The organism is Pseudomonas sp. Z8(2022) (genome assembly GCF_025837155.1).
Lineage (GTDB): Bacteria > Pseudomonadota > Gammaproteobacteria > Pseudomonadales > Pseudomonadaceae > Aquipseudomonas.
Genome location: NZ_CP107549.1, coordinates 4,237,850 through 4,293,855 on the forward strand (window position 1 = coordinate 4,237,850; position 56,006 = coordinate 4,293,855).

The following is a 56,006-nucleotide window of genomic DNA, read 5'->3' on the forward strand; positions in this document are numbered from 1 at the left end:
AAGCTGATTCCGCTGCAGGCCAGGTACCACCTGCAGCAGCATATCGGCGTGGTCTTTCTCAAGGCCAAGGAGCGCGACCCCAACCTGCTGGCGCTGCTCGCCGAATGCCGCATGTACAGCCGTCAGGCATAGGGTCAGATGCCGCCGCTGAAGCGCATCCCGCAGGTCAGCGCTTTCACGGAATGAAAAAGCCCGCCATGACGGCGGGCGAAGGTTCAGCCTAGAAGGCCTCGCATCAGAAAGTACAGCAGCGACGGGCCGAGCAAGCAGCCCAGCGCGGTGTAGAAGGCGGCTGTCAGGCAGCCGTAGGGCACCAGTTTGGGATCGGTCGCCGCCAGGCCACCGGCCACGCCGCTGGAGGTACCCATCAGACCACCGAAGATCACCGCGCTGCGCGGGTTGTCCAGGCCGATATAGGGCGCGACGAAGGGCGTGGCCACCATCACCAGGATCGCCTTGATCAGGCCTGCAGCGATGGACAGTGCCATCACATCCGAGCTGGCCCCCAGCGCCGCGCCGGTCACCGGGCCGACGATGTAGGTCACCGCGCCCGCGCCGATGGTGGTCAGACTGACCACATCGGTGTAGCCAAAGGCCATGGCCACCGCCACGCCTGCGATGAAGGACGTGCCGACACCGACAAACAGCGCCAGCACCCCGGCGAAGCCGGCGTGCTTGAGTTCCTCGACACTCACCCCGAAACCGGTGGCGACAATGGCGAAATCGCGCAGCATGGCGCCGCCGAGCAGGCCGATGCCGGCGAACAGCGGGATGTCCACCAGCCCCTTCTGCCCGCCGGTGTAGACGCCACCGATATACGACAGCAGCAGCCCGAGCAGGATGGCGATGGCCGAGCCGTGCAGGCGGCCCCTGGTGAACCTGTCGGAGATCCAGTACGACACCCACATGGTGATGCCGATGATGGCGAAGCCACTGAGCATCCCGTAGCTGGAGAGGACTTTCATCAAGGATTCGTACATGGCAGTCACCGCGGCGCTTTGGTCATGGAGGGAACAGCTTCGTTATCGGGCTTCTTTTGTCCGATACGACTCAGGGCAGGTACCAGCGCGAATCCGATGACGACTGCGGCAGTACCGGCGAGTATCGCCATCGGGCCGCCGCTGAGGGCACCGTAGACGTTCTGCTGGGCGGCCATGGCAACCACGATGGGAATGTAGATGGCGCTCCAGAACTCCACGCCCTGTTCCGACTTGCCGGTGAACAGGCCACGCTTGCTCAGGTAGCTGCCCAGGAGGATCAGCAGCAGCATGGCGATACCGACACCGCCGACGTTGGCGGGTACACCGATGAGTTTGCCCAGCAGCTCTCCGATGAAGATGCCTACCAGGGTGCAGAACGCCAGAAAGGCGACACCGTAGATGATCATTGTTGTTGTCCTCGTCTTACGTATCGAAGTTGTTGTTCTTGTGCTTCGGTAAACGCTACGGCTCAGCGGTCGCGGCTTACCTCCTGACGCAACATGGCGTCGAGTGTATCCAGCCGCGCGCCGTTGAAGGCGACGGCCTGACCAGGTTCGAACACGCGGCGGGCGAGGCCGGTCAGCACGCTGCCTGGAGGCAGTTCCAGGTGCAGGCGCACGCCGCGCTCATAGGCGGTAACCAGGGTGGCCTGCCAGTCGACGACGCGGCTCATATTGAAGGCCAGGTCGTCGCGCAGGGCATCGGGGTCACGGATCGGCCGCGCCGAGCTGCTGCTCAGGTAGCGAACCTGCGGAGTGCGTAGTTCGATGCCTGCGAAGGCCGACGCCAGCTCGCGGGCAGGCGCATCGAGCAGTTCGCAGTGCGACGGCACGCTCATGGCCAGGCGCCTGGCGCAGCCGGCACCCAGCGCGCGGGCGCGCTCGGCCACCTGCGCCATGGCCGCATCGCTACCGGCGATCACCAGCTGGGTTTCGGCATTGATATTGGCCAGGTAAACCGGCCCTTCGGCTTCGGCCAGCAGACGCTCGACGCTGGTCTGGTCGAGACCGAGGATGGCGGTCATGCCGTAACCGCCCGGATAGGCGCGCTGCATCAGCTCGCCGCGCAGAGCCACCAGGCGCACGGCGTCGGCGAGATCCAGCGCCTCGGCCACCACCGCAGCGGCATAGGCGCCGATGGACAGCCCGGCGACATAGTCAGGACGATGACCGCGCTCCAGCAGCAGTCGGGCGGCCGCCACGCCGGCGATCAGCAGGCAGAGCTGCACGGCGCGGGTACTCTGCAGCGCTTCAGTCGAGTCCAGCAGGCGCACGTCCTCATCCAGGGCGATGCAAGCCTGCTCGATACAGGCCTGTACCACGGGCGCTTCCGGCAACCCGTGCAACATGCCGGGCTGCTGCGCGCCCTGGCCGGGGAAGGCCCAGAGCGTGCTCATGCCGCCACCTGCCGCACTTGCCAGGGGTCGCTGACCAGCAGCGGGCCATCCTGGGTTTTCAGCAGAACACGTGGCGCCTCGCCAGCCCATTCGCGCAGCGCCACGGCGCCTTGCGGGGTTTCCAGCTGCAGGTCGACACGGCCCGGCGCCTCATCCAGCACGGCACACAGCACGCGCGCCCAATCGCGGGGCAACTGCTGCGGGGCACGTAGCGACAGATCGAGATCGCTGTCCGGGTGCGCGGCGCTGATGCCGCTGGCCAACTCGAACCCGAGACTGCCGGTTATGCCCCAGCTCAGACCAAGATCGTCGAGACGCGGCGCCAGCTGGCTCAGGGCCCGCAGCGCCGGCCAGTGTGGCTGGGCGTGGTTGCGCCAGCGTCCTGCCCTGGCCACAGCCTGCGGACTGACCAGACGACTGATTTCGCTGATGCGCATCCAGGTGGCGTAGCGCTGTTCACGCGCGCCGCCGCGGACACCGACCGCGACCCAACCGGGCTCGGCCGGAGCACGTCGCACCACAACCGGCACATGCCCGCCCAGGGCGGCGCGAGCCCAGGCCGGCGCCTCCTGTGGCAGGTGCTCGGGGCGCAGGCCCCAGAGCAGGTCATGTGGTCGTGGTGAGTACATGGTCGGCTCCTACCACTGTGCGCGCAGCAATTCGCGCACCTGTGTGGAAGCCGCGCGATTGGTGGCGCCCAAACGTCCCCGCAGATCACGCGGGCCAGAGGCGATATCGGCCAGGGCTCGGCCCAGGGCGCCCTGCACGCGGGCCAGGTCGGCGGCCGTCGGCTGCGTCACCTGCTCCACGTCGAGCACCTCCGACAACAGGCCGAGCGAGGCGTAGCTGTCCAGGTCGTAGGCCATCGGCGGCACGCTGGCGGCCAGCGTCTCCAGCTCGTCGACGCTGCGCAGGGTGATGCGCGCAGCGGCGGCCTTGCCCATGGCATGCACCATCACCCCGGCGTCACGCAGGGCGATCAGGCGGTTGGCCTGGTAGCCGTGGGCGAGGAAGGCGCCGGACATGGCCTTGCCCACCAGCAAACCGATCACCGCATGGCCGGCCAGACGGGCACGGGCATAGGCGTCCACCGCGCCGGCCAGCGCCTGATGAATGCCGTAGGCTTCCTCGCGGCGGCCATAGGCCTGGCTCGGCACGTCGACGATGGCGATCAGCGCCCGCTTGTGCGGGTTGTCGCGATCCGCCTCGATGGCTTCATCTACCGCCTGGGCCAGGCCCCAACCTTCGAGCAGACCGACCTCGCCATTGCGGGCGCGTGGGAAGGGATTGTCGGCATCGGCGATCACCGCCAGATAGCGCACCGCCTGGCCGGCTAGTTCGCCGTCGGCCACCCGCAGCGAGGCAGGCAAACCCTGCAGCGGCCGGTCAGCGCCGGCCAGGGCCTGGAACCAGTGCAGGCCGCGTTGTTCCTGTGCGTTGGTCATGTTCATGCTCCCTGGTAGGCGCTGCGCACTGCAGCGGCATCGGCCTGGACCGAGGTATCGACGTCACGCAGACGCTGCAGGAACCAGGCGTGGCGACGGCTGCGTTCCAGCGCCGGCCTGCCCTTGGCGAACAGGCCATGCAGCTCGCTGCGAATGGCCTCGACGTCATCGGCCACGTAGCCGTCGACCAGGCCGCTGGCGTGGCGCTGCTCGCCGCCGGTCAGGCTCCAGATGAAGGGGCGGTCGCGCGAGTCATATTCATCGATCCCGGCTTCCTGCTCGATCACCTGCGGGCCGTTGAGCCCCAGGCGCGCCTCGCGGGTCACCAGCAGGTAGCTGCACAACCCGGCGGCGATGGACATGCCACCGAAGCAGCCGACCGGCCCGGCGACCAGGCCGATCACCGGCTGGTACTGGCGCAGCTCGACGATGGCCGCCTGGATCTCGGCAATGGCCGCCAGGCCCAGGTTGGCTTCCTGCAGGCGCACGCCGCCGGTTTCCAGCAGCAGCACGGCGCGGGTCGGCGTGCCGTTACGGTTGTCTTCGGCGGCCAGCTCCAGGCTGCCTGCGATCTTCGCCCCGCCCACTTCACCCAGGCTGCCGCCCTGGAAGGCGCCCTCGATGGCGATCACCACGGCTGGCTGGCCGTCGATCAGCCCCTTGGCCACCACCACGCCGTCATCGGCCTGGGGCACGATGCCCTGCCTGGGCAGCCAGGGCGAAATCAGCCGGGCGAAGGGGTCGAGCAGCTCGCGGAAGCTGCCGGCATCGAGCAGTGCGCGGGCCCGCTCGCGGGCACCGAGTTCGGTGAAGCTGCGCTGCGCCAGCAGGCGCTGGATGTTCTGCTCAGCCATGGTTCAGTTCCTCCAGGCCCTGTTCCAGGCGCAGGCGCACCACACCGGGTGTAGCGCCGAAATCATGAATGGCAATGTTCAGGGCGGGCAGCTGCTGCTGCTCGCGGAACATGCGCTCGAACAGCATCTGCCAGCGCGGCGCGCTGCCGTTGACCGAGGTGACCACCTCGATTGCCAGGGTGCCGGCCTGACCGGGTTCGAGCAGCACTTCCAGGTCGCCGGAGCCGACGCAGCCGACCAGCGCTCGGCCCTTGGCCGGTTGCCCGGCGGGGAATTGAAAAGACAGGGTTTCCATTTCACAGACTCCCAAGCTGCGCCGGCAGGCCACGCTGCAGGCGATCAAGGAACAGGGTGGCGGCGAGCAGATCGGCAGCGCCGCCAGGCGAGGCGCGTAGGCGCAGCATGTCGCGCTCCAGATCGCGCAGGCGGCGGCGACCGTCGAGGCTGGCGCAACCGCCAGCGGTGAGCACCGCACGGGCACCGCTCTGCATGCGGGTCAGCCCGGCGATGCCGGCGCGGTAAAGCACGCAGGTATCGGCCAGCCGGGTCATGATCGCCAGCAGCGCGTCCAGGCGGGCGTTCTGTTCCCCTGCCCAGGCAGCGCGGCTGCGCGCCAGTTGCGGCAGCGCCTGCTGGATTACCGCGGGGAAACCCAGTTGCGCTTCCTCGCGGGCACCATGCACGCCGTACAGACGGCAGACCTGAGCGCCATGGCTGTCGCCGGTGGCCGGTGCAGCGCGATCGTTGAGCAGGGCCAGGCGCGCGGCGCGCAGGGCGACCTGGGCTGGAGCCAGCTCGCCGATCTCCAGTGCGGCAGCCGCGCTGAGCAGCCCCAGTGCCCAGATGGCGCCACGATGGGTGTTGACGCCACCGGTGACGCGCAGCATTTCCTGCTCGCCTTCGCGGCCGATGCGGCCCACCTCTTCACGCAGCTGCAGATCAATCTCGCCACGCTGCTGGGCGGCTTCGGCCATGGCCTTGAAGCTCGGCCACAGGGCCAGCGCCGAGGCGTGCATCAAACCCAGGTGCAGATCGGTGTGCGCGCCGCTGCCGCGCCGGTCGACCAGGCCCGGCTTGGGCGACAGGTCGGCTTCGTCGATCAACGCCTCCACCGCCAGGTCGGCCAGCCAATCGCTCAGCGAGAGCTGGGGCTGAATTGCAGTCAGTGCATTCATCACCAGCTCCTGAACTTGGCAGGCGGGTTGTACAGGCCGCCCGACCACTCGACCAGTTCGGCGATGCTCTTGGCCGCGAGCAGTTCGCGGCTGGCATCGGTGCGACGGATGCCCAGGTCTTCGGGCAGGGCGATCAGCCCTTCGCGGCGCATGCGCGCGGTTTCCTTCGGATCGTGGCGCAGACCGATGGCGGTGACGCCGGCCACCGCGGCGATCATCGCCTGGCGTTCTTCCAGGGAGCGCGCCTTGTACAGGTAGGCGATGCCTTCCTCGGTGAGCAGGTGGGTGACGTCGTCGCCGTAGATCATGATCGGCGCCAGCGGCATGCCGGCCTTCTTCGCCACGTCGACGGCATCCAGACGCTCGACGAAAGTCGGTTTGCCGCCCTCCTGGAAGGTCTCGACCATCTGTACCACCAGCTTCTTGCCGCGCTCGAGCATCGTCACCGGGCCTTCGCCGCCGGGCGTCGCCATGTCCAGCCAGGCCGGCGTGCTGTGGCGACGACCGCGCGGGTCGTGACCCATGTTCGGCGCACCGCCGAAGCCGGCCAGGCGCCCACGGGTCACGGTGGAGGAATGGCCATCACCATCGACCTGCAGCGTGGCACCGATGAACAGATCGACCGCGTACTGCCCGGCCAGCTGGCACATCAGGCGGTTGGAGCGCATCGAGCCGTCGCGGCCGGTGAAGAACACGTCCGGACGCTGAGCGATATAGCCTTCCATGCCCAGCTCGGTGCCAAAGCAATGCACGCTTTCCACCCAGCCGGTTTCGATGGCCGGGATCAGCGTCGGGTGCGGGTTGAGCGTCCAGTTGCGGCAGATCTTGCCCTTCAGGCCCAGCGACTCGCCGTAGGTCGGCAGGATCAGCTCGATGGCGGCAGTGTTGAAGCCGATGCCGTGGTTAAGCGACTGCACATTATGTTTTTCGTAGATGCCGCGGATCGCCATCATCGCCATCAACACGTGCACCGGCTTGATATGACGCGGGTCGCGGGTGAACAGCGGCTCGATGTAGAAGGGCTTGTCGGCGACCACCACGAAGTCGACCCAGGAGGCGGGGATGTCCACGCGCGGCAGTTCGTCGACGATCTCGTTGACCTGGAAGATCACGATGCCGTCGGAAAACGCGGTGGGCTCGACCAGCGCCGGGGTGTCCTCGGTGCTCGGGCCGGTGTAGATGTTGCCGTGGCGGTCGGCCTGAAAGCCGGCGACCAGCGCGACGTTGGGGATCAGGTCCACCAGCAGGCGCGAGTAGAGTTCGATGTAGGTATGGATGGCGCCGACTTCCAGCAGGCCGTCTTCCAGCAGCTGGCCGATGCGCAGGCTCTGCGGCCCGGCGAAGGAGAAGTCGAGCTTGCGCGCAATGCCGCGTTCGAACAGATCGAGGTGCTCGGCGCGGCTGACGCTGGGCATGATCATGTGCAGATCGTGCAGGCGGCCGGGGTCGGCCTGGGCCAGCGAGCGGGAAAGGAAATCCGCCTGCTTCTGGTTGTTGCCTTCGAGCACCACACGGTCGCCGGGAGCGATCAGCGCTTCGAGGGCGGCCACGATCCTGTCGCTGGGCAGCACCACGCCATCGGCGAGGTGACGCACCTGATCGAGTCGCCGCGCTTTTTCCGCGCGACGGCGCGACCACTGCGGCGGTGGGGATATTGTTGTTGTCATTGAAGACTCCACGAGTTCCGCTGTCGTGGAGGCACCTTAGGAGCGTGACCGCCAGGTCATCAATCAAGCTGGCCGCGCAATCGTTACGCTCAGGTTAACGATTGCTCAAATGTGGGCGTCAGCAGCGCCATCCAGGGTCGAGTGCACAGGCATCTTGGCTACCTCCAGCCGGTCACGACCGCGTTGCTTGGCCTGGTAGAGCAGCTTGTCGACGCTGTTGAGGAAATCCAGCGCACGGTCTTGGGGGCCGGGTACGATGGTGCCGACACCGAGGCTGATGGTGAGCATGGACGACACCGACGAGCGCTCATGGGGAATGCGCTGCTGGCGCACCTGCTGGCGGCAGCGCTCGGCGATGTGGCGGGCGGCGGCCTCGTCGGTATCCGGCAGCACCAGCACGAATTCCTCGCCGCCGAAGCGGCCGATGAAATCCCGGGGCCGGCTGGCCGCGCGGCTCAGCGCCTGGCCGACACTCTTCAGGCAATCGTCGCCCTGGATATGGCCATAGTGGTCGTTGAACTGCTTGAAGTGATCGATATCCAGCAGGATCAGCGACAGCGGCTGCTGGGTGCGCTGGGCATTGGCCCATTCGCTGGCCAGCACCGTGTCGAACATGCGCCGGTTGGCGACGCCGGTGAGACCGTCCTTGTAGGAGTATTCCTCCAGCTGCTTCTGCAGGGTCAGCAGCTGTTCCTCAGTCTTCTTGCGCTCGCTGATGTCGAACATGAAGCCGATCAGCGAATCCACCTCGCCGTTGTCGTCGCGCACCACGTGCACCACGTCGCGAATCCACACGTAGTCGCCAGCGGCGGTCAGCGCACGGTAGTCAGCCTCATGATCGACGCCGTTCTGCGATTGCGCGACGCAGAATTGCACCACCTTCTCGCGGTCGTCCGGGTGCATGCGTGTCGCCCAGTCTTCGGCGCTGACCCAGCTGGCCTGCGACCAGCCCAGCAGCGTCTCGATCTGCGGGCCGATGTAGGCGAAGGTCATGGTCTTCCAGTCGATCTTCCAGGGGATCGCCCGGGTGGACTCCAGAAGAGTCTTGTAAACCGCCTGATCAGTTGCTTCGCTCATGCCTGCCACCTCTGCCCGCGTTGCGCTTCGTTATAGCGCAAAAAGCGGGCGGCCGAAGTGGCGATCCGGCGAACGACTGTCAGGCCTCTTTGGCCTGCAGACCTGCGTACAGGCGGGTCAGCTCGTTGAGCTGGCGGAACAGCGAGTCGGTGCTGACGGTGATCACGGTCGGCACGAAGTCCTGCGCAGCGTGCAGGTCGATACCCTTGAGGGTGAACCCCCAGTGGGCACGCGCGCGACGCTGCGCATTGGCGATTTCCTCGTTCGGCGTGCCGCGGGCTTCCAGTTCCTTGAGGATGATTTCGAAATCGCTCACCGCCTTGTCCAGCTTGGCGTCCAGATCCGGGGCCTGCACTTGCCAGGACTTGGCCATGTAGAGCATGGCGATGCGCTGGGTCTGCACGCGGGCCCAGCCGGTGCGGTGCACGGAGGCGCCCATGGCACCCAGGTGCTTGCCCATCAGGTCGCTGACGTTCTGCGTCTGTTGCAGCAGCTCCTCGCTGGTGGCCAGTACTGCCGCGGCCTTGGCGTGATCCGGCTTGGCTTCGATCTGCTGGCGATGGGCAGCCCAGGTGGCATCGACCTTGGCCAGCGCAGCCTTGATCTCGGCAGTCGGCGCGTAGCCGGTCAGCGCCTTCTGGCTGGCGTCGAAACGATCAACGGTTTCCTTGAGCTGACGCTGGGCCATGTCGACACGCACATCGGCGCCCAGCATCAGGTAGTTCTTGACCATGCGCTGGGTCAGCGAGCGTTGCAGGCCGGCCATGTTCATGGCTTCGGAATCGCTCAACTGCGCAAGGCTGGGCATGCTCACCAGGGCGGTGCAGGCAAGCAGAATGACGGACAGGTACTTCTTCAACACGTCGGTACTCCAATTCGAGGACAAGGCAATGCACCGCAGGCGAAGGCCGGCGGTGTAGGGGGAACCCTTTGGGGCGGGGTTTTTTATTGGAATGCGGGAGGCAGTTTCGGTGGGCGACTGGCCCAGATGCTGCGGAAAAAGGGCGCGATGATAGCCAGCAAAGGGCCATCATTCTGTGCAGTCAGTCATGAAGCGGACGACTGGTCGTCATCTTTTGCCGCGTTCGAATAAAAAAGCCGCCAGTCGCCATGAAGCAGGGGGAGGCGACTGACGGCTGAGGAGCCTGGTTAACGTGCTCAGGACAACAGACTGACCACCGTGGATCGGCTGATATTGGCCTGAGCGACGACGGTCTGGGTCACCGCGGCATAGCTGCTGGGGCTACGGCGCATGAGGTTGAAGACTTCGCTGGCGAATTCACGCGCCCACTCGCGCTCGTTCTGCTCGGCATGACGGGCGAGGAATTCGCGAATTTCCTCCTGACGATGGCTGAGCTGCTCGCGCAACGAGCCGATCTTTTCCAGCGCCGCCACCACCTCGTCCAGCGCCCGGCGCAACTCGCGGGCACCATCCAGGCGAGCGGCGTCGGGCAGGCTGAGCAACCGTTCTTCCTGGCTGACGACCGGCGCCGGGGCCTTGGCTGCCAGCTTGCCATCGCCCTGCACGCGCAGCTCGCCCTTGATCTGCTGCCACTCGCTTTCGCGAGCACTGAATTTCAGCGCGCCGCCATTATCGACTTCGGCGCGAATACCGGCCGGGCCGAGCCCGACGTTGAAGCGGCGCAGGATCTGCTGCTCGCTCAGCCCCTCGTCGAGCACCACCGCCAGCGGTTCGGCCAGCTTGCGCCCGGCGCTGAACAACAGGGTTTCCTTGCCGGCCTGCTGCACGCTGGTAATCGAATCCAGGCCCTGCAGGCTGAAGCGGCTACGCACCGGTTCATTGAGGCGCAGCTTGAAGCTGGCGTCCAGCGCCTCGCCAGACCGCTGACCACGCTCGGCGAGCAGCTTGTTCACCTGTTCCAGCTCGCGCTTGAGCCCTTCACGCTCGCCGATCTGAGCGTTGCTCAGCTCACGACTGAGGCTGAGCTTGAGCTGGCCGAGACGCGCGGCCAGTTCACCCAGGTAGCTTTCGGCCGCCTGCATCGAGGTCAACTGCTGATTGAGCTGCAGGTTGAAGGTGGCACTCTTGCCGCGCGGTTGCGGTGCCTGCTCGGCAGCGGGTGCCTGCTTGCGCTGGCGCTGTACCGCCTGCTCGCCCTGCACCGGGCGCCGCGCCTGTGGATCAAGCGCAGTGACGACGGGCAGCTGGGTATCGACCTTGATCACCAGTGTCTCTCCTTACAGCAGACTGAACAGCGACATCTGGTTGATCTTCAGGTAGGTCTTCTGCGTCGCACCCAGGGCCAGCTGGTAGTTGTTCAGATCGATGGTCGCCCCGGCGTAGTCGAGCTGCGACAGCTCGCCCTCGATCTTCTGGTTGACCAGCGACACGTCCTCGTTGCTTTCGTTGAGCAGAGTCAGGGCATTCTGCCGGCCGCCAAGCTCGGTGATGGTGCCCAGAACGCGACCGTGGGTTTCGTCCAGCGTGTCGATGGTTGCGATGATCTGCTGGCGCACGGCCGGATCGGTGGCATCCAGCGCCGGGTCCCGGAGGGTGTTGATCAGGCTGCGCAGCTCGTTGAGCATGCTCACGCCCGCGCCATAGACGCTCGCCGCGGTAACGTTCTCGTCGACCAGCACACCATTGGCCACGGCGGCCTGACGGTGCTTGTCGTTGCCGGTCAGGCTGTAGGTCTGGGTCGCGGCGTCGAAGCTCAGCGCCGGGGTGTCGCTGAGGGTACCGGAGAACAGGTAGCGGCCTTCTTCGTCGCGCACATTGGCGAAGCTGAAGATAGTGTCTTCGATGATCGACAGCTCGCCGGCCATGGCGGACAGGTCTTCGCTGGTGTTGGAGCCGTTGGCCGCCCACAGCAGCAGATCGCGCACGTTGAGCATGGCGTCGGAGGTGGACTTGAGGTTGGCCTCCTGGGTCGACAGGCTGCCCGAGACGTTGCCGATGTTCTTGCGGAACTGCTCCAGGCTCGCCTCTTCACGCTGCACGCGCAGCACCCGGACACTGGCGATGGGGTCGTCGGACGGCAGCAGGATGCGCTTGCCGGTGGCCATCTGCTGCATCAGCTTGCCCAGTTCGGCGGAACTGCCGTTCATCGAGTTGTGCATCATCGAGGTGATCTGCGAGTTGGTGATGCGCATCATGGCGAAATCTCTCTGGAAGGCGCGTCAGAACGCGGCAAGCATGTCGTCGAACAGCTGGTTGGCAGTGGTGATCACCTTCATGTTGGCCTGATAGGCCTGCTGATAGGTCATCAGGTTGACCGCTTCCTCGTCCAGACTCACGGCACTGACGCTGTCGCGTTGCGACTGGGCCTGCTGGGTCACGGTGGTGGCGGACTTGAGGTCGGCCTGATTCTGCCGGCTGTTGCTGGCGACCTGGCCGAGCAGGCCGGCGTAGGCGTCGTTGAGCGTGACCTGGCTGCCGTTCAGGGTGATGGTCTGGTTCTTCAGGGCGAGCAGGCCCAGCAGCGTTTCGTTGTTACCGGTTTCGCCTGCAGCAGAGGACAGTGCCAGTTGCTCGGCTGCCAGCGGCTCGACACTCAACAGCGCGCTGGTGCTGGCAGGGTCGTAGGCGAACAGCGGTTGACCCGGGTTGCCGTTGAGGTCGAAACCGGTGACGAGCACGTCATTGACCATCTGCGCCAGCTGGCTGGCCATGTCGTGCAGGGCCGCCAGGTTCGGCCGCAGGCTGCCGTACTCGACATCGTGGAGACCACCGAAGGCGCCACCGAAGCCATCCTGACGCAGCGGGAAGCTGGTACCGGCGAAGGCCAGGCCGACTTCCTGCTCGCCAGTCGCGGTCATCGCCACCTTGAGCTGACCGGCAGTCGGGCCGGCGACCAGCGGCTGGCCGTTGGCCAGGGCGACGCTGACCGCGCCATCCGCCGTTTCGTTGATGCGCAGCCTGGCGAACTGGCTGAGCTGACCGATCAGGCTCTCGCGATGATCGCGCAGCGCGGTGCTGTCACCCTTGACCGACTCGGTCTCGACGATCTTCTTGTTCAGCAGCGCGATGTTCTCGGTCAGGCCGTTGATTTCGGTGGCCATGGCCGTGCGCTGCTCCTGCAGTGCCTTGATCTGCGCATCGATGTTGCTGCTCAGACCGTTGAAGCGCTGTGCCAGGTTGCCGGCCTCACTGATGATCTGCTGGCGAAGGGCAATGGAGCCAGGCGTGGCGCTGGCTTCGCTGAGCGCAGCGAAGAACTGGTCGAGGCCGGCACTGATGCTCGAACCGTCGCCGGCCATCAGCGCCTCCAGCGCAGTCAGATACTGCTGCGAAGCGCTGTAGAAATTCTGCTCGGTGGTCGCACGCCACAGTTGCTGGTTGTGGAATTCGTTGGTCATGCGGCGGATGCTGATCACCTCGACACCGCCGCCGACACTCAGACCGCCCTGCCCGCCCAGTGACCCGGTAATGGTCTGCAGGCGGCTGAAACCCGGCGTATTGACGTTGGCGATGTTCTGCCCGGTGCTGGCCAGGGCGACCTGGCTGGCCCGCACGCCGCTGTAGGCGATCTGGTTGAGGATGCTCACGAATTAGGACTCCTGACGCTCGAAGCGCATCGGCTGAGCGAAAGCCGCCAGACGCGGCGCACGGGCATCGTCGGCAGCGAACTGGGCTGTTACTGAGGACAGGGCGACGGAATCGTCGGCAGACTTAAATTCGTCACGCACCAACGCCTGCTTGCCGGCAACGGCGCCGAGCAACAGACCGCTGTCGGCACTCAGGGCGCTGGCGAGCTGCTGACGGGTCTGCGCGCTGAGCGGGCTGCTGGCCTGGGCATCGTTCTTGACCGGCATCTCGGTCTTGGCCAGGTCGCCGAGAATCCTGCGCGTGTAGTCGCGGGTTTCCTGGAAGGGGATGCGCTCGATCCAGGCGCCGGTGGCGATCTCGCCACTGCGCGGATCGCCGTTGACCTTCAGCCACTCGTCGACGCGGCCGGGACCGGCGTTGTACGCCGCCAGTGCCAGGGCCTGGTGGCCGTCGTAACGCTGCAGCATCTTGTCCAGATAGGCGCTGCCCAGACGCTTGTTGTACGCCGCGTCCGTGGTCAGGCGGGTCTCGCTGAAAGGCAGGCCAAGCTCGGCGGCCATTTCCCGCGCGGTTTCCGGCATCAGCTGCATCAGGCCGCGGGCACCCTTGGGCGATACCGCGTCGACGCGGCCGGCCGACTCCTGCTGGATGACGCGATCGACCAGAGCGACAAAGCCCGCCGAGCCCTTGTCCCAGACCTTGCCGAGGCTGTCGACACCACGCTGCCAGGTGCTGCGCAGCGGCTCCAGCAGGCTGCTGGAGGAACGCTGCGGCAGTTCCGCCGAGCGCGCAGCGGCGGTGGCCGCGTCCATGTCCACCACGCTGTCGCCAGCACCGGACAGCTGCTTGACCAGCATGTCGGCGATACCGGTCTGCTTGCGCCCGGCCAGGGTCTCGGCCAGCACTTCGTCGTAGAAGTCGCGCATGGTGTCCATCTCGCGGCTGCGCATCGGGTTGCCTTCGGCGAGCACGTCGCTGGCCTTGCGCATCTGCTTGAGGATCTGCTGCAGGAACAAGGCCTCGAACTGCTCGGCCGCAGCCTGCAGCTGCTGCTCGCGGGCGGTGCCGATGCCGTCGGCGCTACCGCGGTGGCTGTTCATGTGTTGGGCGAGGGAAACGATGCTCATGGCTCAGATCACGATCAGTTCGGCATTGAGGGCACCGGCCTGCTCCAGCGCCTGGAGGATGCTCATGACATCGTCCGGGGTGGCGCCGAGGCTGTTCACGGTGTTGATGATGCTGTCCAGGCTGGCACCGTCGGGCCACTTGAACATGGCGTTCTTGTCCTGGCTTACGGCCACGTCGGAGCGCGGCACCACGGCGGTCTGGCCACCGGAGAAGGCGTTGGGCTGGCTGACCTGCGGGTTCTCGCTGATGGTCACGGTCAGGGTGCCGTGAGCCACGGCCGCGGCCTTGACGCGCACGCCCTGGCCAACCACCACGGTGCCGGTACGGCTGTTGAACACCACGCGCGGACGCTCGCGGCCTTCCTCGACCTCCAGACCTTCGAGCAGGGCCATGAAGCCGATGCGCTGGGTGCTGGTGATTGGCGCGCGAATGGCGATCTTGGTCGAGTTCAGCGCGCTGGCGGTGCCGCTGCCGAAACGGCCGTTGACCGCCTCGACTACCCGTGCAGCGGTCTGGAAGCTCGGCTGACGCAGGTTGAGCATGACTTCGTCGCGGGTGCTGAAATCGCTGGAAATCAGCCGCTCGACGGTGGCGCCGTTGGGCACGCGGCCGCTGTTGGCGGAGTTGATCGCCACGCTGGAACCGCTCTGCCCGGAAGCATTGAGGCCGCCGACGACGATGGCGCCCTGGGCCAGGGCATAGGTTTCGCCGTCGACGCCCTGCAGCGGGGTCATCAGCAGCTGGCCGCCGCGCAGGCTCTTGGCATCGCCCAGCGACGCGACCGTGACATCGACGGTCTGCCCAGGACTGTAGGATGGCGGAATCTCTGCAGTCACGGTGACCGCCGCGACGTTCTTCAGCTTGGGATCGACGTTCGGCGGCAGGTTGATGCCGAACTGCTTGATCATGTTGGCCACCGACTGGCTGGTGAACTTCACCTGGTTCTTGTCGCCGGTACCGTCGAGGCCGACCACCAGGCCGTAGCCGATCAGCTGGTTGCCGCGGATGCCCTCGATATCCACCAGGTCCATCAGCGGCACGGCCTTGGCCGATAGCGGCCAGGCCAGGAACAGGGCGACGATTGAACGTTTGAGCATGACCGGCCTCAGAGCGGGAACAGCGGGGAAGTGAAGAAACGCGTCAGCCAGCCTGCCGAGTTGCTGTCATTGAGCACGCCGCGGCCGGCGTAGGAGATGCGCGCGTTGGCCACGTTCTGCGAGGACACCTGATTGGCGCGGTTGATGTCGTCCATGCGCACCAGGCCGACCAGACGGATGTATTCGTCGCCCTGGTTCAGGCGCAAGGCTTTCTCGCCCTTGATCAGCAGGGTGCCGTTGGGCAGCACCCGATGCACGGTGACCGCGATGGAGCCGCGCAGGGTGTTCTGCTGCGAGCTGCGCGCCGAGCCATTGAAGTCGCGCTCGGCCTCGGCGGAGCTTTGCAGACGGTCGTAGCTCTTGTTCAGCACGGTGGGAATGCCGACGGAAACGCCCGAGCTCTTGCCGAAGCTGGTGCCCGCGCTCTTGCTCGACTGGGTGGACTCGTCGAGCACCACGGTGAGGATGTCACCGACCCGTACTGCACGCTTGTCGCCGGTCAGCGAGCCGCTGTAGCCGCTGCGGAACAGCCCGCCACCGGTGGTCGGCGGCACGCTGTAGTCCAGCTCCAGCGGCTCGTAGTGGCTGGAGTCCTCGTCGGGCAGCATCTCGTTGAAGCTGGCGCAGCCGCCGAGGGCCAGAAGCAGTACGAGCGGAAGCAGGCGGGTCATGGCGATCACACGGTCTGGTTGAGGAACTGCTGCATGCCCGACGCGGCGTCGAGCACCTTGGCGTTGGCCTCGTAGGCGCGCTGGATGGAGATCATCGCCACCATCGCCTCGACCACCTGCACGTTGGAGCCTTCCAGCACGCCCTGCTTGAGGCTGCCCAGACCTTCCTCGCCCGGCACGCCTTCGACCGGCTCGCCGCTGGCCACGGTTTCGCGGTAGAGGTTGCCGCCGAGCGCCTCGAGACCGCCCGGGTTGGTGAAGTTGACCAGGGTGATCTGGCCCAGCTCGGTCGGCATGCTGTCGCCGGCCAGCACCGCGGTGACGATGCCGTCGCTGCCCACGGTGAAACGGCTGCTGCCGGCCGGCACTTCGATCGCCGGAGTCAGCGGCAGCCCCTGGGAGTTGACGATCATGCCTTCGGCATTGAGCTGCAGCTGACCGTTCTCGGTGTAGTAGATATCGCCATTGGGCGCTTCCACCTGGAAGAAGCCGGCGCCGACGATGGCCAGATCCATCGGCTGGCCAGTGGCCTGGATGCTGCCCTCGGTGAACACCTTCTGCGTGCCGGCCACGCGCACGCCGCTACCGAGCTGGATGCCCGAGGGTACGGTGTTGACCTCGTCGGCCTGCGCGCCCGGCTGCAGTTCGATGGCGTAGAACAGGTCCTCGAACACCACGCGGTCGCTCTTGAAACCAGTGGTGTTGACGTTGGCCAGGTTGTTGGCCACGGTGCCCATGGCCTTGTCCTGGGCGGCCAGGCCGGTCTTGCTGACCCAAAGTGCGGAACTCATGTGCTTTACCTCTTCTGTCAGTAGCCCGGATGCAATCCGGGAGCGATTTCCCCGGAGCGCATCCGGGCTACGTATTCATCAACTGCCGCGAATCATCCGGTTGCCGGCTTCGGACAGGTCTTCGGCAGCCTTCATCATCTTCACCTGAGTCTCGAACAGGCGGTTCAGGCTCATGGTCGCCACCAGCTGATCGATGGCGCCGACGTTGCTCGCCTCCAGATAGCCCGACAGCAGTGCCGGCGCCTCCAGATCTTCGGCCGGCTGGCCGTCGATACGCACCAGCAGGCCGCTGGCATCCTTGGTCAGGTCGGCGGCGTCGACATCCACCACGCGGATGCGGTCCACCTCGGCGGTGACGAAATCACCACGCGGGACCACCGACACGGTGCCGTCACGGCCGATATGCAGGCTGTCGTATTCGGGCAGCACGATGGGGCCGCCCTCGCCCAGCACGGCGCGACCGTTGAGGGTCAGACGCAGGTCGGCATCGACCTGCAGCGCACCGTTGCGGGTGTAGCGCTCGGCGCCGTCATCACCTTCCACGGCGAACAGGCCGCGGCCCTGGATCGCCACGTCGAGGTCGCGACCGGTGGCCATCAGCTCACCAGGCGCCAGATTGACGCCGTTGTTCTGCACCCGCGCCAGGTGACGGCTGTCGTAGCCGTAGCCCTCGACCTTCACGGCCTGAGCCTGCTCCAGATCGGCGCGGAAGCCGGGGGTGTTGACGTTGGCCAGGTTGTTGGCACGCACCGTGAGCGAGCTCATGGTGCGGCTGGCGGCGGTCATTGCGGTGTAACCGAGACGATCCATGGGTCAACCTCAGATTGCGTTGAACAGGCTTTGGATCAGTTCTTTGTTGGTGGTCAGCACCCGGGTGTTGGCCTGGTAGTTGCGCTGGCCTTCCATCAGGCCCACCAGCTGTTCGGTCAGGTCGACGTTGGAGTTTTCCAGCGCGCCGGCGATCAGCTCGCCAAAGGCACCCTGACCCGGTACGCCGACCAGCACCTGACCGGACTCGGCAGTTTCCTGCCAGGCGGTACCGTCGACGCTGCGCAGGCCGCCCGGATTGACGAAGTTGGCCAGGGCCACCTGGCCCTGCAGCATGCGCTGGCCGTTGCTGTAGTTGGCGTAGACCATGCCGTCCTTCTCCACCGACAGGCCGGTCTGCTCACCGGCGGCATAGCCGGAGGCACGGTTGCCGGTCACCACGAAGTCCGAGCCGTACTGGCTGGAGTTGGAGTAGTTGATGGCCACGTTCATCGGATCGACGCCCACCAGGTTGAAGCTGACGGTTACCGGCGCTGCCGGCGTATCCAGGGCTCCACCGGTGGTGAAGGTGATGGGCTGCGGGCCACCGCCCGGGGTGACGTCCACGCCGTCGGCGTAGTAGTGGGCGACCCACTCGTTGGGCGCGGTCTTGACGAAATACTGGGTCAGGGTGTGTTCCTTGCCCTGCGAGTCGAAAACCTTGGTGGTGTAGGTGGAGTTGTAGGTGTTCACGTCGGCAGGATCGAACGCCACCGCCGGCACTTCCTCGTTGGAATCCAGGTTCACCACGAAGTCCAGGGTATCGGTCGCCCGCGCCGGCAGGTTGGAGTTCTGCAGTTGCAGATCGCCCATCACCCCGACCAGCAGGTTGCCGTTGTTGTCCACCGGGTAACCCTGCAGACGCTGGCCGGCAGCGTTGACGATGAGATTGTCCTTGTCGGCGCCGAATACCCCGGCGCGGGTGTAGCTGACCTCACCGGCCAGGCTGCGGGTGATGTAGAAGCCGGTACCGGCGATGGCCAGATCGAGGGTACGGCCGGTGGTCACCAGCGAGCCGTTCTGGCTGATGCTCTGGGTGGTACCCACCACCTCGACACCCATGGCCTGGGAGTCGGCGTAGATGCTGCCGAACTCGGTACGGGACGATTTGAAGCCCGTGGTACCGGCGTTGGCGATGTTGTTGCTGATGGTATTGAGCTGTTCGTTGACGGCATTCAGGCCGGTCAGGGCAACGTTGAAACTCATGGCGTCGAGACCTTAGATAAGCGGAAAAGGAGAGTCAGAGCAGGCCGGCGACGGGCGCCTGGCCGAACTCGGTAATGTTGTAGAAGGGCACGGAGCCGATTCCGGCGATCTCCAGTACCGGACCTTCGGTGCTGACGCGCACCTCGCTGACGCGGCCGGCCACCTCGACCTTGGGGTATTCGCCGCTGTCGCTCTTGACCTCGATCTTGTAGCTGCCCGGCGCCAGGCCAAGCGCCTTGGGATCGATGGAGAAGGGCACGCGCCCCGGCGCCTGCGAACCCAGCACGATCTCCTTCTTCACCCCGTTGCTGTCGGTGAGCACCAGAGCCAGCTCGCCGCTGGCATGCTCCAGCTGGATGTCGCCCTTGACCGTCTCACTGCCGAGCTGCAGCTGATCGGCGACCACCTTCACTTCCTGGCCAACCAGACCGGCAGCGGTGAGGGTCTGCAGGTTGTCCAGCAGCACCAGGTTGCTCTTGCTCAGCGACGTCATGTTTTCCAGGCTCTTGACCTGACTCATGGTGGCGAACTGGTTGACGAACTCGGTGCTGTCCACCGGCTTGGTCGGATCCTGGTTCTGGATCTGCGCGACCATCAGGGTGAGGAAGTTGTTCTCCAGCTGGGTCGCGTCACTGACGTTGATCCCCTGCTTCACTGCTTCGTCGATGCCGTAGTTCGCACCGCTCTGACCGTTGTTGAGTACTGCGGACATCAGACTTCTCCAAGCTTGAGCAGGCCCTGCTGCATGCTTTTCAGGCGGTTGAGCACCTCTACGCCGGTCTCGAAGCTGCGGGTGGCCGACATCATGTCGGTCATCTCCTCGATCTGGTCGATATTGGCGTAGAACACGTAACCCTTGTCGTCGGCCAGGGGGTTGTCCGGCTCGTAGCGACGCACAGGTTCACGACCGGCGCTGACCACGTCCAGCACCTGTACATGGGCGCCACCCATGCCCACGCTGCGGGTCAGCTGATCGTTGTTGTAGACGGCGGCGAACACCGGCTTGCGCGCCTGGTACACGTCCTCGGCGCTGGCCGCTGCCGAATCGGCGTTGGCCAGGTTGCTGGCCACGGTGTTGAGGCGCACGGTCTGCGCATTCATCGACGAGCCGGCGATACGGTAGATGGAATCGAAAGCCATGGTCAGCGTCCCTCGATGGCCTGTTTCAGGCCGCGGAATTTCATGCTGATAAAGGTCAGGCTGGTCTGGAAGTCCATGCTGTTCTTGGAGAACGCGGCCTGCTCCACACTCAGCTCGACGCTGTTGCCGTCCTGCGACGGCTGGGTCGGTACGCGGTACTTGAGATCGGGGCTGCTGGCACTGAACGCCTGCTGCGGATCGAGCCGCTGCATCTCCCCGGCAAAATCGATATCGCGTGCGAGAAAACCCGGCGTGTCTTCGTTCGCCAGGTTGGCGGCGAGGATTTCGCTGCGCTGCATACGCAGTTCGAGCGCCCGCGAATGCAGGCCCACCACGTCATCAATCCGTATACTCATTCACCGGTACCCTTAACCCAAGGTTGTGCCCAGGTGCCTTGAGCACAAAGCGTGCCCAACCTCTCAGAGAGCCGTACTACATTGATTTATCAGGGATTTATCAGAGCGTTCAGGACCTTTTGCGTCGCCCTTTTTCCGCATCGCCAGAGCGTCGGGGGGAAAAGCGGAAAGGTTTTTTCCGCCTGCGCGTCGGCGCTTTTCCTCATCGCCGCGTTGCCCTCGGTGGCAGTGCGGGCCGAGCCGGATGCCGCCAGCCAGATCGACCAGGCCATCGCCACGCACATGCAGCAGAAGCTGGCTGAGGAAGCCAGGATTCAGGCCTGGCAGGGGCAGCGCCACAGTCTCGATACCACCCTGCTGAACAGTACCGAGCAGCTTCAGCCCTGCACCGGAACATTGACCGTGACCACCAGCAGCGACGATCCCTCGCCCCTAGCGCGCCAGCGTCTGGAGGTGAACTGCGCGGGTACGCCCGGATGGAAGGTCACCGCGCTGGTGCAGGCCAGCGTGTTCCTGCCGGTGGTACATGCCGCGCGGGTGATCGAGCGCGGCCAGACCATCACCGGCGAACAGCTGCAATTGCAGGAAGTGAACATCGGCAAGGCCTCGCGCGGCTTCTATAACAGCCTCGACGAGGTCATAGGCCAGGGCGCCAAGCGCCGCGTGCGCGCCGGCCAGCTGATCGCGCCGAACCTGCTCACCGCACCGCTGATGATTCGCCGCGGCCAGCACGTAACCATCATCGCCAGCCAGGACGGCATTTCCGCCTCGGCCACCGGGGAAGCACTGACCAACGGTCGCGAAGGCGAGGTGATCCGCGTACGCAACCTCGGCAGCCAGAAGGTGATCGAGGCGCAGGTGGTGGAAGAAGGGGTGGTGACCAGCACCTTCAGGTAGAAAGTGCCGGCGCCACTGCGCGCTACGCCCAGCCCTCCAGACGCATGGTCGCGCGCACCAGGCGCTGCTCTTCCTGTTCGATTTCCTGCAGGTTGTCGCGGATGCTGTTGATATGGTCGCGCGCGGCGCGCTGAGCCTGCTCGGGCAGGCGCTCGATCACCGCGTGGTACAGCCGTGAATGCTGACGGTCGATCTGCCGTTTCTGTGCAGGCCGGTGGTAGAGGTTGTTCACCGAGGCGAACACGGTACTGAGCATCAGGTCGGTCAGCGACTGCAGGGTGTGCACCAGCACCGGGTTGTGCGAAGCCTCGCAAATGGCCAGGTGGAAGGCGTGATCGAGGCGCGCATGCTCGCGCGGGTCGACCGGCTGCTCCTGGGCATGGGCGGCCAGCATCTCTTCGTAGCGCCGGGTCAGCAGCACGAAATCCGCGTCGGTGCCACGCAGCGCCGCCAGACGCGCCGATTCACCCTCGAGCAGGCCGCGCACCTCCAGCAGGTCGTACAGCGTGCGCGGCTGCGAATTGAACAGATGCATCAGTGGGCTGGCGTCGCGCTCGCCACTGAACTTGGCCACGCGGGAATCGCGGCCCTGCGCGGTTTCGATGATGCCGCGCCCACGCAGCACCTTGAGCCCTTCACGCAGCGCCGAACGGGAGATACCCAGCTTTTCACACAGGCGTCGCTCCGAGGGCAGCGGCTGTCCGACCTTGAGTACGCCATCGACGATCAGCCGCTCGATACGCTCAGCCACCACGTCACTGACCTGCCGCTTTGCGGCGCTCTGCTTCACATCCACCTCAGCCTCTCCACAACTGGTCGTACCAGTTACCGCGAGCACGCTTTCCAAGTTCGAAAGCAACGGTTTGCCCTAGCAAGGATAAGCACTTTGCCAAGTCTCGTGTGAAAGGATGACGAAAGAAACTGGTCCTACCAGTGACAAAGAGGATGGACGTAACAATCCGGCCGACCTAAATATAGGGACCATGGTCGCGACATGACCACAAATAAAAACAACGTCCACGATTGAGCCTGCCATGAGCATTCTGTACGACGAGCGTGTCGACGGCGCGCTACCCAAGGTCGACAAGGCCGCGCTGCTGGCCGAGTTGCGCCAGCGCCTGCCCGACCTTGACATCCTGCACACGCAGGAAGACCTCAAGCCCTACGAGTGCGATGGCCTGTCCGCCTACCGCACCACACCCATGCTGGTGGTGCTGCCCGAGCGCATCGAGCAGGTTCAGCAGTTGCTCAAGCTCTGCCACACCCGCGGCGTGCCGGTGGTGGCGCGCGGCGCCGGTACCGGTCTGTCCGGCGGTGCACTGCCGCTGGAGCAGGGCATCCTGCTGGTGATGGCGCGCTTCAACCAGATTCTCGAAATCAATCGTGAAGGCCGCTTCGCCCGCGTTCAGCCCGGCGTGCGCAACCTGGCGATCTCCCAGGCCGCCGCGCCCTTCGACCTGTATTACGCCCCGGACCCGTCCTCGCAGATCGCCTGTTCCATCGGCGGCAACGTCGCCGAAAACGCCGGCGGCGTGCACTGTCTGAAATACGGTCTGACCGTGCACAACCTGCTCAAGGTCGACATCCTCACCGTCGAAGGCGAGTTCATGACCCTCGGCAGCGACGCCCTGGACGCCCCGGGCTTCGACCTGCTCGCCCTGTTCACCGGCTCCGAGGGCATGCTCGGCATCGTCACCGAAGTGACCGTCAAGCTGCTGCCCAAGCCGCAGGTGGCCAAGGTACTGCTGGCAGCCTTCGACTCGGTGGAAAAGGCCGGCCGCGCCGTGGGTGACATCATCGCCGCCGGCATCATCCCCGGCGGCCTGGAGATGATGGACAACCTGGCCATTCGCGCCGCCGAGGATTTCATCCACGCCGGCTATCCGGTGGAAGCCGAAGCCATCCTGCTCTGCGAGCTGGACGGTGTCGAGGCCGACGTTGCCGACGACTGCGAGCGCGTGCGCGAGGTGCTGGAAAAAGCCGGCGCCACCGAAGTACGCCTGGCCCGCGACGAAACCGAGCGGGTGAAGTTCTGGGCCGGACGCAAGAACGCCTTCCCCGCGGTCGGACGCATCTCGCCGGACTACTACTGCATGGACGGCACCATTCCACGTCGCGAACTGCCCGGCGTGCTGCGCGGCATCGCCGAGCTGTCCGAGGAGTACGGCCTGCGCGTGGCCAACGTGTTCCACGCCGGCGACGGCAACATGCACCCGCTGATCCTCTTCGATGCCAACGTGCCGGGCGAGCTGGAGCGCGCCGAGGCCATCGGCGGCAAGATCCTCGAACTCTGCGTCAAGGTCGGCGGCAGCATCACCGGCGAGCACGGTGTCGGCCGCGAGAAGATCAACCAGATGTGCGCGCAGTTCAACAGCGACGAAATCACCCTGTTCCATGCGGTGAAGGCGGCGTTCGACCCGGCCGGCCTGCTCAACCCGGGCAAGAACATCCCCACCCTGCACCGCTGCGCCGAGTTCGGCGCCATGCACGTGCACCACGGCCAACTGCCCTTCCCTGAACTGGAGCGCTTCTGATGCAGCATGATTTCGATGCCAGCGCCGCGTTGCTGGAACAGGTCAACCACGCGCTGAACAGCGCCACTCCGCTGCGCATTCAGGGCAGCGGCAGCAAGGCACATCTGGGCCGCGCCATCACAGGCGAAGTACTGGATACCCGCCAGCATCGCGGTATCGTCAGTTACGACCCCACCGAGCTGGTGCTCACCGCCCGCGCCGGTACGCCGCTCATCGAGATCGAGGCGGCGCTCGAGGCCAACAACCAGATGCTGCCGTGCGAACCGCCGCACCTGGGTGACGGTGCCACCCTCGGCGGCATGGTCGCGGCGGGACTGTCCGGCCCGCGTCGGCCCTGGGCCGGTTCGGTGCGCGATCAGGTACTTGGCACTCGTGTGATCACCGGTCAGGGCAAGCTGTTGCGCTTTGGCGGCGAGGTGATGAAGAACGTCGCCGGCTACGACCTGTCGCGTCTGATGGCCGGCAGCTTCGGCTGCCTCGGCCTGCTCGCCGAAGTTTCGCTCAAGGTCCTGCCCAAGCCGCGCCAGGTGCTCAGCCTGCGTCTGGAAGTGGAGGCCCTGCAGGCCCTCAACAAGCTCGCCGAATGGGGCCAGCAGCCGCTGCCGATCAGCGCCGCCAGCCACGACGGCGCGGCACTGCACCTGCGCCTGGAAGGCGGCGAGGGTTCGGTTCAGGCCGCGCGCCAGCGTCTCGGTGGTGAGGCAATCGATAACGCTTACTGGCATGAGCTGCGTGAACAGCGCCTGCCCTTCTTCGCAGCCAGCGGCACGCTGTGGCGCCTGTCGCTGCCGGCCAACAGCGGCCTGCTCGACCTGCCGGGCCGCCAGCTGATCGACTGGGGCGGCGCGCAGCGCTGGCTGAAGACGGACGCCGATGGCGAGCTGATCCAGCGCGTGACGGCCAAGCTCGGCGGCCACGCCACCTGCTTCGCCGCCGGTCAGGCGCAGCCCTTCCAGCCGCTGGCGGCACCACTGCTGCGCTACCAGCGCCAGCTCAAGAACCAGCTCGACCCCCAGGGTATCTTCAACCCTGGCCGCATGTACGCCGAGGTATAAGACGTGCAGACCAATTTGAGTGAACAGGCCAAAAGCCTGCCGCGTGCCGAAGAAGCCGAAAGCATCCTGCGCTCCTGCGTACACTGCGGCTTCTGCAACGCCACCTGCCCGACCTACCAGTTGCTCGGCGACGAGCTGGACGGCCCGCGCGGGCGCATCTACCTGATCAAGCAGATGCTCGAAGGCGGCGAAGTGACTGCCAAGACCCAGGAACATCTGGACCGCTGCCTGACCTGCCGCAATTGCGAGACCACCTGCCCGTCCGGCGTGCAGTACCACAATCTGCTGGATATCGGTCGTGAACTGGTCGAGCGCACCGTGCCGCGCCCGGCAAGCGAACAACTGCTGCGCCAGGGCCTGCGCGCCGTGGTGCCGCGCCCGGCCCTGTTCAAGGCGCTGACCCAGACCGGCATGGCCCTGCGCCCGTTGCTGCCAGCCACGCTCAAGGCCAAGCTGCCGCGCGAGGTTCGCCCGGCCAAGCCGCGCCCGACTCCGCAACATGCGCGCCGCGTGCTGATGCTCGAAGGCTGCGTGCAACCGGGACTGTCGCCCAACACCAATGCCGCCACCGCGCGCGTGCTCGATCGCCTCGGCATCAGCGTCACGCCGATTCGCGAGGCCGGCTGCTGCGGTGCCGTGGACTACCACCTCAACGCCCAGGAAGCCGGGCTGCAGCGCGCGCGGCAGAACATCGACGCCTGGTGGCCAGCCATCGAAGCCGGCGCCGAGGCCATCGTGCAGACCGCCAGCGGCTGCGGCGCCTTCGTCAAGGACTACGGTCATCTGCTCGCCGCAGACCCGGCCTACGCCGCCAAGGCGGCACGGGTCAGTGCCCTGGCCAAGGATCTGGTCGAGGTGCTGCAGAACGAGGCGCTGGAACAGCTGCAGGTACGCGCCGAACAACGCCTGGCCTTCCATTGCCCCTGCACCCTGCAGCACGCGCAGAAGCTCGGCGGCGCTGTCGAAGGCGTACTGACCCGCCTCGGTTTCGGCCTGACTGCCGTGCCGGACGGCCACCTGTGCTGCGGCTCGGCCGGTACCTACTCGCTGACCCAGCCAGAGCTGTCGCGGCAGCTGCGCGACAACAAGCTCAACGCACTGGAAAGCGGCAAACCCGACGCCATCGTCACCGCCAACATCGGCTGCCAGACCCATCTGGACGGCGCCGGGCGCACGCCGGTGCGCCACTGGATCGAGATAGTCGAAGAGGCGATGGCCTGAAGCCTGAATCCTCTCCCCGCCGCCCCATTCCGCAAGTGACAGGGCGGCGACAAACCAAGAACACGAGGTGTGTCATGCAACACAAAGCCGTACTCAGCCAGAAAGAAGTCACCCAGATCCTCGCCGCTGCACGCGCCGAAGCACAGCAGCAGGGCTGGGCGGTAGCCATCGCCGTCGTCGACGACGGCGGCCATCCGCTGGCCCTGGAGCGTCTCGACGGCTGCGCGCCGATCGGCGCCTACATCGCCACCGAGAAAGCCCGCAGCGCCGCCATCGGCCGCCGGGAAACCAAGGGCTACGAGGACATGGTCAACGGCGGTCGCACCGCCTTTGTCAGCGCCCCGCTGCTGACCTCGCTGGAAGGCGGCGTGCCGGTGCTGGTGGATGGCCAGGTGGTTGGCGCCGTCGGCGTCTCCGGAGTCAAGGCCGACCAGGACGCACAGGTGGCCAAGGCGGGTGTCGCCGCGCTGTAAACAGCGCGCAGCGTTTTCTCCCCTCACCCGGAAGGGCGAGGGGACTGATCGAGACCGGAAGAAATTCATAGGCATCCCAGAAAGCCCGGATGCAGACAGGAGAACAGAAAGATGACCGAACGCGTGCAATGTCAGCGCCTGCAGGTAGCCGCCGAGCTCAAGCAATTCATCGAAAGCGAAGTGCTGCCCGGTAGCGGTGTCGAGGCTGCGGCCTTCTGGAGCGGTTTCGACGCTCTGGTGCACGACCTGGCCCCGCGCAACCGCGCGCTGCTGGCCGAGCGTGACCGTCTGCAGACAGAGCTGGATAACTGGCATCGCGCCAACCCCGGCCCGATCACCGACATGGCCGCCTACCGCGCCTTCCTCGGCTCCATCGGTTACCTGCTGCCACAGCCGGAGCAGGTCAAGGCCAGCACCGCCAACGTCGACAGCGAAATCGCCACCCAGGCCGGCCCACAGCTGGTAGTGCCGGTAATGAACGCACGCTACGCACTGAACGCCGCCAACGCCCGCTGGGGCTCGCTGTACGACGCCCTGTACGGCACCGATGCGATCAGCGAAGAAGGCGGCGCCAGCAAGGGGCCGGGCTACAACGAAATCCGTGGTGCCAAGGTGATCGCCTTCGCCCGCGCCTTCCTCGACCAGGCCGCGCCGCTGGCGCAGGGCTCGCATGCCGATGCCCGCGCCTATGCCGTGGTCGCCGGTCAGCTGCAGGTGACCCTGAGCAGCGGCGCTCAGACCTCCCTGGCGCAGCCGGAGAAGTTCATCGGCTTCCAGGGTGAAGCAGCTGCGCCGAGCGCAGTGCTGCTGAAGAACAACGGCCTGCACTTCGAGATCCAGATCGACGCCAGCAGCCCCATCGGCAGCACCGACGCCGCGGGTGTGAAAGACGTGCTGATGGAAGCGGCGCTGTCGACCATCATGGACTGCGAGGACTCCGTGGCTGCCGTCGACGCCGCCGACAAGGTGGTGGTCTACCGCAACTGGCTGGGCCTGATGAAGGGCGATCTGGTCGAGGAGCTGGAAAAAGGCGGCAAGCGCATCACCCGCCGCCTCAACCCGGATCGCACCTACACCGCCGCCGATGGCAGCGAACTGACCCTGCATGGCCGCTCGCTGCTGTTCGTGCGCAATGTCGGCCACCTGATGAGCAACCCGGCGATCCTCGATGGTGAAGGCCATGAGATTCCCGAAGGCATCCTCGACGCCGTGGTCACCAGCCTGATCGCCCTGCATGACCTGCAGCGCCGCGGCAACTCGCGCACAGGTAGCGTCTATATCGTCAAGCCGAAGATGCATGGCCCGTTCGAAGTGGCCTTCGCCAACGAGCTGTTCGGTCGCGTCGAGCAGCTGCTGGGCATGCCGACCAATACCCTGAAGATGGGCATCATGGACGAGGAGCGGCGCACCAGCGTCAACCTCAAGGCGTGCATCGAGGCGGCCAGCGCGCGCGTGGCCTTCATCAACACCGGCTTCCTCGACCGCACCGGCGACGAGATGCACACCGCCATGGAAGCCGGCGCGATGCTGCGCAAGGGCGACATGAAATCCAGCGCCTGGATCCAGGCCTACGAACGCAACAACGTGCTGGTCGGCCTGGCCTGCGGCCTGCGTGGCAAGGCACAGATCGGCAAGGGCATGTGGGCCATGCCGGACCTGATGGCAGCCATGCTCGAGCAGAAGATCGGCCACCCGAAAGCCGGTGCCAACACCGCCTGGGTACCGTCGCCGACCGCGGCCGTGCTGCACGCCCTGCACTACCACCAGGTGGATGTGCAGGCAGTGCAGAGCGAGCTGGAGCAGATCGACCTGGCCAGCCAGCGCGACAACCTGCTGAACGATCTGCTCAGCGTGCCGGTCAGTGCCGACCGCCCATGGAGCGCCAGCGACATCCAGCAGGAACTGGACAACAACTGCCAGGGCATCCTCGGTTATGTGGTGCGCTGGGTCGAGCAGGGCGTCGGCTGCTCCAAGGTGCCGGACATCCACAACGTCGGCCTGATGGAAGACCGCGCCACCCTGCGCATCTCGGCCCAGCACATCGCCAACTGGCTGCACCACGGCGTGGTCAGCGAGGCTCAGGTGCGCGAGACCCTGCAGCGCATGGCTCAGGTGGTCGACGGGCAGAATGCCGGCGATCCGGCCTACCGCCCGATGGCACCGAACTTCGAGCAGTCCCATGCCTTCCGCGCCGCCAGTGATCTGGTATTCAAGGGCCGCGAGCAGCCGTCCGGCTATACCGAGCCGCTGCTGCATGCCTGGCGTCTGCGCTTCAAACAGGAGGCCTGAGCGTGACAGGGGCCTACGCCGCGACCAACGGTTCGCGGCTAAAGCCCCTGACAAAGTGAGTTCACAACCGTGAAGGCTGTAAAGCCTCCACGAAGCAGTGACAAGCCCTGACGGTTGCAGACCGTCGGGGCTTTCGAGCATGAGCACGGCGGTGGGTGATCCCGGCCGCCGCTGCTCGCGGAAAGGTCGGTGCCGTCGCGCCCGGCCCTTCCAGATGCGTGGCGCCGGGTATCCCCGGAAAACTGTGGTTCACAAGAAAAAGAAGGAACCAACCCATGAGTCAAACGCTGCTGTCCATCCTGGCCTTCGTGCCGCTGGTACTGGCGGGTGTGCTACTGATCGGCTTCCGCTGGCCAGCCAAGTACGCGATGCCGCTGGTGTTCGTCCTCACCGCACTGATCGGCCTGCTGGCCTGGGACATGTCCCTCAACCGGGTCATCGCCTCCAGCCTGCAGGGGCTGATTCTCACGGCGTCGATCCTGTGGATCATCTTCGGTGCGATCCTGCTGCTGAACACCCTCAAGCACTCCGGAGGCATCACGGCGATCCGCCGCGGCTTCTCCAATATCAGCCCCGACCGCCGTGTGCAGGCGCTGATCGTCGCGTGGCTGTTCGGCTGCTTCATCGAGGGGGCATCGGGCTTCGGCACGCCCGCCGCGGTGGCCGCGCCGTTGCTGGTGGCGCTGGGCTTCCCGGCGCTGGCCGCGGTGGTGCTGGGCATGCTGGTGCAATCGACACCGGTATCCTTCGGCGCGGTCGGCACGCCGATTCTGGTGGGTGTCGGCGCCGGCCTGGACAAGAGCGGCATCACCGCACAACTGGCCGCAACCGGCGATACCTGGGACACCTTCTTCCATCTGATCTATTCGCGGGTGGCCATCACCCACGGTCTGATCGGTCTGCTGATGCCGCTGATCATGGTCATGATCATGACCCGCTTCTTCGGCAAGAATCAGAGCTGGAAGGAAGGCCTGGCCGTCGCGCCGTTCGCCATCTTCACCGCCTTCGCCTTCTCCCTGCCGTACATGGCAGCCGGCGTATTCCTCGGTCCGGAATTCCCGTCGATGATCGGCGCCCTGGTCGGCCTGGCCATCGTGGTTCCGGCGGCCAAGGCAGGTTTCCTGCTGCCGAAGCAAACCTGGGACTTCGCCGATGCCAAGGACTGGCCATCCGACTGGATGGGCAAGATCGAAATGAAGCTGGACGAAGTGGCCGGCAAGGCACCGATTTCGGTGCCCATGGCCTGGGCTCCCTATCTGCTGCTGGCCGCGTTCCTGGTCATCTCGCGTACCGTCCCCGAAGTAAAAGCGGCACTGATGAGCCTCACCTTCGGCTGGAAGGACATCCTCGGCGAGACCGGCGTTTCCGGGACCATCGAGCCACTGTTCCTGCCCGGCGGCATCCTCTGCCTGGTGGTGCTGGTGACGTTCTTCCTGCATCGCATGCGCTTCTCCGAGCTCAAGGCGGCGGTTGGCGAGTCGAGCAAGACCCTGCTCGGCGCAGGGTTCGTGCTGATCTTCACCATTCCCATGGTGCGTATCCTGATCAACTCGGGGGTCAACGGTGCCGATCTGGTGTCGATGCCCGTGGCCATGGCGCAGCTGGTAGCGGACAGCGTGGGCAGTGTTTACCCGTTCTTCGCCCCGGCCGTGGGCGCACTGGGCGCCTTCATCGCCGGCTCCAACACCGTGTCCAACCTGATGCTCTCGCAGTTCCAGTTCAACGCCGCCGAACTGATCGGCGTATCCGGAGCGATGATGGTGGCGGTGCAATCGGTCGGCGCAGCAGCGGGCAACATGATCGCCATCCACAACGTGGTGGCGGCATCGGCCACGGTCGGCCTGCTCGGACGTGAAGGCATCACTCTGCGCAAGACCATCCTGCCGACGCTGTACTACCTCATCATGGCTGGTGGCATCGCGCTGATCACCATGTACGTGATGGGCATCAGCGATCCGCTGATGGGCGCTCGCTGACCCGTCTCGGGTTGGTCCCGGGAGGGCGACGCTCGTCGCCCTCCCGCTTGGCGCATTCACGCAATTGCGGTAGCTTGCCGGCACCGTGAGATTCACCCGAGGTCGATATGAAGAAGTGGCAATGCGTAGTCTGTGGACTGATTTACGACGAGAGCCAGGGCTGGCCGGATGACGGCATCGCCCCCGGCACCCGCTGGGAAGATGTACCGGAAGACTGGCTGTGCCCCGACTGCGGCGTCGGCAAGACGGATTTCGAGATGATCGAAATCGGCTGATCACGTGAGTTTCAGCAGAACGGCGACCTCAGGGTCGCCGTTTTTCATTTCAGGTACGCATGCCAGAGCGGCTGCGGAGAGATGAGCGAAAAAAACCGCAGCGACATTTAATCAGCGCCAAAAGCCGGTCGCCCTTCACTTACAGCAGGCAATCACAGCCAGCTTCACTCACTGAAGGAATACCACCATGGCTCTGTCGATTCATACCAACTACTCCTCGCTGATCACTCAGACCAACCTGTCCAAGACCAACAACGCCCTGGGCACCAACCAGCAACGCCTGGGCACCGGCTTCCGCATCAACTCCGCTGCCGACGACGCCGCCGGCCTGCAGATCGCTACCCGCCTGAACGCCCAATCGCGCGGCATGGACGTAGCCATTCGCAACACCGGTGACTCCATCTCCCTGCTGCAGACCGCCGAAGGCGCTCTGAACGAGATGACCGACATCGTCCAGCGCATGAAGGACCTCGCTACCCAGGCTGCCAACGCCACCGCCAGCGAAAAGGACCGTGATGCCCTGCAGGCCGAATACGACCAACTGGGTCAGGAACTGGGCAACATCATCAAGAACACCAAATACGCTGGCGAGAACCTGTTCAGTGATGGCACCACCACCGACGGTTCCGACGGCAAGTTCAGCGCCGAAATGAACTTCCAGATCGGCGCCAGCACCGCCGAACAGCTGACTCTGGACGTCAGCACTCCGCTGACTGACCTGGCCACTGCCCTGGGCGGCCTTTCCGCTCAGTACGAGACCCCGGACGCCACCACCCCGGGTGCCGAGATCGCCGGCACCGACGGTAGCGCTGCCAACGGCATGATCGACACCCTGGCCGACGCTCTGGACAGCATTGGTGAGCTGCGCGCCCAGTTCGGCGCCAACATCAACCGTTTGAACCACACCGCCAACAACCTGGCCAACATGAAGGACAACACCGACATGGCCAAAGGTCGCATCCTGGATGCCGACTTCGCCAAGGAAACCGCCAACATGAGCAAGAACTCCATGCTGATGCAGTCGGGCATTTCCATGCTCAAGCAAGCCGGCCAGATGCCGGGCATGGTCATGTCCCTGCTGGGCTGATCCTCGTCATACCGGCGCAACGGATTGCGCCATCCCTCCTGCGCCCCGCTTCTGCGGGGCGTTCTTCATGGTCCTGAGACCATCGCCCGCCCTTGGCGAAAAAGAGCATCTACCCTCCAATCGCCGCGCGTTCAGGAGATTTCACGACTGCTCCTGAAGCGTCGGTTTGATCTGCCGCTGGCGGCCAGCACAGGCTACGCCCGGTCTGGAATGTCATCGCGCGTTGCGTCAAATGCTGGCGCAAGACTTGCCACTGCATACTCCTGACGCCAGAATGCTGGCCACTCATCGCCCGGATCTCCAATTGGGAATGCCGCTCGCTTTAAGGAACGCATGACTTCCAGCTCCGATACACCGCTCGCCGAGCCGGGAAATACTGTTGCCTGCCTGATCATCAAGACCGGGCGCAATGATTGCTACGCACACTTCTATCCTGCGCTGTACCAACTGACCCTGGTCAAGAGCGGCATCGAGGAAAAGATCGACCTCGGCTACTCCGGCAGCCGCCTGCTCGAACGCCTGCTGCAAGACCCTGGTGAAGTGGTGTCACGCGACGAGCTGATGAGTCATGCCTGGGCCGACCGGGTCGTCGGCCAGGGCAGCCTGAACCAGCAGATCTACACCCTGCGTCAGGTGCTCGGCGACGAGAAAAGCCGTGAAATCATCCAGACCCTGCCGCGACGCGGCTACCTGCTCAATCCCAACTATCTGGTCTATCCGCCGAGCATCGATGATATTGGCGCGGTGAACGAGACGACCGATACGCAGACGCCCCCCCCTGCCTTTCTTCGCCGTCATGGCTCCCAGCGCTCATCCTGGCTGATTCTGCTGGGCCTGCTGGGGCTCATCGGCGTCAGCCTGTTCGCCGCGCTGTACAGCCTCAGCCAGCCGGGCGACCTGCACAGCAGCGAGATGAATCTGGGCCCGCTCAACGTGCGCTACGTCGACCAGAGCCCGCAGCGACTGCAGCAACTGATCCTGCAGACTCACGGGCTGACCAGCCGACTGACCACGCTGGCCGGCAAACCGGCCAGCCTGATACTGCGCCTGAGCGGAGATTTCTATGAGTTGCTCTGCCTGCAACCCGATGGCGGCGCGCGATCGCTGATGCTGCACAAGAGCCAGCTGGATCGGGTCGCGGATGCCCAACTGAACAGGTGCCTGCCGTGAGCCCGTACAAACAACGTGGCATCAGCGGCACCTGGCTGCCGATCATGCTAGCCACGGTCCTGGCGATGCTGGCGGGCATGCTCGCCCTATGGCTCAACTTCATCTCCAGCGCCGAGCTGGACGGTCGCTACCAGTCCACCGGTCAGGTGCAACTGAGCAACGGTCAGGTACTGGAAACCAGCCATAGCCTGCAGGTCACCAATGGCCGCTTCTATGCCATGACCCGACAAGGCGACAGCATCCTGGAGACGTCTGGGGTCGTGGAGTACGGCTTTCTCGGTAATTACCGACTGCGTATCGACGAAGGGCAGGTCACCGAGCTGGGCAGCGAAATGGATGACGAACTGGTGTTCAACCTGCTCTATGGCCGGCACAAGGGCTCGACCATCCGCCTGACCAGTTTCGACGATTGCCTCTATGCCCTGGAAACCCGCCAGGTCTATTGTCCGCCGGGCAATCCGTAGACGGCGCTCAGGACTCCGGCGTACTGAGCCGGGTACCCTCGGCACGAAACTCCGCCCGCACCTGGCCCTCGCCAAACAGCTCGCGGTACAACCCTTCCGCCTGGCTGGTCAGCAGCAGCAGCTCGATGCGCCGGTTGGCGCCGTTCTCCGGATCATCCGGCAACAGCGGCATGCCGTCTGCCTGAGCGGTGACCTGCAGCACGGCGGCGTTCGGCAGACCCGCCTCGACCATCACGTTGCGAGCACGCAGGGCGCGGTCACCCGACAGGTTCCAGTTGTTGTAGCCGCCGACGACGCCGCGATAGGGCGTGGCATCGGTATGACCGCTGATGATCAGGTGGTTGTCGACCCTGGCCAGAATGCCCGCCAGGCGCTGCAGCAGCTTGGCGAAATGAGGGTCCAGACGGGCACTGCCACGACTGAACATGAAACGCTGAGCGTCGTCCTTGATCAGGATGCGCAGGCCTTGCGGCACGACCTGCACCTCGATATTGGCTTCAGCATCGAGTTGCAGCGCCAGCTGCTCCATCAGCCTGGCCAGCTCCTGCATCTGCGCCGGCTCGGCATAATGCGGCCGCCGCGCCTCGCCCGGCAGACCGTCACCCAGCTCGGCACCCGGATCTTCCTGCGGTGTACGCGCCTGGTTGACAGGGTCCTTGCGCGGGCTGACCTGCACCGGCACGCCGTCGAGTTCCAGCGGCGTGGTGCTGGTGCCGTCGAAGATGCCGGCACCGCCATCGACCAGCGGGTTGTTCAGCATGTCCGCATTGGCCCGGCTCTGGTCCTGGCTCTGTGGCTGGATGATCCACAGCACCATGAACAACGCCATCATGGCCATGGTGAAATCGGCGAAGGCTACCTTCCAGGCACCACCGTGTTCGTCGTCGTGGCCTTTCTTGCCACGCCGCTTGACGATGATCTCGTGCGCTTCCCCACCCCGCTTCCTCATGCCGCGTCCCTTTCATCCTCGTAGCGGTTGACCCAGGTCTCCAGCTGCTTGAACGCGGGTTTTACGTCCTGCTCGATCAGCTTGCGCCCCGCGTCGACCGCCAGCAGGGTGGGCTTGCCGGCAACGTGCGCGACCAGCGTGGTACGCACGCACTCCAGGGCAGAGAGTTCGGTCTTGATACGCTGACTCATGGCATTGGACAGCGGCTCCATCACGCAATAGCACATGAAGATGCCGAGGAAGGTACCGACCAGGGCCGCCGCCACGTGGGCGCCGATTTCCGCCACCGAGCCGCCGATGTTGCCCATGGTGATGATGATGCCCATGATCGCCGCGAGAATGCCGAAACCCGGCATCGCCTCACCGATCTTGTGCAGCGAACGCGCCGGCTGCAGGAGGATGTGCTCCATGGCCTCCAGCTCCTGCTCGAGGAAACCTTCCAGCTCGTGCGCACTGATCTTGCCCATGGCCATCAGGCGAAAGTTGTCGGCGATGAAGGCCATCAGGTTCTTCTCCTGACGGATCAGCGGGTACTTGGCGAACAGGTCGCTCTGCTCCGGCTCCTCGATATGCGCATCGAGCACCTTGAGACCGCCGACCTCGACCATTTCCAGCAGCTCGTAGAGCAACATCAGCAACTGGCGCTGGAACTCCTCGCCACGCCGCGTGTAAACGAACACGCCCTTGATCTGATGGCACATTTCCACCAGCACTTCCTTGGGGTTGCCGACCACCAGAGCACCGAGGCCGGCGCCGACGATGATCACCACCTCGGCCGGCTGCCAGAGCATGGCCAGCTCGCCGTGGGCCATGACATAGCCCCCCAGCACACAGCCGACGATGATCAATGCACCTAATATCTTCTGCACCCTAGCCTCTCTCGTTCAGGTAGCGGCTGGCCTTGGCGATCGCCTGCTTGCTCAACTGGCAGACGCGCGCGTCGCTCAGCTCCAGCACCAGGGCGATTTCCTTGAGGCTCAGCTCATGTTGGTAGTAAAGGGTCAGCACCAGCCGTTCACGCTCGCTGAGCTGGCTCAGTGCCTGAGTCAGCAGGCGCTCCTTGAGTACCCGTTCCTCGACCGCGCTGCTGCCGCAGGCAAAGCCCTCGTGACCGTTCTGCAGGAGCTCGTCGAGGCTCTCGATGGCCTCGCAGGCGTCAGCCTGGAGGAACTCCTGATACTCCTTGGCGCTGATACCCGCGGCGCGGAGGATTTCTTCTTCCTGCGGCACCCGGCCCAGCTGGCGCGCCAGCTGGCGAATGGCATCGCGAATCTTGTGGGTCTGCTGACGCACCTGACGCGGCCGCCAGTCCTGGCGGCGCAGCTCATCGAGAATCGCCCCGCGGATGCGCAGCGCGGCAAAACGACCGAACTGCTCGTCCGGTGTGCCATAGCGGCGCAGGCATTCGAGCAGCCCCATCAGACCGATCTGTTCCATGTCCTCACGGTCGAACACCTGGTTGGCTTGCAGCGCCAGCTGACTGACGATGCGCTTGACCAGCGGCAGGTACTGCAACAGCCACTTCTGCTCGGCTCCGGGAGCGAACAGCGCGGCTCCGCCCTGTTCGGCGGCGTAGCTGTAGTCGATGGCACAGGTGGCGTTCATGGGCGGGGCCTGCTCTTTACTGAACGATCAGCTTGCTGACCAGCACGTTGACGAATGGCATCGCCAATTTCTTGCTGGCGAAGTCATCGAACAGCGCGCTTTCCAGCGCGCTCTGCAACTCGGGAATGGGCATGCCGCGCAATTGCTCGAAGGTCATCGCGGACAGGTGGGCGACCACCGAGTTGCGCACCATCGGGTCGATCTGTTCGAGCTTCTTCGGATCGGTCTCCAGTTCGGCCTGCAGTACCAGATCCAGAACGAAGTAATGTTCGCGGGTCTCGCCCTGCAGGCTGACGATGACCTTCTCGATGGGGAAGAAGCGGTATTCGCTCTTGGCCTCATCCGCTTCGCTGCCGGCACCACCGGCAGAAATGCCGAGCACGGTCTGGCCAGTCTGCATGGACTTGAGCGTGGCGTAGTTGAAGATGCTGCCGCCGATCACCACCAGGGTGTTGAAGATAACCAGCAGCAGGAGGATGCGCGGCGTTGTCATGACTACTCTCGATTCACTAACGGGAAATTAGACGGTGACCAGCACATCGCTGGCCGACTCCGTGGTGCCGCGCTCGCTGCCGGCCGGAAGCACCGCAGCGGCCGCCACGGCTTCTTCGGCCAGCCAGGCCTGAGCCTGCGCCTGTTGCTGCTGACGTCCGCCCTGAGCATCGGCGGAAACCTGCACGTTGACCTGCACGAAGTTCTGCCCCACCAGTTCCTGGCGCAGACGCTCGCTGGTCTGCTGCAGCAGGCGTGCTACGTCGGCGTTGGCCGCGGACAGCTGCACGCTGAGACGACCGGATTCGTGGCTGAGGAAGATTTCCAGGCTGCCCAGCTCCGGCGGGTCGAGGCGGATGGTGGCGTTCTGGATACGCTGATTGATCTGCAGGTCGACGTGCTCACGCAGGCTGGCCAGCATCTGCTCGCCCCACTGTGCCTGCGGCGCGTGCAGCTTGAGCGTACGTGGCTCCGTCGGCGCGGCAGTCGCAGTGGGGCTGGATGCAACACTACCCGGCGTCGCCTTGTCGCCGTCCGCATTGCTGACAGGCAGGCGCTCAAGCGTTGCGGCCTCGACAGCTTCATCCATCACCACTGACGAGGCAGACGTCAGCGCAGCCTCGGTGGCCAGCAGCGGCCGCAGTACAGCGCTCGGGTCTGCCACTACCGGCTGCGGCTGGCCCGACAGCGCAGCACCGGCTACGCGCAACGTATCCGCAGACAGTTGCGGATCACGCGGTTGCAGCGGTGTCTGGTAACCAGCCTCGACAGGTACCAAAGCGGCCTGATCGGGCAATTCGATCTCATCATCACGCCCCTGCTCCGGCGTTTCGCGCGCCTCGATGCGTACGGCCTGTTGACCCAGCACGCTGGCCAGCCACTGTTCGGCATCCGCTTCGCTGACATGCAGGGTTTCGGGGGCGATGACCTGGGGTTGCACGGCCTGCTCGGCAGCCGCAAAACCCTGCACGGCCATCTGCAACTCGAATGGCTGCGATGCGTCCTCGGCGTTGCCAGCCTGGGCGAAACCCGACGGTAGCGTTTGCTCGACGGAGCCACTCTGGCTGGTGCGAGCATTGCCATTGATCAGTTGCAGCACCTTCATCTCCCGGCTTGATACAGATCGACGCGCATGTATGCGCTACGCCCTTCGGCGTACTCAAGATGCGTCAGCAGCAAGCGACGCACCCGTTCGCATTCCTCGGCGCAGGCAATACGTGCCTGCCCATGCAACTGGCGCAACTGCTCCTTGGCCTCGCGTACCTCGTCACTCAGGCTCGGCAGCCCGGCCAGCAGTTGCAGGCAGGAGCGAATCACCGAGTCGATCTCACCGATCCGCGTCCAGTCCCCCTGCTGCAGTGCCTCCGCCAACTGGGCGTGCAACTGCTGCAGCGCGCGCAGTTCACTTGCGCGCTGCATTCACGCCTTCCCAGCCTTCGCGCAGCACACCGAGCAGGCCGACCACTTCGTCCAGACCTTCCAGCGACAGGCTGACGCTGACATCGGAGAGGCGATAGATGCAGTAGTCGTAGAGCCGCGCCAGGCCCTGCACCACCTCACCGCCGTTCTCGTAGTCGAGCGCGCCATTGAGGCCGTTGAGGATGTTCAGGCACTTTTCCAGTGACTGGCCCTTCTGCTGGTAACGCTTGGCCTCGATATGGCCGCGGGCGCGCGCCAGCTCGTCGAGCAGGCCGTCGAACAGCACCAGCACCAGCTCGTAGGGCGAGGCCGCAGCGGCGCGCGCCTCGAGATCCACGGTGCGATAGCTGTCGTAACTTTCGTTGAGGTTGTAGGCACTCATCAGAACATTCCGTAGGTCTGTTCCATCGCCGCCATGGTCTGCATGAGACCGGTGTACTGACGGAGATAGCGGGCGTAGTAGGAGTCGTACTGCTTCTGGATGCTGTCGAACTGCTGGTCGACGCGGCGCAGCTGGCTGTTGAGGGTGTCCTTGCGGTTGGTCAGCAGGCCACCGGCGCTGCTGGTATAGACCGCGAGATTCTTGTCCAGGGTGTCGAGCAGGTTGCCCTTGTCGGTGAACAGCTTTTCGAAGCCTTCGGGGTTGGCTGCCACGGCCTTCTCGAAGCGGGCATTGTCGATGGTCAGCTTGCCGTTGCGGTCGGCAACGATGCCGAACTCGGTGAGGCTGACCCCGCCGAAGGAGGTGCGCACCACCTGATTGAGCATGCTCTCGATGGCACGCACGCTGGCATCGCCGGCCAGGGGCCCGCGACCACCGCTCTCGCCACCGCTGGCGGTGAGCGAATCGAAACTGTTCATCAGCGTGTTGAAGGCGCTGACGAAGGCCTGAGCCTTTTCCTTGGTAGCCTTCTGGTCCTGACCGATTTCCATGGTCAGCGGCGTATCACCGCTCTTGTGCGCCTTGTTGAATGTCAGGCTGACGCCATCGACGACGTTGTCGAAGGTGTTGCTGCTGCTGGTCAGCTCGATGCCGCTCTCACCACCCAGACGCACGATGGCATCCTTGGCGACCGAGAGTTCCTGACGTGCGGCCACGGCATCCTCGAACGCGGTATTGTCGCTGGCGCTCAGGCTGATGGCCTGGTCGGCACCGGTCTTCTCGCTGGTCAGTACCAGGTTGACCTGACCATTGCTGCGCACCAGTGTCGCCTTGACGCCCTCGTTGTCGCTGGCGTTGTTGATGGCTGCTGCCAGCTCGTCCAGCGTCGTGACGGAGTCAAGTTCGATGGTGAAGGAGCCACCGGCCTGTCCGATGGTCAGGCTGCCGCTGCCCAGGTCGCCGTCCTGCAGGCCCTGCAGGGCAACCTGACTCTTGCTCGCCAACTGCTGGACGAAGAAATCGTAACTGCCCGCCACCGCCTTGGTGCTCACTGTGGCGCTGGCATAGCCTTCCTGACTGAAGCTGGCACTGTTGACCAGCATGCTGTTGCCGCCCAGCTTGAGACCGCTGGCCGCCGACTTGAAGCCCTTCAGCGCGGTATCCAGGGAGGTCACGGCGGAAAGCTGCGCCTTGTATGTCGCCTCGTTGCGGTTGGCCTTGGCCAACTGGCCCTGTATTTCATATTGGGCCAGCTGGGTCGCCATGCTTTGAACGTAATCTGAATCGATAGCCATAGTCGGACACCCGTTTTCCTGAGAGATAGCAATAGCGGTGCCAACAGCGGAAACCCTTGATTCATGCGGGTTTCGGCGCTCCGCCAGGTGAAAGATCCTTTCCGCTCGCGCAGCGGCGGACGACAGGCGGAAGGCCGACTTCCGCCTGCGTCGCGCAGGCGGCGGACGTGCCCATTACACAGGCGACATCAGGACGGTCCGGCTTAAGGCGGAGAGGCGGGAAGATCGCGCTGCGCTAAATCGCAGGTAGCGAATCAGGAAGGGCATTCGCCAGGCCGATAGCAGCCCGGGCAGGCTGGCGGGCTATTCGCCGCCAACCGCGAAATTGGGCAGGCTGTTGACCGGCTGGCGAAAGTTGAAGGGGATGGATTCGACGGCAAGACCGACGTTGCGCTGCACCACGAAGTGCAGGTGCGGCCCGGTGCTGTTGCCGGTGTTGCCGGAACGCGCCAGCAGCGTGCCGGTGTCTACCCGCTGACCTTCGCGCACCACCACCGAGCCCTTCATCAGGTGCAGGTAGACGCCCATGGTGCCGTCGTCATGCAGGACGCGCACGAAGTTGCCGGCAGGATTGTTGCCGCGGCCGCTCTGCTGGTTCTCGGTCTTGATCACCACACCGCCGCGGGCGGCGACGATAGGTGTGCCCTCGGGCATGGCGATATCCACCGCATAACGCCCCTTCGGGGTGAAGTGGCTGTAGGTGCCATTGGCGCCCTGAGTCTGGCGGAAGGGTCCGCCACGCCAGGGCAGCGGGTAACGATGGATGCTCGGCTGCAGGCGCGGATCGCCGAGGGCGTAACGCAACTTCGGCTTGTAGCGCAGCGGTTTCGAGGCATCCTGCGGGGTGAGTGTTGCCAGACGGATGTTGCTGCGCGGCGGCAGTACCCAGCGAATCGGTTTGTCTGGCGCACCGATGGCGTTCTGCACCTGCTCGAGCTTCAGTTCGATTTCCACCGGAGCATAGAGGTCGTTGCGAATCACCAGGGTTTCACCGGCTTCGTGCTTCTTGGTTTCCAGCTTTACCTGGTTGTCCAGACGCTCGACCATGCGATCGTTGAACACGAACACCTGCGCGCCAGGCGAAGCCTGGTCGCTATAGGTCACCACGCCGTTCTTGTCGACGGACTTGTAGATGGTAAGCGCAGCGGCCTGGCCGCAGATGGCCAGCAGACTGCAGAGAATGATCAGACGCCCTAGCATAACGACTCGGATCTTATGGCTTTTTGATATCCGGATCATGAAGACTAGCAGCGCGGCCCGGCACATGCGAGGTACCGGCCGTCAGGCTGTGAACCGGCTCACCGCCGCTGGTCGGCGCAGGCCAGATTTCCGGGCATTCGCAGGCTCGGCGCCCTTGTCAGGCGCCAGGGCTGAAATGCTTCTGCGCGGTGCCGCGGGCGATCAGCCGTGACAGGTAGTCGAGCTTCTGCGGGTCGCGGTCGACGAAGCGGAAGGTCAGCTGCAACCACTCGCTATCGGCCTTCGGCTCGAAGGCTGCCACCGCGTGCAGATAGCCGTTCAGACGCGCGGTTTCCGCTGCCTCGCCCTGCTCCAGATCCAGCACTGCACTCTCCAGCACCTGCGGCAGTGGCTCGGCGCGTTTGACCACCAGCAGCGCTTCCTTGAGGCTCAGTGCCTTGATCACGCAGGCCATGGTGCCGGCGGCCAGACGCAACTGGCCCTGACCACGACCGGCCGGAGCCTTGCCCGCGGCAGCGGGTGCGGCACGCGGCGCAACAGCAGTAGCAGCTGCTGCTGTTGCCGGAGTTGGGGCGCTGGGCTTGACCACCTCGGCCTTGCCACCGGTGAGGGCAGCCAGCGAATCGTTGGCGTAAGCACCGGTACTGAGCATCTTCGGTGGCGCGCTGGCGGCCAGCGCCTGCAGCTTGCCGGCACGGCTCAGCGCCTTCTTAACCTTGGTCACCAGCTGTTCGGTGGAGAAGGGTTTGCCGATGTAGTCGGAAACACCGGCCTGAATCGCCTGTACGACGTTCTCCTTGTCGCCACGGCTGGTGACCATGATGAAGGGCGTGGTTTTCAGGTTGTCCTGCTCGCGGCACCAGGTCAGCAGTTCGAGGCCGGACATTTCCGGCATTTCCCAGTCGCAGAGAATCAGGTCGACCACCTGCCGGCTCAACATCTGCTGGGCCTTGCGGCCATTTATCGCTTCCTCGATCTGCACGCCGGGAAAATGATCGCGCAGCCCTTTCTTGACCAGATCACGGATAAAGGTCGCGTCATCCACCACCAGCACACTGACTTTGCTCATCGGCCACTCCTGTACGAATGCCGATAAGCATAGTCATGGCCAGTGGCCTAAGGCCACCGGAAAACGCCGGACGCACAACAAATCGCGCAAAGGAAACGGCCCGGGCAACCTCGGACCGTCGGCATGCAGCAGGCGTCAGTCCCTGGAGCGGCCCTCGACCTCTTCGCGCATGCGGGTCAGGCCGATATGGCGTACATCGGTGCCGCGCACCAGGTAGATCACCAGTTCGGCGATGTTGCGTGCATGATCGCCGATGCGCTCCAGCGAGCGCAGCACCCATATCACGTTGAGCACGCGGGAGATCGAACGCGGATCTTCCATCATGTAGGTAACCAGCTCGCGCAGCGCGGTCTTGTATTCGCGGTCGACGGTCTTGTCGTGCTGCGCCACGGCCAGGGCCAGTTCGGCATCGAAACGGGCGAAGGCATCGAGAGCATCCTGCACCATCTTGCGCACCTGGTCGCCGATATGGCGGATTTCCACATAGCCCCTGGGTGACTCGCCTTCCTCGCTGAGCAGGATGGCGCGCTTGGCGATCTTGCTCGACTCGTCGCCGATGCGCTCCAGGTCGATCACCGACTTGGAAATGCTGATGATCAGGCGCAGGTCGGAAGCCGCCGGCTGGCGACGGGCGAGGATGCGCACGCACTCCTCGTCGATGTTGCGCTCCATCTGATTGATCTGATCATCGATCTCGCGCACCTGCCGGGCCAGGCCGGAGTCGGCCTCGATCAGCGCAGTGACGGCGTCGTTGACCTGCTTTTCCACCAGCCCGCCCATGGCCAGCAGGTGGCTGCGCACTTCCTCCAGCTCGGCGTTGAACTGCTGGGAGATGTGCTGGGTAAGGTTGTCTTTGTTCATGTCTCGCTCCGCGAAGGCTGCCGGCTTTGATGGCCATTGGTGCGTAAAGCGCACCCTACTGGTTAAGGGATGGGCTTTGGCAGAGGGTGCTGGGCAAGGAGGCGGAACGCAGACAGTACAGGTAGTACGGCAAGTTCCGCCGACGCAGTCCGGCGCACTCTGACATGGCCATCAGCCGTAACGACCGGTGATGTAGTCTTCAGTCTGCTTCCTGGCCGGGTTGGTGAACAGCGTATCGGTGTCGCCGAACTCGATCAGCTTGCCCATGTACATGAACGCGGTGTAGTCGGAAACGCGCGCCGCCTGCTGCATGTTGTGGGTGACGATGACGATGGTGTACTTGCTCTTGAGTTCGTAGATCAGTTCCTCGACCTTCAACGTGGAGATCGGGTCCAGCGCCGAGCAGGGTTCGTCGAGCAGCAGCACTTCCGGCTGCACGGCCACGGTACGGGCGATCACCAGGCGCTGCTGCTGGCCGCCGGACAGGCCCAAGGCCGACTCGTGCAAACGGTCCTTGACCTCGTCCCACAGCGCCGCGCTCTGCAGCGCCCACTCCACCGCCTCGTCGAGCACGCGCTTGCTCTTGATGCCCTGGATGCGCAGGCCATATACCACGTTTTCGTAGATGCTCTTGGGGAAGGGATTGGGCTTCTGGAACACCATGCCGACGCGACGGCGCAGCTCGGCCACATCCTCGCCCTTGCGGTAGATGTTGCGCCCGTCGATGTTGACCTCGCCTTCCACGCGGCAACCGTCGACCAGATCGTTCATCCGGTTGAAGGTGCGCAGCAGGGTCGACTTGCCGCAGCCGGACGGGCCGATGAAGGCCGTCACGCGCTGCTTGGGAATATCCATCCTGACGTCGAACAGCGCCTGCTTCTGGCCGTAGTACAGGTTCAGACCCGGCACTTCGATGGCCGTGGTCTCGCCGGCCAGGTTCAGGCTCTGCCTGCCGCGGCCGAGTGCGGACAGATCGATACCGCGGGTATGGGCTTCGTGTTGCATAGAACTCACTCCGTTCGTAGCTACAAGCTGCAAGCTGCGCACCAGTGGTGCGCGACTCGTAGCTGCGTTAGTGATCCAGCGCCTTGTACTTCTCGCGCAGGTGGTTACGGATATAGACCGCGCTCAGGTTGAGCAGGGCGATGACGATCACCAGCAGCAGCGCCGTGGCGTAAACCAGCGGCCGCGCGGCCTCGACGTTGGGGCTCTGGAAGCCGACGTCGTAGATGTGGAAACCCAGGTGCATGATCTTCTGATCCAGGTGCAGGTAGGGGTAATTGCCGTTGAGCGGCAGAGTCGGCGCCAGCTTCACCACACCCACCAGCATCAGCGGTGCCACCTCGCCGGCGGCACGTGCCACGGCCAGGATCAAACCGGTCATCATCGCCGGGCTGGCCATCGGGATCACCACGTGCCACAGCGTCTCGGCCTTGGTCGCGCCAAGCGCCAGCGAGCCTTCGCGCACCGTACGCGGAATACGCGCCAGGCCCTCTTCGGTGGCGACGATGACCACCGGCAGCGTAAGGAGCGCCAGGGTCAGCGAAGCCCACATCAACCCTGGCGTGCCGAATGTCGGCGCCGGTGCGGCCTCGGGGAAGAACAGCCGGTCGATCGAGCCACCCAGCACGTAGACGAAAAAGCCCAGGCCGAACACGCCGTAGACGATCGAAGGCACGCCAGCCAGGTTGTTCACCGCGATGCGGATGATCCGCGTCAGCGTGCCCTGATGCGCGTACTCGCGCAGATACACCGCGGCTATCACGCCGAACGGGGTGACGATCACCGCCATCAGCATGACCATCAGCACGGTGCCGAAGATCGCCGGGAAGATGCCGCCTTCGGTGTTGGCCTCGCGCGGCTCGTCGCTGACGAATTCCCAGAGTTTCATGGCATAGAAGCCGAGCTTGTCGACCGTGCCCATGGCATTGGGTCGGAAGGCGCGGACGATCTTGCCCAGGGCGATCTCGCTCTGCCTGCCATCGCTGGCACCCAGGGTCACGCTGTCGCGGTTGATCTGCCGGGTCAGTTCCACCATGCGCGCCTCGAGCACCTTGTACTCGGCGTGCAGCGCATCGCGGCGGGCATCCATGTCGGCCTGCTCGGCAGCATCCAGCTTGCCCTGCAGCTGCAGTTTGCGACCTTCCAGACGGATGCGCTCGAGGCCGTGGTTGATACGGCCGATATCACGTTTCTCCAGACGCACCAGTTGCGCATGCAGGTCGTCGACGCGATCCAGACGCTCCTGCAGGGCCGGCCAGGCGGCTTCGCCCTCGGCGATGATCTGCCCGCTTTCCTTGACGTTGATCAGCTTGCCGTAGAAGTTGCCCCATTCGCGACGCTCCAGCACAGTGATGTCGGCCGGCTTGCGCGGGTTGCTCAGCCACTCGCCGATCACCCAGGTGAAGTCGGCGCCGAACAGCTCGCGGTTACCGACCTTGAGCAGTTCGCGGGTCATGAATTCGCCACCTTCAGCGGCAACCGGCAGGCCGGCTGCGGCGAGGCGCGCGCGCGGCACTTCCTCGATCTGCACCACCTCACCCAGCAACACGCGTACTTCCTGACCGGGCACCTGGTAGTCGGCCTCGAGAACGTCCGCCGGCCAGAAGTGGCCGAGGCCACGGGTGGCGATCACCGCCAGCAGACCGAGGGTCATGATGATGGCGATGGCCACCGCGCCACCGCTCATCCACACGCCCGGGGCGCCGCTCTTGTACCAGGATTTCAGGTTGTTCTGTTTCACGGCATCACACCTTGAATGAAATCGTTCTTTACCTCGCCTCTCCCGCTTGCGGGAGAGGGGCCGGGGGAGAGGGCTTGGGCACGCGCCTGCACGACCCTCTCCCGCCCCTTCGGGGCACCCTCTCCCATGAATGGGAGAGGGTCATCAGTTGGCCTGCTGCGCAGGCATGTTTTATAGGCTCGAATACTTGGTACGCAGGCGCTGACGAATCAGTTCGGCCAGGGTGTTCATCACGAAGGTGAACATCAGCAACACCAAAGCCGCAAGGAACAGCACGCGATAGTGGGTGCCACCGACTTCCGACTCGGGCATTTCCACGGCGACGTTGGCCGCCAGGGTACGCATGCCTTCGAAGATGTTGATATCCATGATCGGCGTGTTGCCGGTGGCCATCAGTACGATCATGGTCTCGCCGACCGCGCGACCCATGCCGATCATCAACGCCGAGAAGATGCCCGGGCTGGCGGTGAGGATCACCACGCGGGTCAGGGTCTGCCAGGGCGTGGCGCCAAGGGCCAGGGAGCCGAAGGTCAGGCTCTTGGGTACGCTGAATACGGCATCCTCGGCGATCGAATAGATGTTCGGGATCACCGCAAAGCCCATCGCCAGGCCCACCACCAGGGCGTTGCGCTGATCGAAAGGAATGCCCAGCTCGTTGGACAGCCACAGACGCATGTTGCCGGCGAACAGCCAGTTTTCCAGATGACCACTGACGGCGATGGAGAACCAGCCGATGGCGATCACCACCGGAAGCAGCAGCGCCGCCTCCCAGCCGTCGGGTACGCGATGGCGCACGGACTCCGGCAGCTTGGTCCAGAGGAAACCGAACAGCAGGATGCCCAGCGGCGTCAGCACCAACAGACTGAAGATGCCGGGCAGGTGGTTTTCCAGAAACGGCGCGAGGAACAGACCGGCGAAGAAACCGAGGATCACCGTCGGCAGCGCCTCCATCAGCTCGATCACCGGTTTGACCTTGGTACGCATGCGCGGCGCCATGAAGTAGGCGGTGTAGATCGCCGCCGCAACGGCCAGCGGAGCGGCCAGGAGCATGGCGTAGAAGGCAGCCTTGAGAGTGCCGAAGGCCAGCGGCGAGAGGCTCAGCTTGGGCTCGAAGTCGGTGTTGGCGGAGGTCGATTGCCAGACGTAGTCGGGCTCCGGGTAGCTTTCGTACCAGACCTTGCCCCACAGCGAGCTCCAGGAAATTTCCGGGTGCGGGTTGCTCACCGCGAAGCGCTGCAGTCTGCCTTCGGACTCCACCAGCAAACGCGTGGAGCGCGGCGACAGGGCGGCGATGGCGCTGCCCTCGGCGACCTGCTGCCTGAGCAGGGTGCGGTGCGCGGTGCTGTGGAAGATACCCAGGCGACCGTCGGCATCCAGCGCCATGAAGCCCTTGCGACGCTCCTCGGGCAGAATCCGGGTGATCGCACTGTCGCCCAGCTGGAAACTGCGGATCGACTGGAAGGTGGACTTGCCGTCCTCGTCGCGCACCATGAACCACTGCTGAATGCCGCCCCTGGCGTCACCGATCATGATCGAGATGCCGCCGAGCAGACTGGTGGCGCTGGTCACACTGTTGGAAGCATCCGTGAGCAGTTCGTAGCGGCCATTGAGGCTGCGTTTGCGCAGGTCGAAGACATCGGCGCTGGAATCGCCGTTGAACACGTACAACCACATCTGCCGCGGATCGAGAAGCAGCTGGCTGATCGGCTCACCGATCTGCGGCAGGTTGATGCGCTCTTCACTGACGCTCACCTCACCGGTGAACAGGTTTTCCTCGCGGCCGAGGCTGATCAGGTGCAACTCGTTGCCGGTGGAGCCGGCCAGCATCAGGGTGCCGCCATTGAGGTTGACGGCAACATGGTCGAGCGCGCGGCCCTGCGGGTCGACCTCGATCGGCGTCTGGCCGTAGGGATAGTCGATCTGCGGCGCGATGGTGCGCACGTTGTCCGGGTAACTGATCTTGTAGTTGTGCTGGATCACCAGCGCCTGGCCGTTGGACAGACCGAGCACCACGCGGCGGCTACCAGGCTGATCCTGGCCAACGGAAGCGACGCTGACGCCAGCAGGCAGCGGCAGTTGTATGCGTTGCAGCGCTTCGCCGCTCTTGAGTTCGAAAAACTGCACGGCGCCGGCATTGTCCAGGCGCATGGCGACCTGATTCTGTTCTTCGACTGCCAGCAGCAACGGCGCCTGCGCCTCGGCCAGCCAGGCCGGTTGTTGCACCTTGCGCGCCTGCAACTCGGCGCCCTGAAACATGGGCAGCACGACATGGGCAAGGTAGAAGAAGATCAGGGTAATGGCAGCGAGTACCGCCAGACCGCCGATGGAAACGTACCAACGCGCCATGCGGTCCTTGAGGGCACGCAGGCGGCGCTTGCGTTGCAGGGCCGGGGTGTTGAAATCGATCCCCAGGGGATTGTGCGCGCTGTTCACGGTTTCGTTTGCCAAGTCTTTCATGCGAGAAATCTCTGCGCGGGCTCTAATGCGCCGCATAGGGCTGTCCAGGCTGGTCAATCTAGCGGGCTTGTATGACAGAACGGTTACAGCGACCTGACATGGCGAAGCCCGCCACTCCATGGGGTGGCGGGCCGATCGACCATCAGCCGGCCGAGATCGTCAGGTGCTGAATTACAGGCCCAGCTCCTTCATGGTCCTCTCGACCACTTTCGACGGCAGCGGGATGTAGCCATCCTTGACCACCACTTCCTGCCCCTGCCTGGACATCACCAGCTTGACGAACTCGGCGTCCAGCGGGCTCAGCGGCTGGTTCGGCGCCTTGTTAACGTACACGTAGAAGAAGCGCGCCAGCGGGTACTTGCCGGACAGCGCGTTGGTTTCGTTGGCTTCCTCTACCTGGCCGCTCTTGTCCACCAGCGGCACGGCGCGAACGCTGGAGGTCTTGTAGCCGATACCCGAATAACCGATGGCGTTCAGGGTGCTGGAGATCGACTGCACCACGGAAGCCGAACCCGGCTGCTCGTTGACGTTGGCTTTGAAGTCGCCTTTGCACAGAGCCTCTTCCTTGAAGTAGCCGTAGGTGCCGGATACCGAGTTACGACCGAACAGCTGGATCGGCTTGTTCGCCCACTCGCCACTCAGGCCGACGTCACCCCAGGTTCTCAGGTCCTTGTCTTCACCGCACAGACGGGTGCTGGAGAAGATCGCGTCGACCTGCTGCATGGTCAGCGACTGGATCGGGTTGTCCTTGTGCACGAACACGGCCAGGGCGTCGATGGCCACCGGAACGGCGGTGGGCTTGTAGCCGTATTTCTCCTCGAAGGCCTGGATCTCGCTGTCCTTCATCGGACGGCTCATCGGCCCCATATTGGCGGTGCCTTCGGTCAGCGCGGGTGGCGCAGTGGAGGAACCGGCGGCCTGGATCTGGATGTTTACGTTGGGGTAGTTCTTCTTGAACTCTTCTGCCCACAGGGTCATCAGGTTGGCCAGCGAGTCGGAGCCGACGCTGGACAGGTTGCCCGATACACCGGAAGTCTTTTCATAGGTCGGCAGAGCCGGGTCGACGGCGGCTACAGCAGATACGGCGCTTACGCCGGCGGCGGCGAAAGTCAGGGCCGCCATCAAACGCTTCAGTTTCATGCCTTGCTCCTAGCAGATAGTGTTGTGTCGGATGGAACGGGCCCAAGTATCTGCAGGCCGTGTGAACACTGTATGAAACGAATGTGACAGTTGAATGAACGTCGACAACGTTTCGCTTTGGCAGAGAAAGGCGCTTCGGTGAAAGGCGGGTTGATACCGGACTGGCAAATACGTGTGTGCTTTCTGTGCTGGCACTATCCGTTAGCGCGTGCGCTGAGCGTTTAGGTTTCGCCCCTTACGGGCGACTCACTTTCTTTGCTTGTGCAAAGAAAGTAAGCAAAGAAACACACCCCTGCATACGGCCCCGGCTGCGCCGGGGTTCCCTCGCGCCATCACCGCTCCAGGGGCACGCCGTGAAGGGCCATCCCTGGCCCATCACGGCTCTCGCGACATCCATGTCGCTCAACCCCTTCCACGGCGATTTCACTCGGCCTCCTGAAGGGGACTTGGGTGTCGTCTGTGCGAACGCAGCCTAAGAGCAAAAGCAAAAGCAGACGCCGTCGAGCTTGAGTTTGTGAAAGTCTTGCAAGCTCGCGATACGGTCCCGTCAGGAAGAAAAGCCATCGTCAGCACACACGTATTTGCCAGTCCGGTCTGCCCAACAAAAAGCCCCCGCACGCATCGCGCGCAGGGGCTCGTAACAGCGCCAGTGACTACTGCATGTTCTGCTTCAGCGCACGCATGCGCTCATGGCAGGCACGCACCTTCGGCATTTCCACGGCCAGCAACACACGGACATCCTCTTCGGCGCTTTCCAGCGCATCCTCGAAGGCATGCAGGATACGGTCTTCCGCTTCCTCCAGCTGCGCGACGTAGGCGGCGTCTTCATCCTTGGCCAGGGTTGCGCGGGTATCCGCGTAGAACTGGCGCAGCTTGCCCAACATGGTGCCGCCGGACGCCGGCTCGGTCTGATTGGCCGCCACCTTGACGCTCAGCGCATTGATCACCTGGGTCTTGGCGCGCACCATGTCGCGAAACAGCGCCTGCAGACGGACATCACCGACCTCGTCGTGGGCATGCTCGTAAAAGCGCTTGCCGTCACGGGTGATTTCGATCAATTCATTGAGTTGTGCGGTCTTGCTGCTCATGGATTCTCTCCTTGGCTATGGGACTTGCGGGTCAGCGACCGCTCCAGCGGCTGCTGTTGCTTTGAATTCAGCTGTTGATGAGCAGGGCATCGGCGTCCACACCACGCACACCGCGGATGTTGCGGGCGATCTCCACCGCCAGGCGTTTCTCGGCGCTGCTCAGCACGCTGCCGCGCAGACTGACCAGACCGTCGTCGGTGTTCACCGTGATGTTGATGGCATCCAGGTTGCGGCTATAGAGGAAACTCGCCTTGACCTTGCTGGTGATCCAGGCGTCGCTGATCTCCTCGCGCGCCTCTTCGAGGGTGGTCTGCACTTCGCTGCTACTGCTGTCTGCCGTGCTGATGCTGAGGTGGTTGAACACCTCACGCACGCCATCGGTGTTGGCCGCCAACTGGCCCGCCAGCTCCTTGGCCGCCGGCGTCTGTGCATGACCGCTCAGGGTGATGTTGCCGGTCTCGCTCTTGACCTGAATGTCCAGGCCGCGGGTATTGCTGTTCCACAGCAGCTTGGACTTGACCGTGGCGGCGAGGCTGGCGTCCTCGAGCCGCTGCACCATGGCGGGCGGATTGTCCTCGACGGCGTCACTGCCGACTGCAATGCGATTGTCCACCGAGTCGATGCCCTCTATGCTCAGCGCCACCTGCTCGGCCAGGTCCTTCTGCACGTCGTTCTCGACCTTGCCCTCGAGGGTGGCGACACCATCCTCCACTTCGGCCTTGAGCTTGAACGGGTTGAGATGGCGGTTGAGGGCGAAGGCGGTCCAGATCGAGCCTTCCTGGCGTGCGGCTTCCAGCTGCGCAGCCGACGCAGCTTCGGCGGCCTGGCTGGCCAGCGGCAAGAGGCCGAGCAACAGCGTCGTGCTGACGGCCAGCATCAGGGGTTTGAACGGGGGCATGATTCACTCCTGTTCGTGAGACGGTACGAGGAATCTCGCAAGCCCCATGCCAGCCAGGAAAAAAGAAGAAAATCGCGTAAAAACAAACAGTTAAGAAAAGGTCGGGCACCCTGCCTGCATGCAGGGTGCAGTATCTGCGCAGTCACGCCGTGCAACTTGCACGGTTTTTACCTGACTAAGCTGCATTGACCAGCGAGACGGAGCACAAACATGGCAGTTGCAGAGCAAACCAGCGGACGAATTTTGCTGGTGGATGACGAGGCGGCAATCCTGCGTACTTTCCGCTACTGCCTGGAAGACGAAGGTTACGACGTCGCGGGCGCCAGCAGCGCGGCCCAGGCCGAAGCGCTGCTGCATCGCCAGGTGTTCGACCTGTGCTTCCTCGACCTGCGCCTTGGCGAGGACAGCGGCCTCGAGCTGCTGGCGCAGATGCGCATCCAGGCACCCTGGATGCGCGTGGTGATCGTTACAGCCCACTCGGCCGTGGACACTGCGGTCGATGCGATCCAGGCCGGTGCAGCCGATTACCTGGTCAAGCCCTGCACCCCCGATCAATTGCGTCTGGCGGCTGCCAAGCAGCTGGAAGTGCGCACCCTGGCCGCACGCTTGGAAGCGCTGGAAGGCGAGGTGCGCAAGGTCAAGGACGGTCTCGATTCGCACAGCCCGGCGATGATGTCGGTGCTGGAAACCGCACGCCAGGTCGCCGCCACCGACGCCAATATCCTGATTCTCGGCGAGTCCGGCACCGGCAAGGGCGAGCTGGCCCGCGCCATTCACGGCTGGAGCCGCCGCGCCAAACGCACTTGCGTGACCATCAACTGTCCGTCACTGACCGCCGAGCTGATGGAGAGCGAGCTGTTCGGCCACGCCCGCGGCTCCTTCACCGGCGCCAGCGAGAGCACCCAGGGCCGGGTCAGCCAGGCCGACGGCGGCACCCTGTTCCTCGACGAGATCGGCGATTTCCCGCTGGCCCTGCAACCCAAGCTGCTGCGCTTCATCCAGGACAAGGAGTACGAACGGGTCGGCGATCCGGTCACACGCCGTGCCGATGTGCGTATCGTCGCCGCCACCAACCTGGATCTCGACGAGATGGTGCGCGAAGGGCGTTTCCGCGAAGACCTGCTGTACCGCCTCAACGTCATCACCCTCAAGCTGCCACCGCTACGCGAACGCCAGGAGGACGTGTTGTCCCTGGCCGAGCGCTTTCTCGCCCGCTTCGTCAGCGACTACGGTCGTCCGGCCTGCGCCTTCAGCCCCGAGGCGGTGGCGGCCCTGCAGGCTTACCACTGGCCGGGCAACATCCGCGAACTGCGCAATGTCATCGAGCGCGCCAGCATCATCTGCCAGCAGGAGACAGTGGAAATCGCCCACCTCGGCCTTGGCGGCAGCAGCGAAGCCCCCAACAGCGCCCTGCGCATCGGCGCGCCGATGAGCCTCGAGGAGCTGGAAAAAGCCCACATCGCTGCGGTGCTGGCCAGCAGCAGCACCCTCGACATGGCGGCCAAGACGCTGGGTATCGATACCTCGACGCTCTACCGCAAACGCAAGCAGTACAACCTCTGACATGGGATCTCCATGAAGCTGTCGATGAAGCTTCGCACACGCCTGTTCCTCAGCATTTCCGCACTGATCACCGTGGCGTTGCTGGGCCTGCTGCTCGGTCTGTTCAGCGTCACCCAGGTAACGCGCAGCCAGAGTGAGCTGAACCAGAGCGGTTTCACCGCCGTGCAGCTCGGCCAGAAGCTGCGCCAGCATCTGGGCGACGAGCTGATCCTGCTGCTCAGCGAGAACCCTGACCCCGAAAACCTCGCGCGGGTGCGCGAGGGATTCCGCACCACCCTCGCCGAAGGCCTCGAAGCGAATCTCGGTACGCACTACCAGCTGGGCCTCGAGGAGGCCGCCAGGCTCTACGATCAGATGGAAGAGGCCGCCGCCAGCGCAACGCCCGAAGGCCAGACGCCGCACAATCTGGGCGCCCACAGCGCCTTTACCGAGGCATTCCAGCGCCTGCGCAACCACCTGCTCGCCGAGCAGGACAGGATCGTCGGATGGGTCATCGAGGCCGAGAAGAAGTCTGGCGAGCGCTCGCAGCTGATTGCCGGACTACTGGTGCTGACCGGCCTGGCCGTGCTGGCGATCGGCGTACTCACCGCCCATGGCATTGCGCGCCGCTTCGGCGCTCCCATCGACATGCTGGCCCGTGCAGCCGACCAGATCGGCCAGGGCAAATACGATGTGGTGCTGCCGGTATCGCCAGTGGTGGAACTGGCAGTGCTGAGCCGTCGCTTCGGCCTGATGACCCAGGCGCTGCGTGAATACCACTCGAGCAACCTGCATCAGCTGCTCAGCAGCGAAGGCCGGCTGAAAGCCGTGCTCGACAGCATCGACGATGGCCTGGTCATCCTCGACAACCAGGGCCGGATCGAGCACGCCAACCCGGTGGCACTGCGCCAGTTGTCCTGGCAGGCCGATATCCTCGGCCAGCCGATCGGCCCGCGGCTGCCGAACCATGCCGTCGACGAGGCCTTGCACCAGGTGCTGGCCGGAGAGCTGCTGCACGAGCCCCCTGCCGATCTGCAGATCGAACGCAACGGCGAAACCCGCCTGCTGGCCTGGGCACTGACTCCTGTCCAGGTCAGTGAGGGAGACAGCGTGGGCGCGGTGATGGTGCTGCGTGACGTCACCAAGCAGCGCGCCTTCGAGCGCGTGCGCAGCGAGTTCATTCTGCGCGCCTCGCATGAGCTGCGCACGCCGATCACCGGCATGCACATGGCCTTCAGCCTGTTGCGCGAGCGCCTGACGCTGCCGCCCGGCGGCCGCGAACAGGAGCTGATGCGCACCGTCGACGAGGAGATGCACCGCCTGGTGCAGTTGATCAACGACCTGCTCAATTTCTCGCGCTACCAGAACGGCGTGCAGACCCTGCAGCGCCGTCCCTGCAACCTGGCCGAGTTGATCCGCCAGACGCCGCCGCGCTTTGCCGAGCGGTGCGCGGAGCGGGAAGTGACGCTGGCCTGCGAAATCCATGAACCACTGCCGCACCTCAGCGTGGATACCGCACAGCTGGAGCGCCTGCTCGACAATCTGGTCGACAACGCCCTGCGCTACAGCAACCCCGGCGACGAGGTACGACTACGCATACGTCGCCAGGCCGAGCAGGTCATCGTCAGTGTCCAGGACCAGGGCGAGGGCATCCCCTTCGAGCAGCAGGCGCGTATCTTCGAGCCCTTCGTTCAGGCCGGCCGACGCAAGGGCGGCGTTGGTCTGGGTCTGGCCCTGGCGCGGGAAATCGCGCAACTGCACGGCGGCCAGCTCAAGGTGCACTCGCGCCCGGGAGAAGGCGCCAACTTCTACTTCAGCCTGCCGGTCTGAGGTCTGCGCCTTGTAGCAGGCTGATGACCGGCCAATAAAAAACGCCGCGATCTTCGCGGCGTTTTTTATTGCTTCGGTGCCGAATCAGGCTCAGCGCAGGACCGGATCGAACTTGATGCGACGCCCGGCCAGCAGCGCTACCAGGAAACCCAGGCCGAAAACCACGCTGGCCCCCTTGAGCAGCATGGCGACCCCTTCCTGCTCCAGGCCCGGGCTCAACCAAAGCGCGGCCAGGCTGGCCAGGGTCATGATCAACAACAGGATGGCACTTCTGGACATGGCTGGACTCCTTGTCGGTCAGAACACCCAGCGCGGGGTGCTGTTGGCGGGGCGGGATTCACGATTTGCGCCTTCGGCACCGCCTTCGTCGGAAATGCGCAACCACTGGGCGTCGTCACCAATGGTGCCGGCAGCGCGAGCAGACTGGGTGCGCGCCTCGGCAGACCCGTTCGGCTGCAGATCGGCGCGGGACTCCCACATCGGCGAGTTGGAAAAGCTGAATTCGGCTGTCTTGGCAACAGCGTCAGCCGAATCACTGAAATCATTGGCGTAAACCCCGCCGACCAGAAATGCAGAGACGCAGAACAGGCTCAGTCGGATAATGTACATGGCGCTTCTCCATAGCAGGTCAGTCGGGGGTTTACATGACTGATTTTGCAGCGCTCATGCCAATCTCAAAAAATAAAAATATCCTTATAAATCAATAGCTTACAAAGACATAGTTCCTCAACCCCCATGCACTTTGCAAGATGCCCCATTGTGACACGTGCAAATTGCACGATCATTCACGGCGCGGCAGCACGACACTGAAGCAGGAGCCCTCACCAAGACGGCTGGTCAGTTCGATACGGCCACCATGGGCCTGAACGATCTGTTCGCTGATGAACAGGCCGAGCCCCAGCCCCTGAGCGACGCTGGTACCGGATACGCGTTCGAACTGCTCGAAAACCCGTCGCTGGTCAGCTTCAGAGATCCCCACCCCCTGATCCCTCACCTCGGCGCGAATCATCTCGCCCTCGGCACGGACCCGTACCGACACCGGTTTGCCAGCACCATAGCGCAAGGCGTTGGTCAGCAGATTGGCCAGGACCTGCTCGATGCGGAACTCGTCCATCATCACCGGCGCCGGCCCTTCCACATGCAGTTCGATATGGCTGCCGGTACTGGCGAACTGTGCAGCCAGGGCCTCGACCACGCTGCCGGCGAGCACACCGAGATCACCCGGCTGCGGCCTCACGGAAAGCTTGCCGGTACGGATACGCGAAATATCCAGCATGTCGTCGATCAGGCGGCTC

58 protein-coding genes (2 of these 58 running past the window's edge) are annotated in these 56,006 nt (G+C 64.5%); 14 read left to right on the forward strand and 44 right to left on the reverse strand.

The features are described 5' to 3' along the window. Positions 1-132 carry the final stretch of a LysR substrate-binding domain-containing protein gene (locus OEG79_RS20075; RefSeq protein ID WP_264146692.1) on the forward strand. The gene continues 780 nt to the left of window position 1, outside the view, so the window shows 132 of its 912 coding nt (coding positions 781-912); the start codon falls outside the window, past its left edge; the stop codon is at positions 130-132. Between the two features lie 83 nt (positions 133-215). Here OEG79_RS20075 and madM read toward each other — a convergent pair whose 3' ends face one another. The 23 genes from madM to OEG79_RS20190 all read right to left on the reverse strand — a co-directional run bounded on the left by madM (position 216) and on the right by OEG79_RS20190 (position 20,300). Continuing rightward, positions 216-980 carry a malonate transporter subunit MadM gene (madM, locus tag OEG79_RS20080; protein ID WP_264146693.1) on the reverse strand — a complete coding sequence of 255 codons (765 nt, stop codon included), beginning with the start codon at positions 978-980 and terminating at the stop codon, positions 216-218. A 5-nt stretch (positions 981-985) separates the two neighbouring features. Continuing rightward, a complete protein-coding gene (gene madL / locus OEG79_RS20085; protein WP_264146694.1) occupies positions 986-1,387 on the reverse strand; it encodes a malonate transporter subunit MadL in 402 nt (133 codons plus the stop codon). Between the two features lie 62 nt (positions 1,388-1,449). Then, on the reverse strand, positions 1,450-2,376 hold the full coding sequence (gene mdcH, locus OEG79_RS20090; RefSeq protein ID WP_264146695.1) for a malonate decarboxylase subunit epsilon: 927 nt from the start codon (positions 2,374-2,376) through the stop codon (positions 1,450-1,452). Then, positions 2,373-3,005: a malonate decarboxylase holo-ACP synthase gene (locus OEG79_RS20095; protein ID WP_264146696.1), complete on the reverse strand. Its 633-nt coding sequence runs from the start codon at positions 3,003-3,005 to the stop codon at positions 2,373-2,375. Before OEG79_RS20095 ends, mdcH begins: the two co-directional genes overlap by 4 nt. Positions 3,006-3,014: 9 nt before the next feature. After that, positions 3,015-3,821 carry a biotin-independent malonate decarboxylase subunit gamma gene (mdcE, locus tag OEG79_RS20100; RefSeq protein ID WP_264146697.1) on the reverse strand — a complete coding sequence of 269 codons (807 nt, stop codon included), beginning with the start codon at positions 3,819-3,821 and terminating at the stop codon, positions 3,015-3,017. Between the two features lie 2 nt (positions 3,822-3,823). Beyond that, positions 3,824-4,675, reverse strand: a complete 852-nt coding sequence (locus OEG79_RS20105; RefSeq protein ID WP_264146698.1) for a biotin-independent malonate decarboxylase subunit beta — start codon at positions 4,673-4,675, stop codon at positions 3,824-3,826. After that, the gene (locus OEG79_RS20110; RefSeq protein ID WP_264146699.1) at positions 4,668-4,970 is read right to left on the reverse strand and encodes a malonate decarboxylase subunit delta; all 303 of its coding nucleotides are present in this window, start codon (positions 4,968-4,970) and stop codon (positions 4,668-4,670) included. The genes OEG79_RS20105 and OEG79_RS20110 overlap by 8 nt, the downstream gene beginning before the upstream one ends. A gap of 1 nt (position 4,971) precedes the next feature. After that, positions 4,972-5,850 carry a triphosphoribosyl-dephospho-CoA synthase gene (locus OEG79_RS20115; protein ID WP_264146700.1) on the reverse strand — a complete coding sequence of 293 codons (879 nt, stop codon included), beginning with the start codon at positions 5,848-5,850 and terminating at the stop codon, positions 4,972-4,974. Further along, positions 5,850-7,517 carry a malonate decarboxylase subunit alpha gene (gene mdcA, locus OEG79_RS20120; protein WP_264146701.1) on the reverse strand — a complete coding sequence of 556 codons (1,668 nt, stop codon included), beginning with the start codon at positions 7,515-7,517 and terminating at the stop codon, positions 5,850-5,852. The genes OEG79_RS20115 and mdcA overlap by 1 nt, the downstream gene beginning before the upstream one ends. 105 nt (positions 7,518-7,622) lie before the next feature. Continuing rightward, a complete protein-coding gene (locus OEG79_RS20125) occupies positions 7,623-8,594 on the reverse strand; it encodes a sensor domain-containing diguanylate cyclase (RefSeq protein WP_264146702.1) in 972 nt (323 codons plus the stop codon). Positions 8,595-8,673: 79 nt separating this feature from the next. Beyond that, positions 8,674-9,456: a type IV pili methyl-accepting chemotaxis transducer N-terminal domain-containing protein gene (locus tag OEG79_RS20130; protein WP_264146703.1), complete on the reverse strand. Its 783-nt coding sequence runs from the start codon at positions 9,454-9,456 to the stop codon at positions 8,674-8,676. Between the two features lie 296 nt (positions 9,457-9,752). Beyond that, positions 9,753-10,784, reverse strand: coding sequence for a hypothetical protein (locus OEG79_RS20135; protein WP_264148756.1), 1,032 nt, complete (start codon positions 10,782-10,784; stop codon positions 9,753-9,755). A 9-nt stretch (positions 10,785-10,793) separates the two neighbouring features. Then, on the reverse strand, positions 10,794-11,708 hold the full coding sequence (gene flgL, locus OEG79_RS20140) for a flagellar hook-associated protein FlgL (protein WP_264148757.1): 915 nt from the start codon (positions 11,706-11,708) through the stop codon (positions 10,794-10,796). A gap of 27 nt (positions 11,709-11,735) precedes the next feature. Further along, complete coding sequence (gene flgK / locus OEG79_RS20145) at positions 11,736-13,103, reverse strand: flagellar hook-associated protein FlgK (RefSeq protein WP_264146704.1); 1,368 nt, start codon at positions 13,101-13,103, stop codon at positions 11,736-11,738. 3 nt (positions 13,104-13,106) lie between these two features. Beyond that, positions 13,107-14,231: a transglycosylase SLT domain-containing protein gene (locus OEG79_RS20150; RefSeq protein WP_264146705.1), complete on the reverse strand. Its 1,125-nt coding sequence runs from the start codon at positions 14,229-14,231 to the stop codon at positions 13,107-13,109. Positions 14,232-14,234: 3 nt separating this feature from the next. Next, complete coding sequence (locus tag OEG79_RS20155; RefSeq protein WP_264146706.1) at positions 14,235-15,329, reverse strand: flagellar basal body P-ring protein FlgI; 1,095 nt, start codon at positions 15,327-15,329, stop codon at positions 14,235-14,237. An 8-nt stretch (positions 15,330-15,337) separates the two neighbouring features. Further along, the gene (gene flgH / locus OEG79_RS20160) at positions 15,338-16,000 is read right to left on the reverse strand and encodes a flagellar basal body L-ring protein FlgH (protein ID WP_264146707.1); all 663 of its coding nucleotides are present in this window, start codon (positions 15,998-16,000) and stop codon (positions 15,338-15,340) included. 5 nt (positions 16,001-16,005) lie between these two features. Continuing rightward, positions 16,006-16,791 (reverse strand): flagellar basal-body rod protein FlgG, encoded by a 786-nt coding sequence (gene flgG / locus OEG79_RS20165; RefSeq protein WP_264146708.1) that lies wholly within the window; start codon positions 16,789-16,791, stop codon positions 16,006-16,008. Positions 16,792-16,869: 78 nt separating this feature from the next. Beyond that, positions 16,870-17,601, reverse strand: coding sequence for a flagellar basal body rod protein FlgF (locus tag OEG79_RS20170; RefSeq protein ID WP_264146709.1), 732 nt, complete (start codon positions 17,599-17,601; stop codon positions 16,870-16,872). 9 nt (positions 17,602-17,610) lie between these two features. Further along, the gene (flgE, locus tag OEG79_RS20175) at positions 17,611-18,804 is read right to left on the reverse strand and encodes a flagellar hook protein FlgE (protein WP_264146710.1); all 1,194 of its coding nucleotides are present in this window, start codon (positions 18,802-18,804) and stop codon (positions 17,611-17,613) included. A gap of 34 nt (positions 18,805-18,838) precedes the next feature. Further along, positions 18,839-19,516 carry a flagellar hook assembly protein FlgD gene (gene flgD, locus OEG79_RS20180; RefSeq protein ID WP_264146711.1) on the reverse strand — a complete coding sequence of 226 codons (678 nt, stop codon included), beginning with the start codon at positions 19,514-19,516 and terminating at the stop codon, positions 18,839-18,841. Further along, positions 19,516-19,944 (reverse strand): flagellar basal body rod protein FlgC, encoded by a 429-nt coding sequence (gene flgC, locus OEG79_RS20185; RefSeq protein WP_264146712.1) that lies wholly within the window; start codon positions 19,942-19,944, stop codon positions 19,516-19,518. Before flgC ends, flgD begins: the two co-directional genes overlap by 1 nt. 2 nt (positions 19,945-19,946) lie before the next feature. Beyond that, positions 19,947-20,300, reverse strand: coding sequence for a flagellar basal body protein (locus OEG79_RS20190; protein ID WP_264146713.1), 354 nt, complete (start codon positions 20,298-20,300; stop codon positions 19,947-19,949). A 222-nt stretch (positions 20,301-20,522) separates the two neighbouring features. Here OEG79_RS20190 and flgA point away from each other — a divergent pair, with 222 nt between their 5' ends. Continuing rightward, a complete protein-coding gene (gene flgA / locus OEG79_RS20195; RefSeq protein ID WP_264146714.1) occupies positions 20,523-21,197 on the forward strand; it encodes a flagellar basal body P-ring formation chaperone FlgA in 675 nt (224 codons plus the stop codon). A 22-nt stretch (positions 21,198-21,219) separates the two neighbouring features. Here the strand turns inward: flgA and glcC are convergent, their stop codons facing one another. Continuing rightward, positions 21,220-21,993: a transcriptional regulator GlcC gene (gene glcC / locus OEG79_RS20200; RefSeq protein WP_264146715.1), complete on the reverse strand. Its 774-nt coding sequence runs from the start codon at positions 21,991-21,993 to the stop codon at positions 21,220-21,222. Positions 21,994-22,231: 238 nt separating this feature from the next. Between glcC and glcD the strand changes: the two genes are divergently transcribed. From glcD to OEG79_RS20250, 10 genes are all read left to right on the forward strand, one after another. Continuing rightward, positions 22,232-23,731: a glycolate oxidase subunit GlcD gene (gene glcD / locus OEG79_RS20205; RefSeq protein WP_264146716.1), complete on the forward strand. Its 1,500-nt coding sequence runs from the start codon at positions 22,232-22,234 to the stop codon at positions 23,729-23,731. Further along, the gene (gene glcE / locus OEG79_RS20210; RefSeq protein ID WP_264146717.1) at positions 23,731-24,786 is read left to right on the forward strand and encodes a glycolate oxidase subunit GlcE; all 1,056 of its coding nucleotides are present in this window, start codon (positions 23,731-23,733) and stop codon (positions 24,784-24,786) included. The genes glcD and glcE overlap by 1 nt, the downstream gene beginning before the upstream one ends. A gap of 3 nt (positions 24,787-24,789) precedes the next feature. Beyond that, positions 24,790-26,007, forward strand: coding sequence for a glycolate oxidase subunit GlcF (gene glcF / locus OEG79_RS20215; protein WP_264146718.1), 1,218 nt, complete (start codon positions 24,790-24,792; stop codon positions 26,005-26,007). Between the two features lie 74 nt (positions 26,008-26,081). Continuing rightward, entirely contained in the window at positions 26,082-26,480 is a 399-nt protein-coding gene (locus OEG79_RS20220) for a heme-binding protein (RefSeq protein ID WP_264146719.1), read from the forward strand. Positions 26,481-26,591: 111 nt separating this feature from the next. Continuing rightward, the gene (locus OEG79_RS20225) at positions 26,592-28,769 is read left to right on the forward strand and encodes a malate synthase G (RefSeq protein WP_264146720.1); all 2,178 of its coding nucleotides are present in this window, start codon (positions 26,592-26,594) and stop codon (positions 28,767-28,769) included. A gap of 275 nt (positions 28,770-29,044) precedes the next feature. Then, positions 29,045-30,745 carry an L-lactate permease gene (locus tag OEG79_RS20230; protein WP_264146721.1) on the forward strand — a complete coding sequence of 567 codons (1,701 nt, stop codon included), beginning with the start codon at positions 29,045-29,047 and terminating at the stop codon, positions 30,743-30,745. Between the two features lie 107 nt (positions 30,746-30,852). Next, on the forward strand, positions 30,853-31,020 hold the full coding sequence (locus OEG79_RS20235) for a rubredoxin (RefSeq protein ID WP_264146722.1): 168 nt from the start codon (positions 30,853-30,855) through the stop codon (positions 31,018-31,020). 187 nt (positions 31,021-31,207) lie between these two features. After that, positions 31,208-32,107 carry a lateral flagellin LafA gene (gene lafA, locus OEG79_RS20240; protein ID WP_264146723.1) on the forward strand — a complete coding sequence of 300 codons (900 nt, stop codon included), beginning with the start codon at positions 31,208-31,210 and terminating at the stop codon, positions 32,105-32,107. A gap of 333 nt (positions 32,108-32,440) precedes the next feature. Beyond that, a complete protein-coding gene (locus tag OEG79_RS20245; protein ID WP_264146724.1) occupies positions 32,441-33,277 on the forward strand; it encodes a winged helix-turn-helix domain-containing protein in 837 nt (278 codons plus the stop codon). Then, on the forward strand, positions 33,274-33,741 hold the full coding sequence (locus OEG79_RS20250; protein WP_264146725.1) for a hypothetical protein: 468 nt from the start codon (positions 33,274-33,276) through the stop codon (positions 33,739-33,741). The genes OEG79_RS20245 and OEG79_RS20250 overlap by 4 nt, the downstream gene beginning before the upstream one ends. A 7-nt stretch (positions 33,742-33,748) precedes the next feature. Here OEG79_RS20250 and OEG79_RS20255 read toward each other — a convergent pair whose 3' ends face one another. The 17 genes from OEG79_RS20255 to OEG79_RS20335 all read right to left on the reverse strand — a co-directional run bounded on the left by OEG79_RS20255 (position 33,749) and on the right by OEG79_RS20335 (position 51,339). Then, positions 33,749-34,690, reverse strand: coding sequence for a flagellar motor protein MotB (locus OEG79_RS20255; protein WP_264146726.1), 942 nt, complete (start codon positions 34,688-34,690; stop codon positions 33,749-33,751). Further along, complete coding sequence (gene motA, locus OEG79_RS20260; RefSeq protein WP_264146727.1) at positions 34,687-35,559, reverse strand: flagellar motor stator protein MotA; 873 nt, start codon at positions 35,557-35,559, stop codon at positions 34,687-34,689. The genes OEG79_RS20255 and motA overlap by 4 nt, the downstream gene beginning before the upstream one ends. Before the next feature lies 1 nt (position 35,560). Further along, positions 35,561-36,295, reverse strand: a complete 735-nt coding sequence (locus tag OEG79_RS20265) for a FliA/WhiG family RNA polymerase sigma factor (protein WP_264146728.1) — start codon at positions 36,293-36,295, stop codon at positions 35,561-35,563. Between the two features lie 16 nt (positions 36,296-36,311). Continuing rightward, on the reverse strand, positions 36,312-36,788 hold the full coding sequence (locus OEG79_RS20270) for a flagellar basal body-associated FliL family protein (protein ID WP_264146729.1): 477 nt from the start codon (positions 36,786-36,788) through the stop codon (positions 36,312-36,314). A gap of 27 nt (positions 36,789-36,815) precedes the next feature. Further along, positions 36,816-37,886, reverse strand: coding sequence for a flagellar hook-length control protein FliK (locus OEG79_RS20275; RefSeq protein ID WP_264146730.1), 1,071 nt, complete (start codon positions 37,884-37,886; stop codon positions 36,816-36,818). A gap of 2 nt (positions 37,887-37,888) precedes the next feature. Then, complete coding sequence (locus OEG79_RS20280; RefSeq protein ID WP_264146731.1) at positions 37,889-38,206, reverse strand: hypothetical protein; 318 nt, start codon at positions 38,204-38,206, stop codon at positions 37,889-37,891. Beyond that, the gene (gene fliS, locus OEG79_RS20285) at positions 38,190-38,588 is read right to left on the reverse strand and encodes a flagellar export chaperone FliS (RefSeq protein WP_264146732.1); all 399 of its coding nucleotides are present in this window, start codon (positions 38,586-38,588) and stop codon (positions 38,190-38,192) included. The genes OEG79_RS20280 and fliS overlap by 17 nt, the downstream gene beginning before the upstream one ends. Continuing rightward, positions 38,588-39,883 carry a flagellar filament capping protein FliD gene (gene fliD, locus OEG79_RS20290; protein ID WP_264146733.1) on the reverse strand — a complete coding sequence of 432 codons (1,296 nt, stop codon included), beginning with the start codon at positions 39,881-39,883 and terminating at the stop codon, positions 38,588-38,590. Before fliD ends, fliS begins: the two co-directional genes overlap by 1 nt. 303 nt (positions 39,884-40,186) lie before the next feature. After that, positions 40,187-41,083 carry a peptidoglycan DD-metalloendopeptidase family protein gene (locus tag OEG79_RS20295; protein ID WP_264146734.1) on the reverse strand — a complete coding sequence of 299 codons (897 nt, stop codon included), beginning with the start codon at positions 41,081-41,083 and terminating at the stop codon, positions 40,187-40,189. Positions 41,084-41,240: 157 nt separating this feature from the next. Next, a complete protein-coding gene (locus OEG79_RS20300; protein WP_264146735.1) occupies positions 41,241-42,152 on the reverse strand; it encodes a response regulator in 912 nt (303 codons plus the stop codon). Positions 42,153-42,287: 135 nt separating this feature from the next. Beyond that, entirely contained in the window at positions 42,288-43,013 is a 726-nt protein-coding gene (gene phoU, locus OEG79_RS20305; RefSeq protein WP_264146736.1) for a phosphate signaling complex protein PhoU, read from the reverse strand. Between the two features lie 171 nt (positions 43,014-43,184). Then, complete coding sequence (gene pstB / locus OEG79_RS20310) at positions 43,185-44,018, reverse strand: phosphate ABC transporter ATP-binding protein PstB (RefSeq protein ID WP_264146737.1); 834 nt, start codon at positions 44,016-44,018, stop codon at positions 43,185-43,187. A gap of 67 nt (positions 44,019-44,085) precedes the next feature. Next, positions 44,086-45,702, reverse strand: coding sequence for a phosphate ABC transporter permease PstA (pstA, locus tag OEG79_RS20315; RefSeq protein WP_413247557.1), 1,617 nt, complete (start codon positions 45,700-45,702; stop codon positions 44,086-44,088). A gap of 225 nt (positions 45,703-45,927) precedes the next feature. Beyond that, the gene (locus OEG79_RS20320) at positions 45,928-48,213 is read right to left on the reverse strand and encodes an ABC transporter permease subunit (RefSeq protein ID WP_264146739.1); all 2,286 of its coding nucleotides are present in this window, start codon (positions 48,211-48,213) and stop codon (positions 45,928-45,930) included. Between the two features lie 171 nt (positions 48,214-48,384). Beyond that, entirely contained in the window at positions 48,385-49,353 is a 969-nt protein-coding gene (locus OEG79_RS20325; RefSeq protein ID WP_264146740.1) for a PstS family phosphate ABC transporter substrate-binding protein, read from the reverse strand. A gap of 653 nt (positions 49,354-50,006) precedes the next feature. After that, on the reverse strand, positions 50,007-50,441 hold the full coding sequence (locus tag OEG79_RS20330) for a ferritin-like domain-containing protein (protein WP_264146741.1): 435 nt from the start codon (positions 50,439-50,441) through the stop codon (positions 50,007-50,009). 67 nt (positions 50,442-50,508) lie between these two features. Next, the gene (locus OEG79_RS20335) at positions 50,509-51,339 is read right to left on the reverse strand and encodes a BON domain-containing protein (protein WP_264146742.1); all 831 of its coding nucleotides are present in this window, start codon (positions 51,337-51,339) and stop codon (positions 50,509-50,511) included. A gap of 210 nt (positions 51,340-51,549) precedes the next feature. Here OEG79_RS20335 and algB point away from each other — a divergent pair, with 210 nt between their 5' ends. Both algB and OEG79_RS20345 read left to right on the forward strand, forming a co-directional pair. Next, positions 51,550-52,902, forward strand: coding sequence for a sigma-54-dependent response regulator transcription factor AlgB (algB, locus tag OEG79_RS20340; protein WP_264146743.1), 1,353 nt, complete (start codon positions 51,550-51,552; stop codon positions 52,900-52,902). 12 nt (positions 52,903-52,914) lie between these two features. Next, the gene (locus OEG79_RS20345) at positions 52,915-54,711 is read left to right on the forward strand and encodes an ATP-binding protein (protein WP_264146744.1); all 1,797 of its coding nucleotides are present in this window, start codon (positions 52,915-52,917) and stop codon (positions 54,709-54,711) included. A gap of 90 nt (positions 54,712-54,801) precedes the next feature. Here the strand turns inward: OEG79_RS20345 and OEG79_RS20350 are convergent, their stop codons facing one another. From OEG79_RS20350 to OEG79_RS20360, 3 genes are all read right to left on the reverse strand, one after another. Further along, on the reverse strand, positions 54,802-54,990 hold the full coding sequence (locus OEG79_RS20350) for a PA3371 family protein (protein WP_264146745.1): 189 nt from the start codon (positions 54,988-54,990) through the stop codon (positions 54,802-54,804). 18 nt (positions 54,991-55,008) lie between these two features. Further along, a complete protein-coding gene (locus OEG79_RS20355; RefSeq protein ID WP_264146746.1) occupies positions 55,009-55,320 on the reverse strand; it encodes a hypothetical protein in 312 nt (103 codons plus the stop codon). A gap of 172 nt (positions 55,321-55,492) precedes the next feature. Continuing rightward, positions 55,493-56,006, reverse strand: partial view of a hybrid sensor histidine kinase/response regulator gene (locus tag OEG79_RS20360; RefSeq protein WP_264146747.1) — the 3' end only. Its footprint extends 674 nt past the window's final position; 514 of the gene's 1,188 nt are visible here — the last part of the coding sequence; its start codon lies beyond the right edge, outside the window — the gene reads right to left on this strand; it ends in the stop codon at positions 55,493-55,495.

Bases quoted from the DNA above. Each gene is read 5' to 3' on its own strand.
- madM (WP_264146693.1), bottom strand. From the start codon at position 980: ATGTACGAATCCTTGATGAAAGTCCTCTCCAGCTACGGGATGCTCAGT.
- madL (WP_264146694.1), bottom strand. From the start codon at position 1,387: ATGATCATCTACGGTGTCGCCTTTCTGGCGTTCTGCACCCTGGTAGGC.
- mdcH (WP_264146695.1), bottom strand. From the start codon at position 2,376: ATGAGCACGCTCTGGGCCTTCCCCGGCCAGGGCGCGCAGCAGCCCGGC.
- OEG79_RS20095 (WP_264146696.1), bottom strand. From the start codon at position 3,005: ATGTACTCACCACGACCACATGACCTGCTCTGGGGCCTGCGCCCCGAG.
- mdcE (WP_264146697.1), bottom strand. From the start codon at position 3,821: ATGACCAACGCACAGGAACAACGCGGCCTGCACTGGTTCCAGGCCCTG.
- OEG79_RS20105 (WP_264146698.1), bottom strand. From the start codon at position 4,675: ATGGCTGAGCAGAACATCCAGCGCCTGCTGGCGCAGCGCAGCTTCACC.
- OEG79_RS20110 (WP_264146699.1), bottom strand. From the start codon at position 4,970: ATGGAAACCCTGTCTTTTCAATTCCCCGCCGGGCAACCGGCCAAGGGC.
- OEG79_RS20115 (WP_264146700.1), bottom strand. From the start codon at position 5,850: ATGAATGCACTGACTGCAATTCAGCCCCAGCTCTCGCTGAGCGATTGG.
- mdcA (WP_264146701.1), bottom strand. From the start codon at position 7,517: ATGACAACAACAATATCCCCACCGCCGCAGTGGTCGCGCCGTCGCGCG.
- OEG79_RS20125 (WP_264146702.1), bottom strand. From the start codon at position 8,594: ATGAGCGAAGCAACTGATCAGGCGGTTTACAAGACTCTTCTGGAGTCC.
- flgL (WP_264148757.1), bottom strand. From the start codon at position 11,708: ATGCGCATCACCAACTCGCAGATCACCTCGATGATGCACAACTCGATG.
- OEG79_RS20150 (WP_264146705.1), bottom strand. From the start codon at position 14,231: ATGAGCATCGTTTCCCTCGCCCAACACATGAACAGCCACCGCGGTAGC.
- OEG79_RS20155 (WP_264146706.1), bottom strand. From the start codon at position 15,329: ATGCTCAAACGTTCAATCGTCGCCCTGTTCCTGGCCTGGCCGCTATCG.
- flgH (WP_264146707.1), bottom strand. From the start codon at position 16,000: ATGACCCGCCTGCTTCCGCTCGTACTGCTTCTGGCCCTCGGCGGCTGC.
- flgG (WP_264146708.1), bottom strand. From the start codon at position 16,791: ATGAGTTCCGCACTTTGGGTCAGCAAGACCGGCCTGGCCGCCCAGGAC.
- OEG79_RS20170 (WP_264146709.1), bottom strand. From the start codon at position 17,601: ATGGATCGTCTCGGTTACACCGCAATGACCGCCGCCAGCCGCACCATG.
- flgE (WP_264146710.1), bottom strand. From the start codon at position 18,804: ATGAGTTTCAACGTTGCCCTGACCGGCCTGAATGCCGTCAACGAACAG.
- flgD (WP_264146711.1), bottom strand. From the start codon at position 19,516: ATGTCCGCAGTACTCAACAACGGTCAGAGCGGTGCGAACTACGGCATC.
- flgC (WP_264146712.1), bottom strand. From the start codon at position 19,944: ATGGCTTTCGATTCCATCTACCGTATCGCCGGCTCGTCGATGAATGCG.
- OEG79_RS20190 (WP_264146713.1), bottom strand. From the start codon at position 20,300: ATGAGTATACGGATTGATGACGTGGTGGGCCTGCATTCGCGGGCGCTC.
- glcD (WP_264146716.1), top strand. From the start codon at position 22,232: ATGAGCATTCTGTACGACGAGCGTGTCGACGGCGCGCTACCCAAGGTC.
- glcE (WP_264146717.1), top strand. From the start codon at position 23,731: ATGCAGCATGATTTCGATGCCAGCGCCGCGTTGCTGGAACAGGTCAAC.
- OEG79_RS20220 (WP_264146719.1), top strand. From the start codon at position 26,082: ATGCAACACAAAGCCGTACTCAGCCAGAAAGAAGTCACCCAGATCCTC.
- OEG79_RS20225 (WP_264146720.1), top strand. From the start codon at position 26,592: ATGACCGAACGCGTGCAATGTCAGCGCCTGCAGGTAGCCGCCGAGCTC.
- OEG79_RS20230 (WP_264146721.1), top strand. From the start codon at position 29,045: ATGAGTCAAACGCTGCTGTCCATCCTGGCCTTCGTGCCGCTGGTACTG.
- OEG79_RS20235 (WP_264146722.1), top strand. From the start codon at position 30,853: ATGAAGAAGTGGCAATGCGTAGTCTGTGGACTGATTTACGACGAGAGC.
- lafA (WP_264146723.1), top strand. From the start codon at position 31,208: ATGGCTCTGTCGATTCATACCAACTACTCCTCGCTGATCACTCAGACC.
- OEG79_RS20245 (WP_264146724.1), top strand. From the start codon at position 32,441: ATGACTTCCAGCTCCGATACACCGCTCGCCGAGCCGGGAAATACTGTT.
- OEG79_RS20255 (WP_264146726.1), bottom strand. From the start codon at position 34,690: ATGAGGAAGCGGGGTGGGGAAGCGCACGAGATCATCGTCAAGCGGCGT.
- OEG79_RS20265 (WP_264146728.1), bottom strand. From the start codon at position 36,295: ATGAACGCCACCTGTGCCATCGACTACAGCTACGCCGCCGAACAGGGC.
- OEG79_RS20270 (WP_264146729.1), bottom strand. From the start codon at position 36,788: ATGACAACGCCGCGCATCCTCCTGCTGCTGGTTATCTTCAACACCCTG.
- OEG79_RS20280 (WP_264146731.1), bottom strand. From the start codon at position 38,206: ATGCAGCGCGCAAGTGAACTGCGCGCGCTGCAGCAGTTGCACGCCCAG.
- fliS (WP_264146732.1), bottom strand. From the start codon at position 38,588: ATGAGTGCCTACAACCTCAACGAAAGTTACGACAGCTATCGCACCGTG.
- fliD (WP_264146733.1), bottom strand. From the start codon at position 39,883: ATGGCTATCGATTCAGATTACGTTCAAAGCATGGCGACCCAGCTGGCC.
- OEG79_RS20295 (WP_264146734.1), bottom strand. From the start codon at position 41,083: ATGCTAGGGCGTCTGATCATTCTCTGCAGTCTGCTGGCCATCTGCGGC.
- OEG79_RS20300 (WP_264146735.1), bottom strand. From the start codon at position 42,152: ATGAGCAAAGTCAGTGTGCTGGTGGTGGATGACGCGACCTTTATCCGT.
- phoU (WP_264146736.1), bottom strand. From the start codon at position 43,013: ATGAACAAAGACAACCTTACCCAGCACATCTCCCAGCAGTTCAACGCC.
- pstB (WP_264146737.1), bottom strand. From the start codon at position 44,018: ATGCAACACGAAGCCCATACCCGCGGTATCGATCTGTCCGCACTCGGC.
- pstA (WP_413247557.1), bottom strand. From the start codon at position 45,702: ATGAGCGGTGGCGCGGTGGCCATCGCCATCATCATGACCCTCGGTCTG.
- OEG79_RS20320 (WP_264146739.1), bottom strand. From the start codon at position 48,213: ATGAAAGACTTGGCAAACGAAACCGTGAACAGCGCGCACAATCCCCTG.
- OEG79_RS20325 (WP_264146740.1), bottom strand. From the start codon at position 49,353: ATGAAACTGAAGCGTTTGATGGCGGCCCTGACTTTCGCCGCCGCCGGC.
- OEG79_RS20330 (WP_264146741.1), bottom strand. From the start codon at position 50,441: ATGAGCAGCAAGACCGCACAACTCAATGAATTGATCGAAATCACCCGT.
- OEG79_RS20335 (WP_264146742.1), bottom strand. From the start codon at position 51,339: ATGCCCCCGTTCAAACCCCTGATGCTGGCCGTCAGCACGACGCTGTTG.
- algB (WP_264146743.1), top strand. From the start codon at position 51,550: ATGGCAGTTGCAGAGCAAACCAGCGGACGAATTTTGCTGGTGGATGAC.
- OEG79_RS20345 (WP_264146744.1), top strand. From the start codon at position 52,915: ATGAAGCTGTCGATGAAGCTTCGCACACGCCTGTTCCTCAGCATTTCC.
- OEG79_RS20350 (WP_264146745.1), bottom strand. From the start codon at position 54,990: ATGTCCAGAAGTGCCATCCTGTTGTTGATCATGACCCTGGCCAGCCTG.
- OEG79_RS20355 (WP_264146746.1), bottom strand. From the start codon at position 55,320: ATGTACATTATCCGACTGAGCCTGTTCTGCGTCTCTGCATTTCTGGTC.